Here is a 57,671-nt window from a genome sequence, read left to right on the forward strand (position 1 = left end):
AATATGCAATTTGACAAAGTCTTTCAGCAGCGGCTCCATTTTTTTAGGATCAGTACCATCAGCCAGTTGCACGTAGGTCACATTACTACTGAACATATACCACAACTTTTCCCATGCCTCATGCCGGCTCATGAGCGTGGAAAAAGACTGAATGATGTCCATCCGGAGGTCTGTATTGGCCGGCATATCCCGGGCCACTCCGGTAACAGTACAGGTATAGTCATTCCCTACTTTAAGCATTTTGCCGATAGGTGATTGCTGACCGAAATATCTTTTAGCAGCACTGGCTGTCAGTACTACAGTATAGGGGTCTTTAAGTACGGTTGCAGGATCACCTTCCAGCAGGGGAAAATCAAACATCTGAAAAAAAGAGGCATCAGCATAACCGGAATGTTCCTCCAGTATCTTCTTGTCACCCTGGGTAAACAACGTGGTGCCGGGAGTGAATATCCTGACGGCATCCTTGATACCACTGATTTCCTTTTTGAGCGCCGGGCCAACGGGGAACTGGATGGACGCATTGTAATTCATGGTGCCGTTGGCCGTATTACTTTCTGCCGTTGTAAGCCGGTAGATATTGTTCCCTTTGTGATGGAACCTGTCAAAGCTTAGTTCATCCCGCACATACAACACGATCATTATACAGCAGGCCATTCCCACTGCCAATCCACAAACGTTGATGGCAGTGAGAAATTTGTGCCGCTGTAAATGACGGAAAGCGATCTTAAAATAGTTCCGGAACATAATGCAGTAATTTAGAATGGCGGAAGGAGAAAACTACACGTGAAACTGTTCTTTTATATTTTCAGTCACAACCCGTCCGTCAAACAAGTTGATGATGCGGTGTGCAAATCCTGCGTCGTAGGGTGAGTGGGTCACCATGATCAGCGTGGTACCGGCATTATTCAGTTCCTGCAACAGCTTCATCACTTCTTCACCGTTGGAGGAATCGAGGTTACCGGTAGGTTCATCCGCAAGGATCAGGTTGGGTTTGGCCACTACGGCACGGGCGATAGCTACACGTTGTTGCTGGCCACCAGACAGCTGTTGCGGGAAGTGGTTACGGCGATGCATAATGTTCATCCGCTCCAGCACTTCTTCCACTTTTTGTTTTCTTTCAGCCGGCGCCACTTTCAGGTATAACAACGGTAACTCTACATTCTCATAAACCGTCAGTTCATCAATCAGGTTGAAGCTTTGGAATACGAAGCCTATAGAGCCTTTGCGCAGCTGTGCACGTTGGCGCTCGCTCATTCTCGCCACTTCTTTACCCCAGAAATGATACTCACCGTCACTGGGATTGTCCAGTAACCCAAGTATGTTCAGTAAGGTTGATTTACCACAACCAGACGGTCCCATAATGGCAACAAACTCTCCGTCCTGCACTTCCATATTGATTCCATTGAGCGCAGTTGTTTCCACTTCTTCTGTTGTGAACAGCTTTTGTAAGTTAACGGTACGTATCATATCGTTTGATTGACTTTAATGAATGATGGTTTTTACAATACTAGTTTATATAAAAATGGATGATCGTTAAAACGCCAGTACATCTTTGTTACCAAAGTTCTCGTAGGAAGAAGTGATTACCTGGTCACCCGGTTGCAGTCCTTCCAATACTTCAAAATACAAAGGATTTTTTCTTCCCAGGGAGATATTGCGCTTCACCGCCTTTTTCCCGTTCCGGTCCACTACATATACCCAGTTGCCACCGGTGTCGGAAAAGAATCCGCCAAGGGGCAGTAACAACGCTTCCTGCGATTTACCCAGCACCAAACGGATAGGCGTGGACTGTCCACGGCGGATACCATCAGGTGTTTGTTTTTCAAAATTCATATCTGCCTGAAAACGACCACTTTTCACTTCGGGATACACTTTAGTCACCACCATATCGTATGATTTGCCATCAAACTCAAAAGTAGCTTTCAACCCTGCAAACACCTGCGATACATAGTGTTCGTCGATATCTGCACGTAGTTTAAAACCGTTCAGGTCGTCAATCTGGCCAATATTCTGGCCGGCGGTAATGCTGGAGCCCACCTCCACATCAATGGAAGATAACTGACCAGACACCGGGGCCCGTACGATCAGGCTGTTGAGGTTCTGTTTCATCAGCTCCAGGTTGCGCTGCGTTCTGGACAATGTTCCTTCCAGCTGTGTAATCTGCTGACGGGCATTTTCACGTTGATATGCCTGCGATTGCAGCTGAATCTCACGCTGGCGCTTGTAGCCTTCCAGCTCGATCTTGTTTTTGTTGAATTCCTGGCGGGCAACGATCTTCTCGTCTACCAGCTGCTTATTACGGTCATAAAGGTCCTGCGCGGCATCAATCTTGGCATTGATGTCGGAAACGGCCTGTTGCATCACGAAGTCCTGCTGACGGATATTCAGACGGGTGTTCTGCAACTCGTTCCGTAAACGGTAGATCTCAGTTTCATGGTTTACAAATTCCATCATCATATGCTGGTTGTCCAGCTTCAGGATGGAATCCCCTTCTTTTACCATACTGCCGCCCTCCAGATATTTACGGCTTACATAACCGCCTTCAATAGCATCAAGACGGATCGTTTTCAAAGGCATCACCACAGCGGTAACAGCGATATATACATCGAAAGTCCCTTTCTTGACAGCAGAGATCGTGATCTTGTCCTTCTCCACGTTCAGCGTGGCCCGGTGGTCCGCAAAGATCAGCGTGTACAGTAACAACAGCGCTACCAGACCGCCACCGCCGATCATCAGGATGCGCTTTTTATTCCAGAACTTCTTTTCTATTTTTCTGTCCATGTTAATTACCAAAAAGTTTGTGCTCTGAGAATTCCAATCCATATGCCAAAGGACAAAACGTCCTACCAATAAGCATTATAGCGGATAACCGCACCTAAAAAATGTCCTGTGGCGGACAACCGGTGTTCATAAACGGACACTTTTCGGAAAGCCGGAAATAAAGCGCATTGTAAAAAAATCTTTCTGTAATATTGTTGCATTCACCTTTTACCCATGACCACCATGCAACCCGGAAAAATTCTGATCGTTGACGACGATGTTGATGTATTGCGCGCGGCCCGTCTGCTGCTGAAACGGCACTTTGAACAGGTGGATTTTGAAAAAAATCCGCAAAAGATACCTTACCTGGTCACCAACTTCGACTATGATGTTATCCTGCTGGATATGAACTTCACCCGTGACCTGAGCAGCGGCAAAGAAGGATTTGAATGGCTGGACCGTATCCTCGATATCAAGCCGGATACAGCAGTGGTACTGTTTACCGCCTACGGCGATGTGGAAATGGCTGTAAGAGCTATTAAATCCGGCGCGGTGGACTTTGTGCTCAAGCCGTGGGAAAATGAAAAACTGCTGGCCACTATACAATCGGCCTACAACAAACGGGCATCCAAACTGGACAAGCCACCGGTAGTACACAACACCGGCAACCTGATCGTTGGCAACAGTCCCGCTATGCAGGCGGTATTCGATACTGTTTCCCGTGTAGCCGCCACCGATGCCAACGTGCTCATTCTCGGTGAAAACGGTACAGGGAAAGACATGCTGGCCAGGCATATCCACCAGCAGTCTCACCGCAGTGACAAACCCATCGTCAGCGTTGACCTCGGCGCCATCAGCGAAACACTCTTTGAAAGCGAACTTTTCGGGCACGTAAAAGGCGCCTTCACCGATGCCCGTGAAGACAGGGCCGGCCGTTTTGAAGAAGCATCCGGCGGCACCATCTTCCTCGATGAAATCGGTAACATCTCCATCCCCTTTCAGGCAAAACTCCTGACCGTACTGCAAAACAGATCGGTGACCAAAGTAGGCTCCAATAAGAGTATACCCATCGACGTTAGACTGATCTGCGCTACCAACCGCAATATTCAGCAACAGGCCGCCCAGCACCTTTTCCGGCAGGACCTGCTGTACCGCATCAATACCATCGAAATACACCTGCCTCCCCTGCGCGAACGCAGGGAAGACATCATACCACTGGCGGAACATTTCCTGCAACTGTACCGCGAAAGATATAAACGCCAGGTCAACAGTCTGCATGAATCCCTCATCCAGCAACTGGAAAAATATGAATGGCCCGGCAACATCCGCGAACTGCAACATGCCATGGAAAGAGCCGTGATTCTCTCTCAGGGCAAAACACTGCAGCCCAAAGATGTGTTTGTGAAAAACAACAATACACAGGACCCGCAAATGGATACCGGCTATAACCTGGAAGAAATGGAACGCACCATCATCACCCAGGCTATGAAAAAGTGTAACGGCAATATCACCGAAGCCGCTAAAGAACTGGGCCTCAGCAGGGCTGCACTCTACAGAAGACTCGAGAAATATAATATTTAGGTCCCCGTTTGCCGGGGCCCGCTCCGGCAAACCTTTCCATCATGAACCGTTTCAGCGTCAATATCATCCTTCGCATACTGCTGCTCACCATCTCACTGGCCGCTGCAGTATGGCTGTATATGCGCGGCATGACACCGCTGGCAGTCCTCACGGTCCCGTTGATACTGCTGCAGATATATGGTATTTACTACTATCTCAACCGGATCAACCGTAAACTCACCCTGTTCCTCGAGTCTATCCGGTATGAAGATTTTTCCATCCGCTTCAGCGCTGATAATCAACTCGGTAAAAGCTTCCGGATGCTCAATCACCAGTTCAACGAAGTACTGGAAGCCTTCCGGCAAACACGCGCGGAAAAAGAAGCCAACCTCAAATACATCGATACCATTATCCAGCATATCAGTATCGGCGTATTTTCCTTTGATACCGAAGGACGGATAGAGCTGATCAACCCCGCTGCTTTCCGCCTGTTGGGCATCTATCGCCTGCGTAATATTTCAGAACTGAAACCAGTGCATCCCGGCCTCTCGGAGCTATTAACGGAACTGTCTTCCGGCAACAAACTCCTGTACGCCACACGTCAGGAACAACAGCTCTCCATCAATGCCGCTACCGTGCGCCTGCAGGGACGTCTTATCAAACTGATATCCATCCAGAACATCCACTCAGAACTACAGAAAAAAGAGCTGGAAGCCTGGCAGAACCTGACTAAAATATTACGGCATGAGATCATGAACTCTGTAACGCCCATCGTGTCACTTATTGGCACGATGAAAGAGATTGTAGATCTCGATATTGCTCCCACCGCCGGCAACCGGGAAGGTATTGAAGACCTCCAGGAAGCCCTGCTGACAGTGGAAAGCCGCAGCAAAGGCATCATGAACTTTGTGAACGCTTACCGCGATTACACCACCCTTCCGCAGCCACAATTCACGCATGTCAACATCAAATCACTCGTATCCACAGTGAGCAGCCTTTTCCAGGCTGACATGAAACAGGCTAACATCCAGTTTCAACTCGAAGTGGATGCAGAAAACGTAGAGATACATGCTGACATCTCCCAATTGCAGATGGTGTTGATCAATCTGGTGAAAAACGCCATGGACGCACTGGAGCATACAGACAATGCCAGTATCCACATGAAAGTGTATCTCAACAACATACAACAGGTATGCATTGAAATCACCGACAATGGCCCTGGTATTGATACCGAAGCCATGAACAAAATTTTTATCCCCTTCTTCACCACCAAAAAAACCGGTTCAGGTATCGGCCTCAGTCTGTCTCAACAGATCATTCAAATGCATGGCGGCCAGCTGAAGGTTTTAAGCCCAGGAAATAACGGAAACGGTTCTACGTTTCTCATTCTGTTGAATACCTGATGTTTATGCAAAAAGTTTGTTATCTTGTAGTAACAACCCGCACTGCTCATGAACAAATCCGGATGGTTAGTTCTGTATTTCCTTACTTTATTTGCTGATCTCGTATTGATCAGCCTGAACCTGGACAGTCTTCGGTTTGCGACCAAGCCACTGCTGATACCGTTGTTGGCCGTTTACTTTTTGACTACCGCGGAGGCCATGCCAGCCAAACAACAGGCATGGATGTATGGCGCCATGCTATTCTGTTTATTGGGAGATGTGTTACTCATGTTTGACCACCTGTTCCTGTCAGGCCTTGGCTGTTTTCTGGTTGGCCATATTTTTTACACCGTCTTTTTTCTCACTATCCGGTATTCCAACCCACCGGTACCGTACTGCAAATATCACTGGGTATTTCTGAACGCAGCGGCAGTCATCGGTTATATCCTCTTTCTTATCCCTTACCTTGGTAATATGCTCATCCCGGTGATCATCTATTCACTGGTGATCTCCATCATGCTGCAAAGCGTGATACATGCCTTCCATTTCCGCTATCAACGGATGGCCTGGTATTGTGTAGGCGGAGCGCTGCTTTTTGTACTGTCTGACTCGCTTATTGCACTGAACCGGTTTTACCATCCGCTGCCGGCAGGCGGACAGCTGGTCATGCTCACATACGGACTGGCTCAGGCCGGGCTGGTTTATGGCGCCGTACAGTATTACCGCCGCTGATAAAAATCACCGGTATTGGTAGTAAAAAAACGGTAATTTCGTAGTCTATGCAGCAAACAGATTTTCTTGTCATCGGTTCGGGGATAGCAGGCTTGACCTATGCTCTCAAAGTATCTCAGCAATGCCCTGATAAAACGATTACCATTATCACTAAAAGCCGTGAAGATGAGACCAATACCAAGTACGCGCAGGGCGGTGTGGCCGTGGTCAATGATTTGGAAAATGACAGCTTTGAAAAACATATAGAGGATACCCTGATCGCAGGCGACGGGCTTTGCAACGAGCGTATCGTGGAAATCGTTGTCACGGAAGGTCCGGAAAGAGTAAATGAAATCATCGAATGGGGGGCTAACTTCGACAAAAACCCTGATGGTGATTTTTCTCTCGGCCGCGAAGGCGGGCACTCCGTTTTCAGAGTGATCCATCATAAAGATATTACCGGTAAAGAGATTGAACGCGCGTTACTGGAAGCCATCCACCGCCGTCCCAACATCAAACTTGTCACCCACTGCTTTGTGGTAGACCTGATCACCCAGCATCACCTGGGTTACCTGGTCACCAAATCCACACCGGACATTGAATGTTTCGGGGTATATGTGCTCAATCTTAACAGCAACAAAATAGAAACGATACTGGCGAAAGTAACCCTGCTGGCCACCGGAGGCAACGGGCAGGTGTACCGCAGTACCACCAATCCCACCATCGCTACGGGCGACGGTGTAGCGATGGTGTACCGCGCCAAAGGCCGTATCGAGAATATGGAATTTATTCAATTCCACCCTACAGCCCTCTATCAGTCCGGCGTCAATCCTTCTTTCCTGATCACGGAAGCGGTACGGGGTGATGGTGGTATACTCCGCAATATCCATGGCGAAGATTTCATGCACAAGTACGATCCACGCCTGTCACTCGCTCCACGTGATATCGTGGCCCGCGCCATTGACAGTGAAATGAAGATCACCGGTACCGAGCATGTGTATCTCGACTGCCGTCATATGGACATCGAAAAATTCATTCACCATTTCCCTAATATTTACGAGACCTGTAAGGCCATTGGCATCGATGTACAAAAACAGATGATCCCGGTAGAGCCGGCAGCACACTATAGCTGCGGTGGCATCAAAACCAACGAGTGGGGCCAAACCTCCATCCGTAATCTGTATGCCTGTGGTGAATGTGCCAGCACCGGCCTGCATGGCGCCAACCGCCTCGCTTCCAACTCCCTGCTGGAAGCTATGGTGTTTGCCCATCGTTGCTTCATGGACGCTACCAGCAAAATAGATACCCTGGAATACAGGGAAAGTGTGCCGGACTGGGATGCACGCGGCACCACAGCCCCACGGGAAATGATCCTTATTACCCAGAGCCTCAAAGAACTGAAACAGATCATGAGCGACTATGTGGGTATCGTACGTACCAACGAACGTTTGGCCCGTGCGCTACGCCGGCTGGATATGCTGCACGAAGAAACAGAGGCCCTCTACGAGAAAACAGAAGTGTCTCCTCAATTGTGTGAGCTACGTAACCTGATCACGGCCGCATACCTGATCGTAAAAGGTGCATCCTTCCGCAAAGAAAGCAGAGGCCTGCATTACAACACGGATTATCCATACAAATGTGAACTGGTACAAAATATTGTCTTGTAAGCCAACCCACTGGTTTTCATTACCTTTGCGGAGTATTCAAGTTTAGATTAGAGAGGAATATGTACTATTTGCTACTTGTTTTTTGTTACGGTATTTCCTTCTTGCCTTTCCCGGTACTCTACTTCATCAGTGATGTCCTGTATGCACTGGTGTATTACGTATTTGGTTACCGGAAGCAGGTGGTGCTGGCCAATATGAAACAGGCCTTTCCGGACAAGTCACCGGAAGAAATCAAACTGCTGGCTAAAAAATACTACCGCAACCTTACTGATATGATGGTGGAAACCATCAAACTACTCACCATAAGCAAAGAGCAGCTGCAAAAGCGCTTTATCTGCGACCTCACAGTACTTCATGAGTTGTACGCTAAAGGCAAAAGCTGCCAGCTGCACCTGGGCCATAATTTCAACTGGGAATGGGCCAACCTCTTCTGCATGCAGGACGTGTCTTTCCCCTTCCTGGTGGTGTATATGCCGCTCAGCAGTAAACCGGCCGACCGCATGTTCCGCCACTTCCGGGAGAAATTCGGCTCTATCCTTATTCCCGCCAATGATATGGCCAACAGCATGAAGCCCTGGCTCGACAAGCAGTACCTGATTGCGCTGGTGGCTGATCAGAATCCCGGTAACCCGAAGAGCTGCCTTTGGTATCCATTTCTGAATAAGATGACGCCTTTCTACAAAGGCCCTGAAATGGCCGCCCGCAGAAACGATATCCCGGTAGTGTTTGTAGACATCCGCAAAACCAAGCGCGGTTATTATCACGCTACCCTGAAGCTGATGTTTGAAGAGCCGCAACAGGAGCCGGTAGGAAAAATCACCGAAACCTTTGTGCGGTTCCTGGAGAAAAATATTCATGAACAACCTGAAGTATGGGTATGGAGCCACAGAAGATGGAAACACCAATATCCTGGTACACCGGAAACGAAACAAAACGAAAAGGCCTGAGCAGTTGCTCAGGCCTTTTCGTTTATACATTCACCGGCTGTTATCATCCGGGTATTTTCAGTTTCTGTCCGGGATAGATCAGGTTGGGATCTTTGATCTGATCTTTATTAGCCTCGAAGATATCTTTCCAGGAAACACCGGGATAGTTCTTCGCAATCTTACTCAGACTGTCGCCGGATTTTACTTCATAGACCTGCTCACCGCCGCCGCCATCAGCAACAGCGATATTCATCACTACATCAGCAGAACGCATTTCGGGGTCCAGTTTTTCGTAGGTGCTCCACAGTTGGTCTTTCACCTCTGCAGTAGCCTCTCCGTCGATGTACAGTACATTGTCCTGTTCCCTTACCTGTAAATTGGTAACGCCGGCGCTGTTAGCCTGGCTGATCAGTTCCTGGTATTTATCCTGTAAGCTCATGACAGTAATTTTTTAAAGGGTTATTTCAATTTAAGATTGTTGTTGACTTTTTTGGGCTTAGATTCCTGGGCTGTCTGAATGATTTTACGCAGATCGCTTTTTTTAGCTTCGCCGTTCAGGGTTACTTCACCATTGGCCACGGTAACGGTTACTGTAGAAAATCCGCCTGCAGCATAGGCAGAATCAAGGGTTTTCTTCAGCACATCGTCGGGGTTGATGGTAACCGGAGCTGGGGCTGGTTCCGGCGCCTTCACGGTGATGTTATTGGAGACAGATTTTACACCGGAAACACCTTTTAAGGCTTCTTCCGCTGCTGCTTTGGCGGCATCGTCAGTTACTTCGCCATTCAGCGTTACTACACCGCCTTTCACTTCTGCAGTGATGCCGGGAATAGTACTCAGTTTTTCATTAACGGCCTTCTGGATTTTGCTGTCCGAAGGCTTACAGGCGAAGAAGAAAACGCCCATCACCATCAAAAGGGCGAGTGCTAAGGATTTTCTATTCATGGTTAGAAAGTTTTAGTCCCAGAAGATAACAAATAACGTGCTAATAGAAAATTTTTTCCTGTTTAACTAATTGTTAATCAATTAAAAATTGATATAAAATAAAAGGCAAACCTGAAAGAAAGCTACTGTAATAAAGGATTTCGGGGAAATAGAGCAGCAGTAGTATACATTTATTTATTTACTCATATAAAAAACAAACAGGCCGCAAAGGAATCCCTTGCGGCCTGTTGATATCCTATAATTGGAAAATGTTTAGTTGAGTACATTCTTCTCCAGCACTACTTCCAGTCCTTTTTCATCTTTCATTTTGGCGAAACCACCATCTACATTACGCAGATTGTGGATACCCTCTCTCTTCATGATAGAGCAGGCAATAATGCTACGGTAACCACCCTGGCAGTGAACATACAGGTTCAGGTGTTCTTCCAGGCTGGCGAGGTTGGCAGGGTCCATCATATCGCCCAGCGGCAGACTGAGAGCATCTTTAATATGTCCGTTGGCGTATTCTCCCGGCTTACGCACATCCACAATCACGAGGTTTTCGTCATGCGGAACATCCATCGCCAGCTCATCCGCTTCTACAGTGATGATCAGATCTCTTTCCTCACCGGCTGCTTCCCACGCAGGGAAACCACCTTCGAGGTAACCAGCTACATTTTCAAAACCTACACGCGCCATTCTTACCACTGTTTCTTCCTCTTTGCCCGGTGTAGTAACCAGAATAATCTCCTGATCGAAAGGCAACAAGCTGCCGGCCCATTCTGCGAAACGGCCTTCCAGGCCGATGCTGATGGAGTCGGGTACAAAACCATCGCCAAATTCCGTAGCCGGACGGGTATCGAGGATCAGGGCGCCTGCTTCGCTTCTTTCTTTAAAAGCAGCTACAGAAAGTGGTTGCAGCGCTTTATTCATCACAGCTTGCAGTGCATCGTATCCTTCTTTATTGATTTTTGCGTTGATCGGGAAATAAGAAGGCGGTGTAGATAAGCCACTGGTCACTTCCTGGATGAACTGAGCTTTGTCAGTTGCCAGCAGTGCATAGTTGGTGCTTTTCTCTTCTCCGATGGTGCTGTAAGTATTGGGACCAAGGTTCTTACCACAGGCTGATCCGGGACCATGCGCCGGATATACGGTCACGTTATCAGGCAGCGTTTTAATCCTGTTGTTCAGTGATTCAAACAGATGGCCCGCCAGCTCTTCCTTGGTAAGGTTACCACTGAACAGGTCCGGACGGCCCACATCACCCACAAACAAGGTATCGCCGGTGAAAACGGCGTGCGGTGCTTTATTAGCGTCCAGCAGCAGGTAACAGGTCGATTCCAGTGTATGGCCAGGGGTATGCAACACCTTAATGGTTACGTCACCGATGGCAAATTCTTCGTTATCTTTTGCCACGTAAGCATCGAAGCCGGTTTCAGCATCCGGGCCAAACACGATCTGTGCGCCGGTAGCTTTGGCCAGTTCCAGATGTCCCGACACAAAGTCAGCGTGGAAATGTGTTTCAAAAATGTATTTGATGGTAGCGTTACGTTCCCTGGCAAGGTCCAGGTATACATCGATATCCCTCAGCGGGTCTATCACCACGGCCACTCCTCCTGATTCAATGAAGTATGCCGCTTCTGACAGGCAATTGGTGTATAATTGTTTTACGTACATGGATTGGCTTTTTGATTTGTCGGTTTTTGTAATCCTACAAATTTACAAATAAATCACCCCTCTCACGTATGGATAAAATCTATACTGAAATAAAAAAGTAGCCTTCCGGCTACTTTTCTAATAATTCAATTCCGTATTTAAAAATGGCTAATATGCATTAACCAACCAGTTCTTCCACAAATTTTGCCACCTCAGCAATACGCTGCTTGTTGATGGTGTAGTGGATAAACTTACCATCTCGTTCTGTAATTACAATACCAGCCCGCCTTAATATGGCCAGATGCTGCGATGCTACCGATTGTTCCAAACGCAATTTTACATATATCTCTGTCACAGTCATTTTCTTATGGTCCTCCAACAGCTTTATCATCTGCTGGCGCAACTTATGGTTGATAGCACGCAAAACCATAGCGGCCTTTTTAACGGCAATGTAATCCAATTTGATCTGGTCTTTTTCATTGTTACCTCTAGAAATAATAAGAGTATTAGAAGAGGTAGTTAATAATGTTTTTTCCATCGCATAATAGTTTTTAAAAAATGATGAAATGAAAGGGATCAACGGACAGTAATCGCAAAATAGTTAGACAACAAATGCGGTTATCGATTTATACAAAAATATAATATCTGTCACAATAAAAAAAATTTCTATACCTTATTTTATCATATATAACCCGGCGATATGTGCAAATTAGATGTAATTTGACAATACCGTGACAAATAAAACGAACGTGTTAGGGTTTCTGGGGGAAATAGAAGCCTTTCAGATAAAAAGGGCTGAAATAAGCGAGGTCAACAAAGGATTTTTGAAGGAATAATTGTTCTGCCAGCGGCGCCATATGCGCGGCACTCATCTCATGGGAAACAAAAACGGCATTATCGATGGAAGGCAGCATGGCAGCCCATTTGGGGCTACCATTGCCGAAAAAATATATCTTTTGCTGCGACAGCCAGGCATCCAATGATCCCGGCTCCAGTATTAAAGCCTGTGGCTCCATGACTGGTTGCAATGAGGCATCATAAATAGCGGTGAACACTTCCTGCCGACGCGCGTCCAGCATAGGGCAATACCAGGCATGATCATCCTGCACGGCATCTTTGGCGCCCTGCGCCATCATCTGCAACGTGGAAACGGCCAGCAACGGCTTGTTCCAGGCATAACACAGGCCTTTGGCAGTGGCCACGCCTACACGTAAACCCGTGTACGACCCCGGCCCCGCACTCACCGCCACGGCATCCAGATCAGCTGCGGTAACACCTTGCTCACGCAATACCTGCTGCACATACAACACCATCGCAGCGGCATGGTCCTGCTGCTGCTCGTTGACAAGCGTCTGTAATGCCTTACCATCACGTGCCAGGCTCACCGAACCGGTGGTAGTGGCTGTATCTATGCTCAGTATTAATGCCATTGTTATATTGCCTCGTATTCTGTTTGTAATAATGCAGCTACCTCGTAACGGTCATCACCGGTAGCATCGTGTACGGCTTTCAGTACCTCATACACATGTTTCACGCCTATACGCTCGCACCACTCAAAAGGCCCAAACGGATAATTGGTGCCTAATTTCATGGAAGTATCAATATCTGCGCGGGAGGCTGTACCTTCCTGGGCTGTCAGATACGCTTCGTTGATGATCATACATACCACCCTCGGCGTCACCATCCCCGTAGCATCCGCTACCAGCGTGTATTGCCAGTTGAGCTGATACATGATGTCCGCCAGCACTTCCTGCTGCCCATCGTCCACCAGCGTCACTTCCAGCAACGGCAGACTGATAAAACCCGGCAGGAAATTACATCCCATAATATTGAATCCCTGCTCAAATGCATAATCATTCATCACCTGGGACAAGGATGTTTTTACGATCCCTGCGAGTACCGGCACACCCGGATTACGGGCGTATACCGCTGCGTGGTCCGGCCGGTCATCGAAAATAAGATCTATCACCAGGTCAAACGCTTTCACAGACAACACTTCTTCCAGACTGGTTCTCCATTGTACCTGATGCCGGGAAAGATCTCTCTGCTCTAATTCATCATACCGCTGCGCATCTGCTATTACGAGGATATTCATGCGTTAAATTTCGGCAAACCTAAGAAAAAAATCCCTTTATCTTCCTGTTAAACCCACCTCCTGCCGGGCAATAGCCGATGCCGGCAACACTTATTTTTTTATTTTCGTTATATGGAAAAGCAAATTATCACTACCAATCAGGCGCCCGCTCCTATCGGGCCATACAACCAGGCTGTAAAAGCTGGTAATATCCTCTATGTGTCCGGTCAGATTCCTTTTGACCCTGCCACCGGTGAACTGGTAAAGTCAGGCATCACCGATGAAGCCCACATGGTCATGAAAAACCTGCAGGCGGTACTGAAAGAAGCCGGTCTTACTTTCGATGCCGTGGTAAAAACCACCATCTTCCTGACAGACATGAACGATTTCCCTAAAGTAAATGAAGTGTACGGCAGCTACTTCAGTGGCAACTATCCTGCACGCGAAACCGTACAGGTAGCTGGTTTGCCCAGGGGAGTGAATGTGGAAATATCAGTGATCGCGCATAGCTAAACGGTGATGTCCAAATGGAAATCACAAAAAAAAGACATGTCCGCGGACATGTCTTTTTTGTTAGTATTTTTCCTGGCTACCAGATGAATCAACTTTCGCCAGCTTCGGCTCATTGCTGCCGAATAAAGAGGCAGCCAGTCTTGTATCGTGACCATACACGTCATCACGGAAGTTCAGTTTTCCTTTGCTGTCCACGAAGGCGGTGAAGTAAACGATAAACACCGGTACTTTTTCTTTCACGGTAACAAACCTTTCTTTATTGGCGTCCAACGCCTCGTCGATCTTCTTTTCTGTCCAGCTGGAATCTTTACGCAGCAGCCATTCTGCCAAATGTTTGGGCTCAGCCACCCGGATACAGCCATGGCTGAAAGAGCGTTTATTCTCCCCGAAAAGATAGCGTGCAGGCGTATCATGCAGGTAGATGTTGTACTCGTTGGGGAACAGGAATTTTACCTTGCCCAATGAGTTCCTGCCGCCAGGGCGTTGCCTTACTATATAAGGGAAATTGCCACCGGAATATTTGCTGAAATTGATGGAACCGGGCGGTATCACTTTACCGCTGGCGCCTACGATCTCCATATTCTGACGGGCCAGATAACCACTGCCACTGCGTTTGAGGCCAGGCAACACTTCTTTGGCCAGAATTCCCGGAGGCACGTTCCAGTAAGGGCTGAACACTACATAACGCAGGTCTTTGGAGAATACCACCGTATTAGCGCCAGGCTTGCCTACAACCACATTACAGCTCCAGTCCAGTTTTCCTTTATCATATACATACATGGTAAATGCCGGGATATTCACCAGGATATAGTCTGTCGTGGGTTCCAGCGGCACCCAGCGGGAACGTTCCATATTCACCAGTATCTGACGGATACGTTGTTGTAACGGCACATTCAGCGCGTCCACCGTGGTTTGTTTGATGATACCGTCCACTTTCTGGCCCATGCGGGCCTGATAGGAACGTACAGCGCTGTCCAGCTCCGGTGTAAAACGGCTGCTGCTGTCATTAACGGCCAGGTCGCCCAGTGCTGCCAGTTTATTTTTCACCCCGGTGATCACCTGGGACGAATCTCCTTTTTTGAAAGTCGCTTTCTGCACTATCCTGACAGAATCCCATTTCGTAGAGGCTTCCAGGTTAGCCAGCTTTTTCAGCTCATTGCGCAACAGTTTATATTGGCGGTTCACCGGCTCATCTTCTTCAAAAGCGTTGGATTTCTTGCGGACTACGGAGTCCAGCAGGCTTTCCATATCAATTTTTTTACGGGGGATGAACCATTCCAGGTCTTTTGCTGAATCGGCAGTCAGGCCGCCCCATACTTTATTGCCATAGGCAAAGAATTGGGCGGTCAGCAGTACTTCCAGCTGTGGGCGGGCTGTATCAGCGATACGCAGGCCCCCTTCGCTTTGCAACAGGCTATCAGTAAGCTGCTGCAGTTGAGGGTTGATCAGACTGCTGTCTTTAATACCATAGGAGGCATCATTTTTCATCATGTTGATGAAGTTGGCCGCCTGCTCCGTCAGCGAGTCTTTGTTGATCCATGCATAGTGATACCCCCGTTTCTGATAGAAGTTCCGGATGTATTCATCATACTGATCAAAGTTGGTATTCCCGGCCAGGAACTTATTGAGCAGGTTGCTGTCCAGCGTCTCTTCAATATACGCCTCTTTAGTATAATGTGTAGTATCTCTGATTTTCAGCTTCTTTCGGAAGCCTCCGTTTTGTTGGCAGGCAACAAGGATGATCAGGACCAATAAAGAGAGGGTTGTGTAAAAACGTACGGTCATAAAGTGTAATGGATGTGATTAGGAAACAAGAACAAACATGACAATAAACAGTATGGGATTAGTACTGTTTTATCGCATAAATGTATGAAATATATACAGTTTGAAGTGGGGTTTGGGATTTAACAAATGAAAATAAAAATTTGAAAATTTGGATATTGAAAGTGTTTTCAGGTCTCCAAATTTTCAAATCTTCAAATAGCTTTATAATTTGATCTCTTCATCGTTAGCGTCGAAGAAACGATATTCAGTAAGGTGGTAGTTGGTGTCTGCTTTCAGCTTGATCCACTTTTTGTATTGGAAATACCATCTCCATTGTTTGGAGGTAAGGAAACCTTTAGTCAGGTAAGCGTGCAGTATCGGGTGTACCCGGATGGTCAGTCCTTTGTGTTGGTGGTTCAGGAGATATTGCAGGTTTTTCTCGATATCTTCCAGTATCAGCATAGAAGCGCCGATTTTGCCGGTACCGCGGCAGGTGGGACAATCTTCGGCCACCGAAATAGTGATTTCCGGTTTTACACGCTGACGGGTGATTTGCATCAGCCCGAATTTGGAGATAGGCAGAATGGTATGTTTGGCCCTGTCCTGTGCCATGAATTTCTCCATAGCTTCGAAAACGGTCTTTTTGTTTTCCGGCAGTTTCATATCGATAAAATCGATGATGATAATGCCGCCGAGGTCGCGCAGCCGGAGCTGACGGGCAATTTCTGCAGCCGCTTCCAGGTTGGACGCGAGGGCGTTTTGTTCCTGGTTGTTGCTCGAGCTTTTATAGCCACTGTTGACGTCTATTACATGCAGGGCTTCGGTGGCTTCAATGATCAGGTATACACCACTGTCGAGGTTGACGGTTTTCCCGAAGGAAGCCTTTACCTGGCGGGTGATACCAAAGTTATCGAAGATCGGGGAGCCGTTATTATAATAGTTAACGATATCCTGTTTTTCCGGAGCGATCTTCTGGATATACGTTTTGGTATCCGTATAAATATTTTTATCGTTGATCACGATCCGGTTGAAGCTCTCGTTGAGCAGGTCACGGAGGATACTGGTGGTTTTGGTTTGCTCACTCAGGATTTTCTGGGGAGCCTGTGCGCTGTTCAGGTTGGACTGGATATTTTTCCAGGTTTGAACGAGCGTTGTCAGGTCCTCGTGCAGTTCAGCTGTCTTCTTTCCTTCCGCGGCGGTCCGTACAATCACGCCGAAATTAGGCGGTTTGATGGCTTCCACGATTTTCTGCAGTCTTTTTCTTTCTTCGGAAGAGTGGATTTTTTTTGAAACCGCTACAATATCATTAAAGGGAGTTAACACGATGAACCTTCCGGGAAGAGAGATTTCGCAGCTAAGGCGGGGGCCTTTGGAAGAAATGGGTTCTTTCAGGATCTGTACGAGGATATTGGGTTTACCGCCCAGTACGTCAGTGATTTTACCTGTTTTAACTATTTCCGGTTCATTTTTAAACTTAGTGAAATCAAAGCCTTCAGGGGTTTTATCGCTGATGGCAGTTGCAGTAAATTTAAGAATGGAACGGATATAGGGGCTGAGATCCGTATAATGTAAAAAGGCATCCTTCTCGAAGCCTACGTCCACAAATGCAGCATTCAAGCCGGGTATCAGCTTTTTCACTTTGCCCAGGTATAAATCGCCTACTGCAAAGTTAGGGTTGCCACTTTCGTGATGCAGTTCCACTAACTTTTTATCTTCCAGTAACGCAATTTCCACACCTGTGGGAGCCGCATTTATAATAAGTTCCTTGTTCAAGCGTCCAAAATTTTAACCTTTAAAACTTCACCTTTTATGCTATGCACACAGCTATGTAAGAACAGCTTACTGCATACCAAACAATAGCTCACTATAAAGTTAGCATATTCTTCACCGATGTGATGATGGATTGCTTAAGGGTTCAGCGATCACTGCAGGCAATATCCGGGGATCAGGTTGCGGGATCTATGGAAACACCTGCATGACTCAGGCAATTTAAGATTAAATGCCAGAATCATGCAGGGTATATGAAAATTTTTTATCCGACCACCGCGCCGGGAAATACCTGGTTAGTATAAATGGCGGGAAACTGGAGTAATTATTTCTTCTTACTTTTATGCCGGTTCTTTCTCAGTCTTTTTTTACGCTTGTGAGTGGCAATTTTATGTCTTTTTCTTTTCTTACCGCAAGGCATACGCTTATACGTTTTTAAATGATGGAAAAAATAAAATATTATTGAATGCTCTTAATATAGCTATCCACTTCTTTTTTCAACTCCGGATCGGTCATGGCCTGTTTGCTTTTTTCAAACAGCTCAATCGCTTTCTGTTTGTTGCCTTTGCTTCTGTAGGATTCTGCCAGCACAAACAGTACTTTGGCATTGTCCGGGTGCTTCTGCATCACGCCTTCCAGTCTTTCGATAGCTTTATCATACTGGCCTGATGTAATGGCCAGGTTCGCTAAAGTAACCTGCGCGTCGATATTATCAGGATTTTTGGCTACGACTTCCCGCAATTTGGAAACCCCTGTCATCGGTTCGCCGGTGTTCATATACACCATGGCCTGTGATATCTTCAAGGTGTCGTTGGCCGGATTCAGTTGAATCGCCTGATCAAACAGGCTGATAGCCTGATCGGCTTCCCATTTTGCAATCCGCGGATCCTGAGCATGTTGCAGGTGAGCCAGAAACAAATTGGCTGCAAAGGTGAGGCTTTTTTCGGAATTTTCCAACTTGGCGGCTTCGCCAAGATAATGAGCCGCCACGGGCAGCTGGTTGAGGCTGTCCCAAGTATTATACAACTGCTTGTACGCGGCTATTTGCTGGGCTTTCACGTCCCCGCGTACAACGTTGGTCTCAATCGTGTTGATCAATAATAATTTTTCAGCAGGAATTTTCCCTTTGGCCGTTTCCAGTAGTTCGGAAAAGGCAATAGGCTCTACACCCTGACCGCCCTTCATAGGAGCGGCAGTTGACATAGCTTGCTTATCTGACCGGGGTACAGTACGGCCAAAAGCATATAAAACCACCAATAGTGCTACAGCTGCACCAACCAGGAGAACTTGTGACTTTCGCATCGCCTAAAGATTAGGCTGCAAAACTAAGAACTTTTAAGCTTCTTTACTTCAGCAACAAATTCTTTAGATGGCTTAAACGCCGGAATAAAATGCTCCGGAATCTCCACCGCTACGTTCTTCTTGATGTTGCGGCCAATCTTGGCGGCCCTTTTCTTTGTGATAAAACTGCCAAACCCACGGATGTAAATGTGCTCACCATTGGCCAGGGCTTCTTTTACCTCTTTAAACATAGCCTCCAGTGTCACTAAAACATCTACTTTGGGGATGCCGGTTTTTTCAGCAATGTTGTTTATTAAATCAGCTTTTCTCATATGAAAGCGAGAGGATTACTTTACTCTCAAAGTTAATTTAAAAATTTTAATTGCTGAATTTTAAGCAAATAAATTTTATCATTTTTTCTTATAACTGTATTGATGATAATTTACATTTATTTGCAGGCCCGGAAACGGTATCTGGTGTACCTCCATAGGGTTTTAGGACAGCTTTTACCATATCAATTTACTAAATAATTTTATTAAAATAATATATAAATGGCCGATTCCCGACTTTTTTTTACAGAAAGACTACTGGAGTGGAACCAGCTCAGCAACACCCGCACCATGCCCTGGAAAGGTGAAAAAGACCCCTACCGGATATGGCTATCTGAAATTATTCTCCAGCAAACCCGCGTGGAACAAGGATTGCCCTACTATCAGAAGTTTATTGAACACTATCCCACCGCTACCAAACTGGCCCAGGCCCCGGAAGAAGAAGTCTTCCGCCTCTGGCAAGGCCTCGGCTATTACGCCCGCTGCAAAAATATGCTGGCCGCCGCCCGTGAAATTGCCACCACCTATAAAGGGAAATTTCCCGGCAACTACGACCAGATCAAGGCCCTGAAAGGAATAGGCGCCTACACCGCCGCCGCTGTCGCCTCTTTCGGCTTCCACCTCCCCTACGCTGTGCTGGACGGCAACGTATACCGCGTCCTCTCCCGCTACTTCGCCATCGATACCCCGATCGACAGTACCGCCGGTAAAAAACAATTCGGCGACCTGGCACAGGAACTGCTGCCCGCTGATCAGTCAGCCGCTTATAATCAAAGCGTTATGGATTTTGGCGCGGTGGTCTGCAAACCGCAACAACCCAACTGCACAGCCTGTCCGCTCAACCGGAAATGCCAGGCCCGCCAGCAGCAACTGATAGACGTGCTCCCGGTAAAATCCAAAAAACTTCAGATCAAAAAACGTTATTTCAACCACTTCCTCGTGGAATTCAAGGATAATATCTATATCCGGAAAAGAACCGGGAAAGATATCTGGCAAAACCTGCACGAATTTATCCTGATCGAAACACCGGAGGCGGCAGAGCTCGACGACCTGCGGAAAAATGAGGCCTTCCGGCAGCTCTTCGGCAAAACCCCTTTTACCGTCATCAATGTTTCTGCGCCACAAAAACAACAACTTACCCACCAAACCATTCACAGCCGCTTCTTTACCCTGGAAGTAAAACAGGCGCTGCCTCCAAACGACTACCAGCTCGTTTCCCGTAAAACACTTGATAAATACGCGTTTCCAAAAACCATTACCGCCTTTTTGCAAAACAAAAAACTGCAATTGTTCTGACGCAAAACACATGCATTAAATTTAAAATGTATTATTCAGTTAGATTACAGTAAGTTATAATACATGCGTTCATTCATGCTTAACACGCTGCCAGCAAGAAATTTTTCACTTCGATTGGAAAAAAATATTAACTTTAAGAAGGTTGTTTATTTATAAAAGAAGAACCTTTTAACAATAGACTAAAAAAACCTACAACTATGAGAGGTGTTAATAAAGTAATTCTGATAGGCAATTTAGGCAGAGACCCGGACGTGCAGTTTCTCGAAGGTAACATTGCAGTAGCGAAGTTTTCCCTGGCTACCACCGAAACCTTTAAAGACAGGGCGGGAAAACTCATTTCTCAAACAGAATGGCATACAGTAGTGCTATGGCGCGGACTGGCAGAGCTGGCCCAGAAATACCTGCACAAAGGCAGCCTGGTCTATATTGAAGGACGTTTGCGTACCCGCAGCTGGGAAGACAAGGAAGGCAACAAAAAATTCGCAACTGAAGTTGTAGGCGACAACCTGGTTATGCTCGACAAACGCATGGACCTCAACAGCTCAGACCACCCCATACCTCACCACAGCAGTACAGGATCATCAACCGGAGACAATTTCGCAAACAACATGGAAATTCCCCCTTCGCTGAATGAGCCCGCAGACGATCTGCCTTTTTAGTAACCTGTTAAAATATTAAGTTTCCGAAAGTACGTAATCCCATATAGGGACATTACTTATATTTGCGTGCAAGGAAATGTAGTTGTGTGAATTACCTTTCCTGTTTTTTTGATTGATTACATCAAAGCTAAATATCTTGGAGATCCTCTCGGCAAGCAACATGTCCTGTTTGTTACAAGTAAATACACCTATCGCTACGCCAAACATGGTGGTATTCCTACTTGTCATTTTTGTAATACTGCTGCTTACCTTTATCGTTTCCGGTGCAGAAGTAGCGTTCTTTTCCCTAAACTACAAGGACCTGAACGTACTCAAAACACGACAGAACACCTCCGGCAAACTGATTACCAAACTGCTGGAGAAACCAAAATCACTCCTGGCGTCCCTTCAGATTGCCGGCATCATCCTCATGATTGCCTTTATCATGATCACCAATTACCTGGTGACACAAATGGAAGACCTGCAAACCCTGCCGGTAGTGTCCTTTGTGGTAAGGATTTCCATGATCTGCCTCATTCTCCTGTTTTTTGGGCAGATACTCCCCCGCGTATGGGCCGCCCAGAACAATATCCGCTTCGCTACCTACTTTGCGTGGTTCATCAGCCTCATCCATGCCACCCTGGAACCTGTCAGCGACTTTTTCGTTGGCATCAGCGGCAGCATTGAAGCCCGCCTGTTTCACCGCGGCGCCGGCCCGGTCAACTACCACGAAATTGATGAAGCGATCGAAATGAGCGTGGACCCCACCGCCTCCCAGGAAGAGAAAAATATCCTCAAAGGCATCCTCAAATTCGGCAATATCACCGTTAAACAAATCATGCGCGGCCGCCTCGATGTAAACGGGATTGAATATGACAGCACCTTTGAAGAAGTGATCAAACACGTGGCAGACCTGCATTACTCCCGCCTCCCCGTGTACAAGGGCAACCTCGACAGCATCGTCGGCGTAATTCATACCAAGGACCTGCTCCCTCACCTCGATAAAGGCAATAAATTCGACTGGCACGAAGTAATGCGCCAGCCCTTCTTCGTTCATGGCCACAAACTGATCGAAGACCTGCTCTCTGAATTCCAGAGCAGACGCATGCACTTTGCCGTAGTGGTCGACGAATTCGGCGGCACCTCCGGTATCGTTACCCTCGAAGACATCATGGAAGAAGTGATCGGCGATATCAAAGATGAATTCGATGAAGAAGAATTCAACTACAGCAAATTGGACAACTTTACCTACGTTTTTGAAGGTAAAACCATGCTCAACGACGTTTGCCGTATCATGAACATCCCACCGGAAACCTTCGAATCGGTAAAAGGCGAAAGCGACTCCCTCGGAGGCCTCATCCTCGAACTGGCCGGGAAATTTCCGGAAGAAAACAGCGTTATCAATTATAACAACTACGATTTCACTGTACTGGAAGTCACTAAAATGCGCATCCAGAAAGTACAGGTCACCATACGGCCGGACGCCGCTGAAGAAGCGTAATCCAGCCCTGTTAAACGATTTCAGAAAAAATGCCATACTTCAAAGGAAAGGGCGTCGCCCTCCTGTCCCTGCTGATCACTATCCTGGCCGTTGCCTGCAACACGCCGCCCACTCCCAAGCCCAGGGGCTTCTTCCTGATGAAATTCCCGGAAAAAAAATACCGGACCTTCGATATGCCCGGCTACCCGTATACATTTGAATATCCGGTCTACGCCAACGTGGTAAAGGATACCTCCTTCTTTGGGGAAAAACCGGAAAACCCTTACTGGATCAATATCGATTTCCCTACCCTGAACGGTAAAATATATCTCAGCTATAAAATCATCGGCAAAGGCAACAACTTTCAGCAACTGGTGGATGATGCCTATAAAATGACATACAAACACACCTACAAGGCGGAGTATATCGATGAAAATAAAATCCATACGCCCAACCATGTGGCCGGCACCTTCTATGAAGTAGGCGGCAACGCGGCCTCCGCTAAACAGTTCTTTGCCACCGACTCAGTACAACATTTCCTGCGGGGCGCACTCTACTTCTACGCTCCCCCCCAGGCCGACTCTCTCGCCCCGGTGAACACATTCCTGGAAAAAGATATGTGGCACCTGGTGGAAACCCTCCGCTGGAGATAAACCAACAATCATGTAACTTTGTGGTCTTTAAATGCTTGTTCGTCCTCCGCAGGACAAACAAAAGACCATAACCCGATGATTATCATTGACGATAAATACATTAGTGACGAAGTAGTTGAAGAGCAGTTCGTATGCAATCTGTCGGCCTGTAAAGGCGCCTGCTGTGTGGCGGGCGACTGCGGCGCTCCCCTTGACAAAGACGAAACTAAAACCCTGAAGAAAATCTACCCGCAGATCAAATCCTACCTGCGGCAGGAAGGTATCGACGAAATTGAACGTACCGGTACCAACACGACCGATAAGGAATACGGATATGTGACGCCTATTGTAAACAATGGCATCTGCGCCTATGCCTCCATTGATGAACATGGCATCGTAGGCTGCGGTATCGAAAAGGCATACAAAGATGGCGTAGTGGATTTCAAAAAGCCCATCTCCTGCCACCTCTATCCCATCCGGATAAAAAAATACGAGTCGTTTGAAGCGGTTAATTATGACCGTTGGGATATATGCAAGCCTGCCTGTAAAAACGGCCGGTCCCTGAAAGTTCCGGTATACCGATTCCTTAAAGAGGCTATTATCAGAAAATACGGCACGGAATTTTATGAAGTGCTGGATAAAATCGCCACCAAGAAATACTAAATCATTCAGTGATTTTGGGATTTTGAGATTTTGTTATTTAGTGATTCAGAAGGAGTTATTTGAGCAGCGGCTATCACGCAATGCTTAAATACGCTATATTTATCAAGGAATTATCGTTTGCTTATGCATCAAACAGCCTCCACTTTCCTCGAAGCAAGTGAAAAAAAAGCAGCAGATCTTGGTCACCGCCAGACGATCAACTTCAATATAGGAAAATATAATGCCGCTGTAAAAGTCGGCAAACAGCAGTTTGCAGACCTGCCAGTGGCGCGTGAAAGAGCCAAGAATATCAAGTGGAGAGCCATTGAGCATCTGGATAACCATCTCGAGGAATTTGAGATGAACTTCACCAAACGCGGTGGTAAAGTTATCTGGGCCGAAACAGCCGAACAGGTACAGCAGGAAATCCTCGCCATCTGCCAGGCCAAACAATGCAAAAGCATTGTCAAAAGCAAATCCATGGCCACAGAGGAAGTTCATCTGAACGACTTCCTTGCGCAACATAACATTGAATGCGTGGAAACCGATCTGGGAGAGTATATCCAGCAACTGGACGGCGAACCACCTTATCATATTGTAACACCGGCCATGCACAAAAGCAAGGAAGACGTAGCCCGTCTTTTTGCGGAAAAACTGGGCACACCGCCGGACCTCACTCCTGAGCAACTGACACTCGTAGCCCGGGAAAAACTCAGACAAAAATACCTGGAAGCGGAAATAGGCATTACCGGCGCCAACTTCATTCTCGCAGATACCGGCTCAGTGGCCGTAACGGAAAATGAGGGCAATGCCCGCCTGAGCACCGCGTTTCCCAAAACACATATTGTACTGGTAGGCATCGAGAAAGTGCTGCCTTCTGTGGCAGACCTGGCGCTGTTCTGGCCATTGCTCGCCACCTATGGCACCGGTCAGAAAATAACCGCTTACAACAGCATCTTCAGCGGCCCACGCCAGGAAGGTGAAAAGGACGGCCCCGATGAAATGTACGTCATCCTGATGGACAATGGCCGTACCAATATCCTTCAGGACACCGCCGCCCGCGAAAGCCTTTACTGTATCCGTTGCGGCTCCTGCCTCAACGCCTGCCCTGTGTATAAAAACATCGGTGGCCACAGCTACGCCACCACTTACAGCGGCCCTATCGGCTCGGTTATTACGCCTCATCTCAAAGGGATGGACAACTACATGCACCTCAGTTTCGCATCTTCCCTCTGCGGCAATTGCACTGAAGTATGCCCTGTCCGCATCAATCTGCATGAACTGTTGCTCCACAACCGCCAAAAGGCAGTGGAGGAAAATCATACCTCAGGCGGGGAAAAATTTGCCTGGTTTGTATGGAAACAGGGATGTAACAGCCGTAAAATGATGAATATGGCCAGTGGTAAAATGAAAAATTTCTTCTTCCGTAAATTCTTCGCAAAAAGCTGGGGAGAAAACCGTGAGTTACCGGTGTTTGCTGCCAAATCCTTTAACCAGCAGTGGAAAGAAAGGAAAAGCTGATATAATTATTGGCTTGTTTTTTCTTTGAATATCACATCCAATGTTACGTTGGCTGGCTTTCCGTCTGCAGCAGGCTTCCACAAAGGCCCTTCTTTCACTACTCTTATTGCCTCCGCTTCACAGGCTGCGTTCACGTTCACGCTCCGGATCACTTTAATATCCTGCAATGTGCCGTCCGTCATAACGGTAAACGATATACGTACTACTCCATTGAACCCGCCAGGATTAGCGGTATGTTCCACGAGGTATTGCTGAAAGGCTGTTCTGCCGGTAACCGGCGCCGGTAATGTATCTACTGGTACGGTGACCTCTCTCTTTTTGCTTCGGGACGCACTGGTCACAGCAACGCCGGCAGCCTGTCCCTGCAAGGCACTGGCAACGTCATCGCTACCCACAGGAGGATGGATAGCCTGGGAATCCTTCTGTTTGGACACACTCACCTTTTTGTTCTGGGCTGCGAAGCCTACTACCTTCACCTCTTCCAGCTCTGCACGTTTCATATTACCATAGGCCATAGCAGTGGAGTCCGGATGGATTACGACTATTTCATTCAACTGTTTATCAGCTGTGGGGGGCGGAGCCAGCGCGGGCGCCTGGGCAACAGGCGATGACGATGACGACGGCACAGGTGCAGAGAAAGTAGCCGTTGGGGGCATTTGTTTTAATGCCCTGCGTTCCAATGGTTTTTCCACCAGCCTTTCATCAGCGGCACTGACATCTGCGGCAGGCGTTGTGGCTTTCGCTAAAGCCGGAGCCCTATGCCGCTCGGCCGGAGCAGACCTGCCATCACTATTATTGGTATCTGCCGGTTTCAGCATCGCTATTTCTGGCGCAGCGGCCGGAGCGGCCGGAGCAGCAGGTGCCGGGGCCGATGTGTCCAATACGGCAACATCAGCGTGCGCGATAGGCGCTGTTGCACGTTCCCGTTCTTGTTCACGGAACAGGAACCAACCACCGGTGAAGAGCAATAACAAAATAGCTGCAGCCGCCGCTATACGGGGGTACAACGGGCGTACGACAGCCTTGCGGGGCGCCACCCGTTCGGTCAACCGGGCCATCAGGTCTTCCTGGTGGGCCTGCTGATCCGGGGCATACAGCGCATAACCTTCCAGCGCGTCCGCCAGGAACGGGTCATCCAGCGCCTGGCGTTCCAGGTCGTGCATGGCCTTATCATCCAGCTCTCCGGCCAGATACTGGCGGATTAGCTCGGCGCTTACGGCAGGTTTGTTATGTGCGTGCTTGTCAGGCATGTTGTTGTTGCTCCATACAAATTTTAAGATTCCGTTTCCCGTTCTGGATATAGCTTTTCACCTTATTCATCTCATATCCGGTGAGAGCAGACACCTCCCGGTAGCTTTTTTCTTCCAGGTAAAACAGGTTCACGCTGCGTTTTTGCTCTTCCGGCAAGGTCTCCAGGCATTTTTCCATAGACTGAAGATTGTCTTCCAGCGTGACTTCGTGGTCATGATGCGCCAATTCTCCGTTTTCCATAAGCGGGGAATCATCTTCGATGGTCACCTGGAGGGATTCCTTGTTTTTCATGGACCGGAGTTTCATCAGGCAGTGATTCCTCGACAAAACATGCAGCCAGCTTTTAAAGTTCTGTACTTCATGCCGCTTCAGTTTGTCGATCAGCTCCTCAAAGATCTGCATGACCGCGTCCTTGCTGCCTTCTTCATCAAAGTATTGCAGGCATACACCATATACCAGGTTCATATAACGCTGGTAGAGGGCAGCCAGCAGCTCCAGATTGCCGGAAGTCTGGTACTCCCGGACAAGGTCCGCATCTGCTGCATCCTGCATGATATTTTGCTTGATAAAGGCCATGAATAACAATAGTAGCTATTTTCAGGCAATGGCGCCAATTTTTCTTAAAAAAAAGCGAAGGTCATTTCTATGAAATGATCTCCGCTTTTATCTTTTGTATTTAAACGGGATTAGTGGCGGAAATGACGCATGCCGGTCATTACCATTGCCATACCGTGTTGTTTGCAGAATTCAACTGAATCGTTGTCACGAACGGAACCACCCGGCTGGATAACCGCTTCGATACCCTGTTCGTGAGCAATACGTACGCAGTCATCAAATGGGAAGAAGGCGTCGGAAGCCATCACCGCACCTTTCAGCTCAAAGCTGAACTGGCCGGCTTTTTCGATAGCATGACGCAGTGCATCGATACGGGAAGTCTGGCCACAGCCTTTACCGATCAGTTGTTTGTCTTTCACCAGTGCGATTGCATTGGATTTCAGGTGTTTGCACACGATATTGGCAAACTCCAGATCTGCTTTCTGTGCAGCTGTAGTTGCCTGGGCACCCACATCATTCCACTCTTTGTAGTTACCGTTGTCGCTATCCTGCAGCAATACACCGTTCAGTACATTCTTGAACATGTATTTGCTTTTCACCGGTTGTTTTTGCTCCAGGAGAATACGGTTTTTCTTGGCTTGCAGCACAACGAGAGCATCTGCATCAAAACCAGGAGCGATCAGGATTTCAAAGAAGATCTCATTGATAGCTTCTGCAGTAGTTTTGTCGATGGGTTGGTTGCATACCAGTACGCCACCGAAAGCACTTTCCTTATCACCGGCCAGTGCTGCGTCCCATGCTTCTTTGAGGGTAGCGCGGGAAGCGATGCCACATACGTTGGTATGTTTGATAACCGCAAAGGTTGTTTCGGTAAACTCCTGGATCAGCTGGCAGGCAGCATCTACGTCTACCAGGTTGTTGAAGGAAAGTTCCTTGCCATGCAGTTTGTTGAAAATGTCATTCAGGTTACCGTAGAAAACACCACGCTGGTGCGGGTTTTCACCATAACGGTTCACCTGTCCCTGAGGAACGGACACCTGGAAGTAATCGCCCGGCTCGTTGTTCAGGAAATATTGGGAGATGGCCACATCGTAGTGAGCACATACTTCAAATGCTTTAGCAGCAAAGTTTCTGCGGTCCTGCAGGGAAGTGGAGCCGTTGCTTTCTGTCAGCACCTTTTCCAGATCAGCGTACTGATCTTTGGACGCTACGATCACCACATCTTTGAAGTTCTTACCAGCAGCACGGATCAGGGATACGCCACCGATGTCGATCTTTTCAATGATAGCCTGTTCTTCAGTCGTGTTTTTCACGGTTTCTTCAAACGGGTACAGATCAACGATCACCAGGTCAATTTCCGGAATCTCGTATTGTTTCAGCTGTTCCAGGTCCTGCGGATTCTCGCGGCGGGCCAGGATACCACCAAATACTTTAGGATGCAGTGTTTTCACACGACCGCCCAGGATAGACGGGTAAGCAGTCAGATCTTCTACTGCCACACATTTTACGCCTTGTTCCTCAATGAATTTTTGGGTACCACCGGTAGAATAGATGGTCACGCCTTGTTCACCTAATTTTTTAACAATGTTCTCCAGGTTATCTTTATAGAAAACGGAGATCAGCGCTGATTTAATTTGCTTTTGCATGAAGGAAAACATTAGAAATTTTAATAACATAGGCCCCTGGTCCGGAACCGAAAAGCTGCGCAAAGTTAACACGTAAGGATCACTTTTCCATTTCCCGTTAATGGGGAATAACGGGGAAAGGCCCTGAATGTGGAACCAGACGACGAAAAAATATTAATTTACTATCCAATTATTCACCCAACTTTAAAAAATACCTATGAAATGGCTGTTATCCCTCCTATGCACTGTACTGCTGGGATTGACCGTAAAAGCACAAACTTACGTGTATCCCAACGTGGTAACGTATCATACCAACAAATACGCGGCATATGGTAGTAAAATCAAAACCAATATCGCATTTGTTAATGGCGACCATATGCCCACGATCATCATTGAAGGATATAACTACGGCACTGGTGAGCCCATTGGGCTGGTGATCAACTTTTACATCTATGATAATGTTTTCATGAGATATAATGTGTCTTCTTTTGGTTCCTATACGCCGCCGGTCTATCTCGCTAATGAAGGTGGGAAGGTAGTCCTGTTCCTCGAAAACAAAGACTATTACCAGCGGTTTGCGGTCAGGGCTTTTGCAAAAGGCCAGAATGACTTAGATCCTGATTACACGGGCTGGACAGTGACAGATGAACCTATCAGTCCTGCTGCTCTCAACAAAACCCTGATCACCTATCAGAACAGATTTGCCGGCCAGGTTATCCTGCCGGGCAACAGCATCTGGAACGATGTAGGCGTAGGTATCGGCACAAAAAGTATAGGCACCAGCAAACTGGCTGTGGAAGGTACTATCAGTGCACGTAAAGTGAAAGTCACCCAGGCTAATCCGTGGCCGGATTATGTATTTCATCCCGGCTATTCCCCTATGTCACTGGAAGAAACAGAAGCATTTATCCGCACGCACCAACATCTTCCGGAAATTCCTTCCGCCGCCGAAGTGGCCGCCGATGGCATTGATCTGGGAGAGATGAACCGGCAGTTGTTGAAGAAACCGGAGGAAATGACGCTCCACATGATCGACATGAAAAAACAGATCAAAGCACTGGAAGCCCGTTTGCCCAAACAGTAACCTGTCAGAACGGTATAATGAAGGCTCCTTTCTCTGGGATACTGTAGAACGGTATCCCGGAAGAAGAGCACTCCGCCGCCCAACGCCGGATAAGGAAAGGCGGACAGGCAGCGCCAAAAATGACCGTACCTGCGTTGTACCATGCCAGTACCCGGTCCATCTTCATTTTCAGATTCCCGTTCAGCAGCAAGTAGTTGACCCGCAGCCGCTGTACAGGTACCGATACCGGCAGCACACTATCCAACACTGCCAGCTGTTTTCGGCCCAGGCACAGATAGCGACCACGCCGTTGTAAATCCGCCACCACCCCGGGATTTACGCCCATAGCCGCCCGGGCTGCCTGTAGTTGCTTAGCTGCCGGCATCATCCAAACGCTGTCATGACCAATGAACTGCACTTTCCCTTTGCTGATACAGTCCATCGCCGTATAGGCGGGTACGTTATAGATGACAAGTTGTCGCCTTTGCCGGTTGATAGTATGCCGCATAGCCTGATCAGCCACCATTATCCAGCAGGCTGCCAATGCCAGCCAGAAACCGCGCCGGTAGCGGCCCGACAACCATACCGCTATTCCTGCTATCAGCAGATAACAACAGCCTGTTTGCAACAAGCTCCATTGCAGGCCCTTCACCAGGGCAAAAGGTAGTTGTCCCAACCATGCCACACCGGTATTCATCACATATATCAACCAACGTACTGCCACCCCTGCCCATCCGGCCAATGCGTCAAAGGGAGCCAGTAATAACAGTAGTATTTCCCCATATATCACTACAGTAGACAGCGGTACCGCTACCAGATTGGCGGGCAGAAAATAAACCGGGAACTGGTGGAAATAGTAGACTGATACCGGCAGGGTAAGTACCTGTGCAGCAAGCGAGAGCGCCGTCAGCTGCCAGACGGCCTTGGCCCACCGCGACTGCAACGGCCATAGTTTGTATATCGCGTCATAAAATAACAGGATGCTGAGCACTGCCAGGTATGACAGCTGGAAGCCCGCGTCAATAACCAGCCATGGGTGGTAACATAACAGCACAAACGCCGAGGCGGCCAACATGTTGTAAGTACTGGCTTTTCTGCCTAGCAACAGGTTGCCGGTTGTAATACCGGAGAACATGACCGCCGCCCTTAGTACAGAGGCAGAGGCGCCCGTCAGCAGAGCAAAGCCCCATAATACCGTCAACAGTAACAGGGCACGTATTGTATTGGCAGCTCTGTGGGATGGCAGCCAGCGCAGGAGCCATAGCAGGGAGGCATACAGTAAAGCCAGGTGCATTCCGGAGATGGCAATAATGTGTACGATGCCGGTATTACTGTAGGCGTTTACCACGTCCGGGTCCAGGTCTTGCCGGTAGCCAATCAACAGGGCTTCCGCCATGCCTGCTTCCGGGCCTTTCCCGATGCGGGTTTTCAGCTGTTGCAAACAAAAATCCCTCGCCTGTAGCAAGTAAGCGGTGAGGTCTCGTGCCTGTGGGCGTGACAACTGCCGGTAGTCGCTCTCTTTCAGAAACACCTGGTGATACAGCTGCTGCACAGCACAGTATTGCCGATAATCGAATGCTCCGGGATTGCCACTGTTTGCGATTTTAACCGGTTTTTTTGCCAACAATACCACCGAACCATATACTAATCCCGCTGACGTACTATCCTTGCTGAAATAGGCCAATAAACGTCCTTCGGACGCCCTCCAGCCACCCCGCACATACACTGCAGTGACCATTAAAAGCGTTTTCCGGGAGCGGGGCTTTTCCTGCAGCGGCTCCGTTACGGTGGTCAACCAGTATTGGGTACTGTCAGGCCATGCGGAAACATCCCTGTCCACCTGCCCGATACCAGCAGAAACCAGCAATATGGCCCCGCTGCCATATAGCATAATAAAAACAGGAATGCCACTCGTCCATGAGTAATGATAACGATATGCAACCGGTAGCAAACGTATCAACAACAACGCTGCAAATGCAGACAGGATAAGGATATACAATGACACCGCCGGAAGGGGCACATATAGCTGTATGCTGATACCGGTCAGAAAAGGTACCGTTAAACGTAGAAAGGGCGCACGTTTCCAACATGCGGCGACAAACATGGATGATTCAAATTGCATAAAAAGGGGGTCAACTTTAATATCTTTAAATGTAGGAATTAAACCGTCTAAAAAACGCAAAAACAGCACATGCGAAAAAGATATGATAACTAGGTAATTTTTGGTTCAGGACGTGTTAACGGAATTTAGACGACATTTTTCACTACTATGTAGTATATTAAATATCAATATATTAAACATATTAACTTCGCAAATCTGTTATTGATTAGTTAACATCTTCTTTAAATATAATATTATTTGTAAAATGCATTACCGGTCACGCTATTTGTGTCGTATCAAGATTCAATAGTCGTGTCTTTAATGGTTATTTTGAGGGAAAAGAAGGAGCCTGATCTTTATCAGGCTCTGTTTTTTTATAACTGTCACATATTAAAAGATAAAACAAAAAAGCCCGTCAGCATTATACTGACGGGCTTTTGTTTTTATGGTGCGACCTGTTTTATTTAGACAGGTACATGCTCTTCTCTTTATACAACTGACGGAAGTAAGGGTCCCTCAGGTCTTTGATAAAGCGGATGGCTTCACCGGTGGACTTCATTTCAGGCCCCAGCTCTTTGTTTACGCCCGGGAATTTATTGAAGGAGAATACTGGTTCTTTGATGGCAAAGCCGGTCAGTTTCTTTTCAATTTTGAAGTCCTTCAGTTTCTTATCTCCGATCATCACTTTGGTAGCGATGTTCAGGTAAGGCACCTGGTAAGCTTTGGCAATGAACGGTGTAGTACGGGAAGCACGTGGGTTGGCTTCAATTACATATACCTGTCCGCCTTTAATCGCAAACTGGATATTGATCAAACCACGGATATTCAGTGCACGGGCAATCTTCTCCGCGTAGTATTCCATGGTAGTCACTTCAATCGGTGTAAGGTTGAAGGCCGGCAGCAGCGCATGGCTGTCACCACTGTGGATACCAGCAGGCTCAATATGCTCCATCACGCCCATTACGTGGAAGTCTGTACCATCAAAGATACCGTCAATTTCAGCCTCCTGACAACGGTCCAGGAAGTGGTCAATCAGGATCTTGTTGCCCGGCAGGTGACGCAGCAGGCTCAATACTGACTGTTCCAGTTCTTCTTCGTTGATCACGATACGCATACGTTGACCACCCAATACATAAGACGGACGTACCAGTACCGGGTAACCTACTTCTTTCGCTACTTCAATCGCGTCATCTGTATTGTAGGCGGTACCATATTTCGGATAAGGAATACCCAGATCTTTCAGCATATCGGAGAAACGGCCACGGTCTTCCGCGATGTCCATGTTATCGAAGGAAGTACCAATGATCTTAACACCTTTTTCTTCCAGTCGTTTCGCCAGTTTCAGCGCTGTCTGACCACCCAGCTGAACAATCACCCCTTCTGGTTTTTCCAGCTCGATGATTTCCCACAGGTGTTCCCAGAATACCGGCTCGAAGTACAGCTTGTCCGCCATATCAAAGTCGGTAGACACGGTTTCAGGGTTACAGTTTACCATGATTGCTTCGTAGCCGCAATCCTGGATAGCCTGCAGACCATGGGTACAGCAGTAGTCAAACTCAATACCCTGACCAATCCTGTTCGGACCGGAACCCAGTACGATGATTTTTTTGCGGTCGGTTACCTTGCTTTCGTTTTCAGTATCGAAAGTAGAATAGAAGTACGGCGTTTTTGCTTCAAACTCAGCACTGCAGGTATCTACCATTTTATAGGTACGTACTATGCCGTTGGATTTTCTCTTCTCGTATACTTCCTCTTCTTCACAGTTACCGAAGATAACAGCCAGCTGAGCATCGGAGAAGCCCATCTTTTTAGCATCTTTCAGCATGTCAACCGGAACGCTTTGCAGATCATGCTCACCCAGTTGTTTTTCCAGATTCACGATATCCTGTATCTGGTGCAGGAACCAGCGGTCGATGTAAGTCTGCTGGTGGATATGTTTTACAGAAGCGCCAGCCATCAGGGCATCTTTAATACGGAAGATGCGGTCCCAGGTTGGACGTTTCAGTTTTTCGATGAGTTGTTCAGATTTCATCAGCGACTTGCCATAGTAGCCGAGGCCGAGCGCATCGTTTTCGAGGCTCTGGCAGGCTTTCTGCAAGGCTTCAGGGAAAGTACGGCCGATAGACATTACTTCACCTACTGACTTCATCTGGAGCCCCAGTGTGTCGTCTGCGCCTTTGAATTTATCGAAGTTCCAGCGGGGCATTTTTACGATCACATAGTCCAGTGCCGGTTCAAAGAAAGCGGAAGTGGTTTTGGTGATCTGGTTTTCCAGCTCGTCGAGCGAATAACCGATAGCCAGCTTGGCGGCGATTTTCGCAATCGGATAACCGGTTGCTTTGGATGCCAGTGCGGAAGAGCGGCTCACGCGCGGGTTGATTTCAATCGCGATCAGTTCTTCAGTTTCGGGATTGAGGGAGAACTGTACGTTACAACCACCGGCGAAGTTGCCCAGGTCGCGCATCATCATCATGGCTTTGTTACGCATGTCCTGGAAAGCGGTATCGCTCAGGGTCATGGCAGGTGCCACGGTGATGGAGTCACCTGTATGGATACCCATCGGGTCCAGGTTTTCCACCGTACAGATGATCACTACGTTGTCATTTTTATCACGCAGCAGTTCCAGTTCGTATTCCTTCCAGCCTAACACTGCCTTTTCCACCAGTACTTCGTGGATAGGCGAAGCTTTCAGGCCACGGTCCAGTGCTTCGTCCAGCTCGTCTTTGCTGTGTACGAAACCGCCACCGGTGCCACCGAGGGTGAAAGAAGGACGGATTACCAGCGGGAAGCCGATTTCCTGTGCAAACTCTTTCCCTTCCAGGAAGGAGTTGGCCGTTCTTGCAGGTGCTACCGGGATACCGATCTGAATCATCCACTGACGGAACTGTTCGCGGTCTTCCGCTTTGTCAATCGCTTTAATGTCTACCCCGATCAGGCGAACATTATACTTCTCCCAAACTCCCAGCTCATCTACCTCTTTACAAAGGTTCAGTGCTGTTTGACCACCCATGGTAGGTAATACGGCATCAATCTGGTTTTCTTCCAGAATCTGCTCAATGCTTTCCACGGTTAATGGGAGCAAATAAACCTTATCGGCCATCATAGGGTCCGTCATGATGGTAGCCGGGTTGGAATTAATCAAAATCACTTTAATTCCTTCTTCCCGCAACGAACGTGCTGCCTGGGAACCAGAATAGTCAAATTCGCAAGCCTGACCAATAATAATGGGACCAGATCCGATAATGAGGACAGATTTGATAGATGAGTCTTTTGGCATTTTTGTAATCTATTGAAAATGAAAAACCACATTGATTTTAATGCCGTACGAGGGACCAAAAAAATCGTGCAAAGTTACGTCATTTGAAATTTAATAATGGAATTAAATTTCATTTTTTACGAAAGAATTTTCCAGAGCAGATGATAGAAAGCTTTTTTTACATACAATATTTGTTTTATAAAACACTACGGCAGAGGCGGATTTCAGGAGAAACACGGCCCCGGTTTTTCCGTACAAATACGTTGCGCTTTCATAGGAGAATATCCTACCTTTAGATCCTCTTAGTACATCAACCCCAAATGACCGGCAATCGATCGAGCAGCTTTTCTTTCAGTTTATATCTGTCATTTTATATCTATCATTTATCACCCCAAAAACCACATGTCATGCGTACAGCAGAAGTTCACTATGGATCTGATGGCCAGGTAAACCTTACCGTGCCCAAAGGCACCAAGATGGCCGATATCGCCAAATTACAGGAAATGGTGATTGCAAAAATTAACCCCCGTGGCTGTCAGGCTTGCCTGTCCGGCGTCCACTTCAACATCCGGGAAGAACTGGAACATGTTATGAAAGTAGACCTCGACAAAATGGCTGCCATCAAGGGAACCACTATTGGCCACTAACGTATCACCGCCCCGCTCTCCGGAGCGGGGCCTTTTAAACACTGCTCACCATGTGTCCTGTTACACTTACCGGCCATGCCAGCCGGCTATACGAAAAAACCATCCCCCGGCTGGGCGTAGGCTTGTTGTATAATCCTTCCCTGGAACTGTATCTCGACAGCCAACCCTCCTGCTGCGATTATGTGGAAATCATCCCCGACATGTTCTGGTCAGATCTTGGCAACAGCCACCCTGGCCGCTTTGAAGAAATCGACAGCTGGATGGCCGTGCTCCATAAACTCGCTGACAAATATCCGCTCACTGCTCACAATATCTCTTATTCACTGGGCAGCGCCGGCATCTTTGATATGGCCTATCTCCACAAAATGGAAGAATGGCACCAACGCTATTCTTTTGTATGGCATAGCGACCACCTCTCTTTTGTGAAAGTACACGATGAACACGAACAGGAACGCAATGCCGGCATGGCCGTACCCGTACCATACGACTACGAAGTGCTGAATATGATCGATGGCCGCATCAACGCCATCAGTCGTAGTATCAGAGCCCCTTTCCTCGTAGAGAACAACGTCTACTTTATTGACCTGCCCGATCAGGAACTTTCTGAAACAGCCTTCCTCAACGAATTATCAAAAGATACTTCCTGCGGCCTGTTGCTCGATATCCATAATGTATACACCAACGCCGTAAACCATGGCTTCGATGCCCGCAGCTTCATCGCCCAACTGGACCTCGATAAAGTGGTGGAGATCCACATCGCAGGTGGCAATGAAATGGCAGGCATGTATACCGATTCCCATGCAGGGCCTTGTCCGGAAGCAGTTTGGGAACTACTCGAGTATACGTTACCGTTAGTACCTAATCTTTGTGGTATCACCTTTGAATTTCATGAATCCTATTTTCACCTGCTACAGTTCGACGGCGTCTCCCGGGAACTAAACAGAGCCAAGGCAGTGTGGAATCAATATCATACATAAACCATCATGTCACTCCTCTCATTTCAGCAAGCACTGGCTGCACTGATCGCATCCCCGGAATTATGCGTGGAGGCAAGACAGTGGCCGGACAAGGTATTCTCTCCTTACGATCTCACCGATCGTGAAAGGAAGAGATTAGAGACTGTCGTATTCCAGCGCGGCATGTCCGTGAACTGTACCCTATACCGCGTTAACCGCATCACGCCTATTTACACGCTGCTGCCGTATACCTGCCTGTTACTGGGTGACCGGCTGATGCCGCTGGCCACCGCTTTCTGGGAGGCCTGCCGGCAATCTGACCTCCAATTCAAACGGGAGATTGAACTCTTTACGGATTACCTGGAAAAACAAATAAACGAAGGGCATCTGCAGTTACTTTATCTGCCGGAAATATTGCGGATGGAGACCGCCATCAATGCCTTGAAATTTTTACCGAAACAACAGGACGCTGCTTCACGTGTGAGATATATTCCTTTCGAACATGAACCGGGGCCGCTGCTGGAAGCCTTGTCAGCCCTGCAGATACCGGAAAAAACACCAGCCACCGGCGACTGGCTGCTGATCATCGATTATAGCGGAGAAGAGATGACTTTCAGCACCGCCACACTGCATTTAACGTAGCCCCGGGAGCTGGAAACCAGTCCCTAATTTCCCTAGGCTACGATAGTTTATACTTTGATACGGGTGGACATGATAGCTATTACAGCGCCCATCACGGCAATCAGGGAGAAAGATACCGCCAGGCTGGTAGCCTGCGCTACGAATCCTATCAGCGGCGGGCCAAAGAGGAAGCCCAGATAACCAACCGTGGAAACCGCTGCCAGGGCCATTCCCGGCGACAACACTTTCGATTTGCCGGCAGCACTGTATACCAACGGCACTACTGCCGAAACACCCGCGCCCACCAGCATGAATCCCAGCATGGCACTCATCAGATAAGGGAAAGCTACCGCTATCAGCAATCCGCCGGCGGTAAGCGTTCCACTGATGACCAACATTTTTCGTGTACCCAATCGCGTTATCATCCAGTCGGCCACAAAACGGCCCGACGCCATAGTGCCCATAAATGCTGCATAACCGGCACCACCCAGTCCTTCGTCTACTTTCACTACCCGGCGGAAATACACGCCGCTCCAATCAAACATAGTGCCCTCGCATATCATGGAACACATGGCGATAATGCCCAGTGTCAGCAGGAAAAGATCGGGTTTAACAAACAGCGGCTGATTGGTCTGTACATTGGTATCCTGTTGCACGATATGCCGCATGGTGAGCAGCACCAGTGTCCACGCAATTCCGGTGATCAGCAGGAAATGATATACCGGATGGATGTGCAGTCCGCTCATGGCCGCGCCAATAGCCGCACCAGTGAAACCCGCCACGCTCCATAGCCCGTGAAAGGAAGCCATAATAGAACGGCCGTACATAGCCTCTACCGCCACCGCTTGTGTGTTGACCGCAATATTGGCGAGGTTGCCGCAGAAGCCGAAAAATACGAGGAAGGAGATCAGTTCCCAGGGAGCCTTCGCCAGGCCCAGTACGGGCAAAAGGGCCGCATAGGCTACCGCGGCGATCACCAGCACCTGCTTGCTACCGAAGCGCGACACCAGTATGCCTGCCACCGGCAGGGAAATCAGCGATCCTACAGGCAATGCCAGCAAAACGCTACCCAGTCCCGCGTCATTGAGGTGCATGGACTGTTGTATATCCGGGATACGTGATGCCCAACTGGCAAAACACAAACCGGTCAGAAAAAACAATGCGCTCACCGCAATGCGGGCGCCTCTTTTATGTATCACCGGTACTGACAAATCCTGTAACATCGTTGTGTAATTCAGAGAATGATTTCCGTTTAACGTTATATCACCTGGATGCCCAGGTCCTGATAAGGCTTAAATAAAGGCAGCTCGGGCTTATCGGTCACGATCACATCGATGCCGGTGATCTCACAAACCTTGAACGGTTCTGCCGTGTCCATTTTATCGCTGGTGGCCAACGCCACAATTTTGTTGGCCGCTTCAATCATCACGCTTTTTACATCTGCCTCCTCAAGGTCCAGGCCAGTTACACCGGCTTCAGGATGCAGGCTGCAGATACCCACAAAAGCCAGGTCTGCACGTATCTTCTGTAAGGTGCGGATAGTATCCATACCGGTAGCGGTCTGTGAGTTTTTACCGATACGTCCGCCAGTGAAAATCACTTCAATAGTGGGGTGTTCTATTAGTTGCGTCACGATGGGCACGCTGTTCGTGATAATGGTCAGCCGCAAGTTGTGTGGCAGCAGTTTCACCAGTGCCAATGTAGAAGTACCGCCGTCCATGAGCACCGTTTGCCCGTCATGCAGCAATCCCAGGGCTTTAATAGCCATATGTTGTTTGTCGGCCGCATGCCGCTCAATTCTTTCTTTGAAGGAATAGGGGTTTGGAGAGTGCGGAATGGCGCCTCCCCTCACTTTGATCAGTTGCCCGCTTTGTGCCAGTGACTCCAGATCACGCCGTACCGTATCTTCCGATACCTGCAGGTCAGAACTCAGCTCTGTCTGTAATACCTTCTGATCGGTTTGCAGCTTCTTTAATATATAGTCAAGTCTTTCCTCTTTCAGCATGTTTGCTACTTTATGCAATATTATGAAACATTTTGCAATATTTTGCTACAATTTGCATATATTTGCAACAAATCGCAAAATATGGCAAGAATAGCAATAGACATGGACAATGTAATGGCAGATATCTACAGCCATTATTTATCATATTACGAAGCATCAAATGGGATTAAGCTGGACCCACAGGTATTACAGGGGGTTCCGGAAGGGGAAATATTGCCCGATGGTGCCGTACGGAGGTTTTTACTCACGCCTGGTTTTTTCAGGACCGCGCCGGTAATGCCGGGTAGTCAGGAAGTGATCAAAGCCCTGATGGAGAAGTATGAGGTTTTCATTGTATCAGCAGCGATGGAATTTCCGCAGTCACTCAGGGAAAAACTGGAATGGCTGCATGAACATTTTCCATTCATCAGCTGGCACAATATTGTACTCTGCGGCTCCAAAACCATTGTAAATGCCGATATCATGATTGATGATTACGACAAGAACCTGCGCCATTTTACAGGAAGACAGTTGTTGTTTACATCTCCGCATAATATCCATCTGACAGATTATGAGCGGGTACACAACTGGGAAGAAGTAGCAGCAGCTTTGGAAGTAGAAGTACCGGCTGCCCGGGTATAACCACAATGGGGGGATAACAATACCGGCTGGTTACAGAAGATCACCCCTTCTTCATTTTTCCTTTACGGAGGGTGGCCAGCTCCTTCTTCATTTTGAGCACATCATCTTTCATGGCTGTATAGCTCTTCAGCAGCTGGGTGTGCTCTTCCAGGATTTTATAGTATTTCTCCCGCAGCATCATCATTTCTTCGCTGTCTGTCTGTCTTGTTTCCTGTGCCGTACCGGGATTCAGAAAGGCTTCCGTTGTAATGTCCAATCCACGGGCCACACGGTCCAGTTCATCCGGCGAGAATGTTTCTTTCTCGAAGACGTTATACATGGTCCTCCTGCTCATGTTCAGGCGTTCGGCAAGTTTGCTTTTGTTGAGCCCTTTCTCCGCAATCAGGTGCTGGAGGCGGTTACCATGGTGTATGCTTTTCCCGTTGGCCAGTTGCATTGTTCCGTTCCACCGGATAAATTCATCAGGTGTAATACCGATAATCTCACAGAAACGTTCCAGGTTAACCCGCTTCATATCGCTGTTCCGCAGGTGGTAATGGGCTATTTGGTTGGTGAAGCCGGCCATTTTTGCAAAATCGATGATTTTGATTTTTTTCTGCTTCAGTATCTGCTTTAATCGCTGGCCCATATGTATCAAACTCGACTGCATCATTTATGCTTTTTTATAAATAATGGTATAATATAACAATTAATCTTTCATTTCGTAAATAAAATTATCAAATCGGGTTAAAAAATAATAAAATGATCACAGGAAGTAGCATAATGAGCAGAAGGGCTAACTTTTATGCATATACGTAGGCGAAAAAAATTATTTTTCGATCATTTTGGCTGAAATCATGATAAAATGATAGGAAAAGGTAAAGAACAAATCATCGATTATCATGATGATAATTACACGCTGAAATTGATCGGAAATTTGTCCACATGCCGACTAAGAATCAATCCCACAAAGGGTTACGATGATTTGTAACTACAAATAGTGTATTTTTATGCTGATAAATTTCACAGTTATAATAGTATTTGCTGATAGCTATAATTAATCTCATTTTGCGACCGGCAGTACTGGATAATTGGAGTTACTGTTCATCATAAAAGTCTGTTGTTATGAGTAAGGAAACACCCAACCTTTTATTTTCCATTCATGAGAAATTTTCAGGTATGTCTGCCCTCTTCCGGGAAAGAGTGTGCCAGGACTGCAACTGGAGCACCCCCACCTTTTACCGGAAAATGCGCGCCAAAGAAGGACGCGGCGCGGCCGACAAAGCCAAACAAAGCTCTTTCCTGAGCAGTGCGGAAAAAAAACGTATCGTGGAAATCATGGATGAAGTGTACAACACCTTCTGGAAGTCTGCGATCAAGTTCCGCAATCCCAGATAAACAGGTCATTCCGGGCCCCCATCGGCCATCCTGCGTATAACCTTACCAACCTTCCTTCTTTTTTCAACACCTTTAGTGGCATACAATTACCTGTCCGCAACAGACAGCAGCTATTGTTTTGCCCTAAAGGTGCTTGACCATGGCCTATTCTCTAACGCGTTTTGAAAAATAATCTGGTTTTAACATGTTTTTTTAGATTTTTTCTAGCATACCGACGGGTTTTTCTTAAATTTAATGCCCATTAGGAAAACGTTGTACTTAACCAATAAACATTCATGGTGCTATGTCGTACCCATACCAGATCAAGACTTTAGAAGATTATCAACAGGCTTATCAGCAGAGCGTAATAGACCCGGAAGGATTCTGGGCCAACGTGGCAGACCACTTCATGTGGCGTCGTAAGTGGGACAAGGTATTGGACTGGAACTTTAAGGACCCCGAAATCAAATGGTTCTCCGGTGCTAAAATGAATATCACCGAAAACTGCCTGGACCGCCACCTCGCCACCCTGGGCAATTCCCCGGCCATCATCTGGGAACCCAACGACCCCGAAGAACGTCATCGCATCATTACCTACCGTGACTTATATAACAAAGTATGCCAGTTCGCCAATGTCCTGAAAAACAACGGCGTTAAAAAAGGCGACCGCGTATGTATTTATATGGGCATGATCCCGGAACTGGCTATTGCGGTACTGGCCTGCGCCCGCATTGGCGCCATCCACTCCGTGGTATTTGGCGGTTTCAGTGCTCAATCCATCGCTGACAGGATCCAGGATGCGGAAGCCAGCCTCGTTATTACCTGCGACGGCGCTTACCGCGGCAACAAGGACATTCCCCTGAAATCCGTGATCGATGACGCCCTCATGGCCTGCCCCACCGTGAAAAAAGTAATCGTATGCACCCGCACCCGCACTCCCGTGAGCATGCTCAAAGGAAGAGACGTATGGTGGGAAGATGAAATCAAACAGGTGGAAACCATGGGCAACCCCTCCTGCCCTGCGGAAGAAATGGACGCGGAAGACATGCTCTTCATCCTCTATACTTCCGGCTCTACCGGCAAACCTAAAGGCGTTGTCCATACCTGCGGCGGCTACATGGTTTATGCCAACTACAGCTTTGTCAATACTTTCCAGTACAAGCCAGGCGAAGTATTCTTCTGTACTGCCGACATTGGCTGGATCACCGGTCATAGCTATATCGTATACGGCCCTCTCAGCGCAGGCGCCACTACCCTCATGTTTGAAGGTATGCCCACTTATCCCGATGCCGGCAGGCTCTGGGAAATCGTTGACAAATTCCGTGTCGATACCCTGTATACCGCTCCCACTGCTATCCGCAGCCTGATGGGATATGGTCTCGGCCCTGTCAACCACAAAGACCTCAGCTCCCTTAAAAAGCTGGGCAGCGTAGGCGAACCTATCAACGAAGAAGCATGGCACTGGTTTAAGGATAATATCGGTAAAGGCCGCTGCCCGATCGTAGATACCTGGTGGCAGACTGAAACCGGTGGTATCATGATCACACCTATCGCCGGCATCACCAAAGAGAAACCCGGCTTTGCCACCTTACCACTGCCTGGTGTACAACCTATCCTGGTAGATGAAAATGGTAATGAAATAAAAGGCAACGGTGTTAACGGTAACCTTTGTATCAAGTTCCCATGGCCGGGCATGCTCCGTACTACCTACGGCGATCATGACCGCTTCCGGAAAACATATTTCTCTACCTACGAGAACCTCTACTTCACCGGCGACGGCTGTACGCGCGATGAAGACGGCTACTATCGTATCACCGGCCGTGTAGACGACGTACTCAACGTAAGCGGCCACCGTATCGGTACCGCCGAAGTGGAAAACGCCATCAACATGCACGCCGGCGTTATCGAAAGCGCTGTGGTAGGCTATCCCCATGATATCAAAGGACAAGGTATCTATGCTTATGTGATCATGGAAAGACTGACACATGAACCGGAACTGTCCAAAAAAGATATCGCACAAACAGTATCCCGTATCATCGGACCTATCGCCAAACCGGATAAAATCCAGTTTGTAAGCGGCTTGCCTAAAACACGCTCCGGCAAAATCATGCGCCGTATTCTGCGGAAAATCGCTGAAAACGATCTCGATAACCTCGGTGATACCTCTACCCTCCTCGATCCGGCTGTGGTAGATGAGATCAAAAAAGGCAAACTCTAATCATTTGCGAATTTTCTGATTTTGATATTTAATAATGCAGCGGAGATCACTGATCTTCGCTGCATTATTTTTATACCCAAATATCAAATAGACAAATAGTTAAATCCCATGCGGCGTTTCTTTAAAAAAGCCCTCTATGCCCTCCTGTTTCTTGTGCTGCTGTTCAATTGCATCACGGCTTTTCATGCCTATAAGTTCACCCACTTCTCCGAAAACAACCGTCACCGCAACAAGCGGCCGGAAGAAATGAACATCGGGGAAAAGTTAAACATTATCTTCTTTGGCGTCAGGCTCTCCAAATCCATCACCAGCGCACGCCCTAATATCCCTTATGATACCGTACAGTTGCTGACGGCCAACGGATTGCACCTCGAAGGATGGTGGATGCCCGTAACACAGGCCAAAGGCACTGTTATTCTCTTTCACGGATATGGCGGCAATAAAGGTTCACACCTCCCTGAGGCCTATTGGTTCCGTCAACTGGGTTACAACACTTTTTTGATAGATTTCCGTGGCCACGGTAACAGCGATGGCACCGCCTGTTCCATCGGATATAAAGAAGCAGAAGATGTGAAACTGGCATGGGACTACGTCCGGTCCAGGTCCAACCAGCCTGTCAGCCTCTGGGGCATGAGCATGGGTGCAGCGGCCATCATGAAAGCGGTGCCGGAATATCACCTCACACCGCAGAAAATTATCCTCGAATCGCCATTTGCCACCCTCCTCGATGCCGTTAAAAGCCGCATGCGGGCTGTACACCTGCCAGCTACGCCACTATCTCACATGCTCACCTTCTGGGGTGGCCTGGAGCTGGGCTTCTGGGGCTTCGGCCATAATCCTGAAGATTATGCCCGTCACATTCAGGTGCCCGTACTTTATTGCTGGGGCCAACAAGACATCAGGGTCACACCCGATGAAACCAGACGGGTGTTCGGTCAGCTGGCGACCCAACAAAAACAACTGCATATTTTTAAAGATGCCGGACATCAGTCCTTCTGTCAGAAAGACGGCACTGTTTGGAAACAGCTGGTAAAAGATTTTATGGCACAATAAAAAAGCGCGCACCATCCGAGTGGAGCGCGCTCTTCACAGGATCTGACCCGCCGTATATATTGGAGTCATGGTACAGTACATTGAACCCGTACCACTAGATGCCATACACAATGATTGCAGTGCAAAGTTAGTTCCTCACGCTGCCATTGGAAAACACCTGCTACCCTCCGCAAAAACCTTTCCTGTTTAGGGACGTATCACCACGGGCGTACCTACTTTAACAATTTCATATAATTCATTTACATCGCCATTTTTCATGCTCACACAGCCCAGTGTCCAGTTGATGCGGCTATCCACGTAATTATCCCGGATACCGGCACCATATTCCACGCCATGTATGCCAATGCCTCCGCCCATAGTTGCTCCCTGCGATAAGCTCCCATCACTCTGGCGCTGAAAAAATTTCTGTTTTGAATCTTCATTGGGGTAATCCAGTAACATAAAGCGGCTCCATCGATTGTCTACTCTTTTGGCCTGAATATGGAAGGTTCCTTCCGGTGTTTTGCGATCGCCTTCCACCAGCTTGTCTCCCTGGTCTTTGTTGCCAAAAACCACTTTGTAAATTTTTCTCAGTGTTACATCTTCATACAGATACATCCGGTAATCACTTTTGTCTACCAGCAGGAAAATTTTGTCCGGATTAATATTGCTGGTGGTCAACCGTACATTGTACAGATCAACGCTGCTCCCAACAAACCCAGACAACGGCATCAGCAATAGTATTACTGCGTATCCGTAAAATCGGTACATTTTCATAGGGTGATTAAATAATGCTGATAACGCAGCAGGATATTTATTTATTGCAGTATAATGAAAAAAGCGCAGCATACAAATAAGCTGTATGCTGCGCTGACATTGCTTTTAAATGATATTAATAACCAAAGATATCTTCCAGGGAGAGTGTTTTCACCTCACCGATTTTTTTAAGATCGTCCATGTTGACTTTCTTACCGGAAGCCACCACACAGTATGTGTAAGGTTTGTGTGCGATGTTGGTATCATGAAATTTCTTCACATCATCGAATTTCATTTTATCAATAGACTCGTACACCTGTTTGCGGATGTCTGTGCTGAGGCCCAGTTTCTGCGCAGCCAGATAGCTGAAAACAATACCATCGTTAGTGATACGTTCTGTTTCGATGTCCTGCTTCATAGATTCCTTGGCGGTTTCCAGCAGTTTATCTGAACGTGGAATATCGTTCAGCAGATCGTTCATACCTTTAATCGCGTCATTCATTTTATCCGCCTGGCTGCCTACATAGGCAATCTGGGAATAACGTTCTCCCTTTTTATCCGGAGACACGAACATCGCGTAGGTAGAGTATGCCAGTGCCTTTGATTCGCGAATAGTCTGGAACACGATAGAGCCCATACCACCACCGAAATAGTTATTGAACAGGGAAATGATACCTGTATTGGCCGGATCATAAACTGATTCATTACCTACCCAGTTCACTTCTGTCTGCACCATATCGTAATCTGCAAACAGCACCTGATTGGCTGACTGGGAAGTTTTGTTGAATTTCACTGCAGCTGGCGCTTCCTTAAAGCTGGCAGGCAGCGTATGCAATTTTTGTACATCAGCTGCGGCAGTAGCCAGAGGCTGAGGACCGTAGTAGATCACCGTATGTTTGTAAGATGACAGCCCGTGCAGCAGTCCTGTCAGTTCTGTAGCGGTAACAGCATCCAGATCTGCCTGGCTCAACTGATTGTTGAACGGATTGTTAGCACCGTACATAGCATAGTTCACCACGCCTTTCATGATGGCAGACTTATTCAGTTTGGCATCTGAGCGGGATTTCTGTAACCGTCCTTTCAGCGCGGCCAGTGCCTGGTCATTCGGCTTGCAGTTGGTCAATATGTGTTCAAACAAAGAAACTGCTTTGTCAAAATTCTCCTGCAACCCACTGATAGTGATGGTCGTGTTTTCAGTAGAAGTGCTCACGCTGAAGTTGCACGCAATATTGTAAAACTCTTTGCTGATTTGTTCAGCAGTATACTTGTCTGTACCCAGGAATTGCAGGTATTGCGCTGCCAGGGCCAGTTTTTTGTTGTTCCAGGAGCCCAGATCAAAACGGTAGTACAAACGGAACAGGCCATTATCCTTGTTCTGCACGTACATCATGTTGGTAGCCCCAACCGGAGTAGTCTGAATATCTTTTTCATAATCCAGCCATTGTGGTTTCACCGGTGTAGCAGGGATAGCGGATACCTTCTGCAGGAAAGCGGATTGTGCTTCGCGGTTTACTTCCACCGGAGTGATCGAAGGTTTTTCTACTTTCTGGATGTTTTTATCCTCGCCCTTGCGTTTGTACACCGCCACATAGTTATTGGCGAGGTATTTATTAGCGTAGTCTTCGATCTGTTTTTTGGTGATCTTGCCCATGTCGTCTACATAAGACACATCATGTGACCAGTTGGTACCACGGCTTTTGATAAAAGCGTCCATGATGGAAGTAGCCCGGTTGTTGTTGCTTTCCAGGCCTTGCAGTTCAGCCAGTTTGGAGTTGTTCACGATCGCTTTTACCAGAGACTCGTCGAACGTTCCTTTTTTCAGGATGTCCAGCTGTCCGAGCAGGAGGCTTTTTACCTCATCCAGTGTTTGGCCCTGTTTGGCTTTACCGGACAAAATCAGGATGGAATAATCTTTCAGTCCCAGCACCTGGGCACCGGCACTCAGTGCTTTCTGTTGTTTGTTAAGGTTCAGGTCCAGCAGGCCGGCTTTACCATTCTGCAGGATGCTGGAGAGTACGCCCAGGACCAGGCTTGACTGGGTATCGAGTGCGCCGGGCAGACGGAAGGCAATATCGATGCTTTCAGCATCCGGGCCGAACACTTCCTTCACAACAGGAGCTTTGAAAGGCGCTTCCGGAGCGGGTTTATATTCTGCTACCGGTTTAGCTTTCATATAGCCGAACTGTTGGTCGATGGTTTTGATCACGTAGTCCGGATCAAAGTCACCCGCCATTACGATAGCCATATTATTAGGCACATAGTAAGTGTTGTAGAAATTCCGGATAGCCTTCAGGTTAGGGTTTTTCAGGTGTTCTACCGTACCGATGGTGGATTGCTGACCATAGTTGTGGGTAGGGAACAGGGCAGCCAGCATGGTTTCGTATACTTTACGGCCATCGTTGTCCAGTCCGCGGTTTTTTTCCTCATACACCGCTTCCAGTTCTGTGTGGAAGAGACGGAAAACGGGGTCGCGGAATCTTTCTGCCTGTACGGTCAGGTATTTATCGATCGCATTGGAGGGGATATCTTCCTCGTAAATGGTTTCTTCCACCCAGGTATGAGCGTTGGTGCCCTGGGCGCCCATGCCGGTCATCATTTTATCGTATTCGTTGGCGATCGCATATTTAGCAGCGATGCCGGATACGCTGTCGATTTGATGATACACCACTTTACGGGCCTCGGGAGCGGTGGTTTTATTGTATTTATCATACAGGCTCTCGATCTGGTCGATATAAGGCTTTTCCTTTGCCCAGTCGAGCGAGCCATACTGCTGGGTACCTTTAAAGAGCAGGTGTTCCAGGTAGTGGGCCAGGCCGGTATGATCTTTCGGGTCGTTGTTACTGCCGGCACGGGTACCAATCAGTGTCTGGATACGGGGTTCCTTTTTGTTGACACTTAAAATAACGGTGAGGCCATTTTTCAGGGTATAAAAACGGGCTTTCATGGGGTCATCCGTTACGTACCGGTAGGGATATCCACCGGAGGTAGCTTCTTTCCACTGAAATTTTCCCTGAGCCATGGCCGTTGGCAGACTTCCTGCAAACAACAACAGTGATACAGCTAGTTTACGCAGCTTCATAGAAATTTGTTAGGTTGGTTTGAAAATAGTTACCAAATATAACGGAAGGAAAAAAAATACAGCGGGCTCACAGAAGATAATTCTATGAGCGGTAACACAAGACAAGGTTCAACCGATTGAAAACCGGAAAGGGCTACAAGGTAATAAGGTTAATTATTCAATTAATTATCAAGGAGTTAGATTGCTCATCAAAAAGGTGGCCCGTTTTCCGATCACCAGGCTATTCCAGAGAGAATCCGCCTGGACGATGGCAGCACTATGTTTTCGGGCCACTGCCGGCCTTAGAGTTGGTTTATGAACGGCAGAAACCTGCCGGATGGTGGTGGAGACTACCTTTTGCGGCGCCGCAATGGGAATACGGCTGAAGGAAGGCATATCAACCGGAAGCTGGCCTTCACCAGATACAGCAGGAACCTTCACACCGAGTAGGCGATTATCACAGGAATGCACCCACGCAATACAGCCAATGCATGCGAGCAGGGCGACAAAAGAACGCATAGATAGAATTTTGGTCAGGTCAAAAAATTTAAAAACCGTTTAACCGCAACCCGATAGAAAACGGATATTGCTGTAATCCGTAATCATGCAAAGGCGTAAGGGCGAAGTTACCATACAGCTTCACTGGGCCATAACCCAGTTCGCTGGTAAGTCCGAAACGCCATTTATTAAGGTTGAAATCATCGGTTTTCCTCACTTTTCCTCTCTCCTCACTGATCTGTTTGGTTCTGGATTTGATCAGATATCCGCCAGAGACACCAACGCTCACCTGAAACGCACGATTAGGGCGAGCCGGGTTAGAATTAAAGTTTAGCATTACCGGGATCGATATATACTCTGCAAACAACTTATTTTTTGAAAATTCTACTGTATCTCTGATTATCCTGGTGATATAACCGGGTTGATAAGTAATATTCCGGGCATATCTGAAATTGTTCATTTCCAATCCCAAAGCATATAACAAGTTAAGTTTGTGTTTTGTTATATTAAGCCTTTGTTCAAACAACCAGATATTAAAATTGATCGATTTTCCGGTGATAAGTTTAAATTCTGCGGGGGTTAATGGTTCACTTCCTTCTCTTGGTGCAAAAGTGGCCAGTCCGACAGCGGAGTAGTCATAGGCTTTACCGGCAGGCATTGCGCCATTATAAAAGTTGGTAGTATTGGGGTAATAAGATATATAGCTGGCACCACCATACTCACTTCTGTCGATAAAATTGTTAAATCCGATATCGAAGACAAACCATCTGGTATGCAGGTTTTTCTTCAGCCGCGTGCGGGCGTAAGCGGTGTCACTATATATTTTGTAGGTATTGCGTCCTTTTTCGTTCTTCCCTTTGATCAGGATCAGTCCCTTGATCCAGAATGTGTCCGGAACAGGAGCTGCAGCCGGTGCTGCGGCAATATTGCCCTGATGGCTGGTGTCAACGTTTTGCCCCTGCACCCATCCTACACACAATACCAATATTAAACAGAGTAAAACTTTATGCTTCATAATTTATTTATTCCTTTTACGGGAGAAAAATTTAGCAACATTCGTCACCTTGTCCAGGATACGGCTATCACTTCCGCTGACGGACAGGATCAGTTCCCCTTTTACAGCAGCAGGAGCGGCGGCAGCCACCACAGGGGCGGATACTTTAGCAGGCGTGGCCGGCATATTGGCTGCGATAACGGTTTCCTTTACATGACCGGCCGCAGGTGCATTATCTGTTGGTGATAGAGCAGCCAGCGTCGTGTTCTGCAAGTGCTTTTCCACCACTTCATCTGAAGTATTGCGAGGTGATGGCAGGGTGGAAATTACCGGCACATCGGCTGGTACAGGGACTGCGGCTACGGTATTATTATTTTGTAACTGTTGGGGGACCGGGGCTGATTTCGCCGGGGCAGCGTCCTTCTTCCTGTTGGCGGTGCGGTTAACCGGTGTATGCGCCACTTCCGGTTGAGCAGGGGCTGCATAAGCTTCAGCCGGCGTTTCCGTTTTCGCCGGTGCAGGTACAGGCGCCGGTGTTGGTTGACTTACCAACGGTTTCATCGCCTCATGTGTGACGGCACCTGCAATAGGTTGACTATCATGGTGATTACCGGCCGGTAACAGCCAGATAAGCAGGCCTGTCAATACAGCGGCAGCGGTAGCACCCCACCAATAAGGCGCCAATCTGATGGTTTTACGGGAGCTGCGGTACAAGCTGGCTTTGTTTTCAAATACGATCGTATTATCTGGTTCCAGCTTAACCACTTGCAGCAGTGCCATTTCCTGATGGGCTTCCGGGTGTTCCTTCAGCCAGGATTTTAACCGGGCTGTTTCGTCGGCAGACAGTTCTCCATCTACATAACTCAACATCATTGATTCATAATCATCAACAATTGCTGCCGGGGCTTGACGGTACAAGGCTGCCTTCTGATCAAATATCACGTGCTCATCAGGTACCACACGGGCGCCTTTCAGCAGGTCCAGTTCCGCTCGCAGATGGGGATGTTTTTGCAGAAACTGTTCGAGCGCAGCTTGTTCAGCGTCGTTCAGTTCGTTATCCACATAACTGAGCAGGTAAGACTCGTAATTTGATATGTTGATCTCTACAGCCAAAAAGTTATTTATTATTAATCAATTAACAATTATAAAAATTTATATGACGTTTTCCATCTTTACAAGATAGTTTTTTAAATGTATCCTGGCTCGATGGAGGTAAACCTTTACCTGGGAAGGATTGAGCTGCATAATTTCGCCAATTTCCTCATAGCTGTAACCTTCATAATCTTTTAGCAGCACCAGCGACCGTTGCACCTCACTCAGATTAGCCAACGCTTTGGCAATCACTTCTTTAGCATTATTGATCTTGTGATCAGCCACTTTCATCTCATCCTTGAACTGGTCTACCAGTGTCACCCGCTTTGTCTTACGTACATGGTCGATCATATTATGGTACGCAACCGTAAACAGGTACGATTTTGCCTTTTCAAAAGGCACGTCCTGGCAGTGCTTCCACAATATTTCGAATGCGTTCTGTACTACGTCCCTGGCGTCTTCCGCGTGATCCAGATTTTTGATGATAAAGCGGAATATATTGTCCGAATACAGATCCACACATTTATTGTACTCCTTTTCCGTCATTCCGGTGGTGCGGGATTTTAGTGCTAAGTTCCGACTTTTACTTTAATACCTGTCATGGTCACTATCCAGCTTACCCACACCTAATTGGTCAGCAATACCGCTATTTTTCGATTTGCACAGCAGGAACAGCTTCTTTCAAACTGATCATCAACCCGTTACTTAATATATTATTTTTATATCTCTTTCACTCAGGTTAAATCTTCAATTTTCCACTACATGGCATCTTCAAGCATGATAGTATTATGACGGAATGCTGCTGGTAAATGTTACACCTCCGTCAAACTTTTTACCCCCGGAGCCGTTAACTGTGGATGCGACAGAGATTCGTAATACTTTTATCATCTATAACTTTGCAAAAGCGTTATTATCAAACATCGTACTTACTATGAATAAGAAGTTTACATCCCGCTTACGGGAAGAACTGGAAGAAATCAACAAAGCCGGCCTGTATAAGAGAGAGCGTATCATTACATCTGAGCAGGGAGCTGAAATACAGGTGGGCGGTAAGACTGTCATAAATTTTTGCGCCAATAACTATCTGGGACTGTCTTCTCATCCGGCTGTGGTCAAAGCGGCAAAAGACGCTATCGACACACATGGTTACGGTATGAGCAGTGTTCGTTTTATCTGCGGCACCCAGGATATTCACCGGGAACTGGAAGAAAAGATCGCCAAATTCCTGGGAACTGAAGACACCATCCTGTACGTAGCAGCTTTCGACGCCAATGGTGGCGTATTTGAGCCGCTGTTCGGCGAAGATGACGCCATCATCTCCGACGCCCTGAACCATGCTTCTATCATTGACGGTGTACGTTTGTGCAAAGCCAAACGTTTCCGTTATGAACACAACAATATGGCCGACCTGGAAGCCAAACTGAAAGAAGCCCAGGACTGCCGCAGCCGTATCATCGTTACTGACGGATCCTTCAGCATGGACGGCACTATTGCCCAGCTGGACAAAATCTGTGACCTGGCGGATAAATATGACGCCATCGTTATGTCTGACGAAAGCCACTCTTCCGGCTTCCTCGGCAAAACCGGTCGTGGTACCCACGAATACCGTAACGTCATGGGCCGGGTAGACATCATCACCGGTACGCTCGGTAAAGCATTGGGCGGCGCTTCCGGCGGTTTTACCAGCGGTCCGAAAGAAGTAATCGATATCCTGCGTCAGCGCAGCCGTCCTTACCTGTTCTCCAATTCCGTGGCTCCCAGCATCGTAGGCGCTTCCATCGCGGTTCTTGATATGCTGAGCGAAACCACCGAACTGCGTGACAAACTGGAGTACAATACTCAGTATTTCCGCACCAAAATGACCGAAGCTGGTTTCGACATCAAACCCGGCGATCACCCAATCGTGCCGGTGATGTTGTACGACGCCGTATTGAGCCAGCAAATGGCCGAAAAACTGCTGGCAGAAGGTATCTATGTGATCGGTTTCTTCTTCCCTGTAGTAGCTAAAGGCCAGGCCCGTATCCGTGTACAGCTCAGCGCCGCCCACGAACAGGCACATCTCGACAAAGCTATCGCCGCCTTCACCAAAGTGGGCAAGGAATTGGGCGTGATCAAATAATTTATGGGTTAGCAATAAGTCTATTGCAAAGCAGGGCAGCCATTTGAATAAGTAATTTTATTACAATTAATTATACATTGTAATATATCTTATTCAAATGGCTGTTTGCTTGTTGCCCCTAATCTTCTATTCCTAATCTAATCTTCCCTACTTTTGCACCTGATTATTTACTAAATCATGATACAGATGAAACGATTTGGCTGGATGTTGTTAGCACTATGCCTTTTCATGGCCGCCTGCGCACCGAATAATGTTAAGGAAGAAAAAGGCTGGGAGAAATATTTCGCCCAGTACAAGGTGGAAGGCACCTTTATGTTATTCAACAATGCACAGGGGACATTCAGAGTCTATAACCTGGACCGCGCCAAAGAACGTTTTCTGCCAGCTTCTACCTTCAAAATCTTCAACTCGCTGGTAGGCTTGCAGACCGGCGTGATCACCGATACCGGCATGGTTATTCCCTGGGATGGCGTTACCCGCAAATACCCTGCATGGAATCAGGACCTGAGCATGCAACAGGCCTTTAAAGTGTCTGCCGTTCCCTACTTCCAGGAAGTGGCACGTCGGATTGGCAAAACCAATATGCAGGCGTGGCTCGACTCCGTTAAATATGGCAACATGAAAATCAGCCGTATAGACACTTTCTGGCTGGATAACTCCCTGCAGATCTCTCCTGATGAAGAACTGGGCTTTGTTAAAAAACTGTATTTCGACCAACTTCCCTTCGCCAAAACCAATATGCAGACAGTACGTGACGTGATGCTGATGGAAAAAACACCTAAGTATGAACTGTCCTACAAAACCGGCTGGGGCACCAGCGGCGCTAAACAAATTGGCTGGATAGTAGGCTGGGTCGAGGAAAACAGGCACCCCTCCTTCTTTGTCCTGAACATAGAAACCGAAGATCCCAACTTTGACATGGTTAAAAGCCGAATGGATATTCTCCGTAATATCCTCACCGAGGCCGGCTATTTCAAAGGAGAAATGTAACCATTTGGTTATTAGGTTATTTAGATAATTTTATTTATTTGATTTACGGATTTTGGAATTTTTTGATTTTGAGATGTTGATTCTGACTGTTCTCGCAGCATATCAATTTCGAAATCAAAAAATTCCAAAATCCGTAAATCAAATAGCTAAATGATCAAATGCCCAAATGCTAAAATGCTAAAAAAAATATAAACCCCTCTTCCCGCTCTTGTAATACGTAACAAAAAAATTATTTTTGAGATCTTGCCAACCGCAAGCGATCTTAAAACTGCATATGTTACGTTTTCAGCATAGTGAATATTTGTGGGCACTGACGCTGTTATTGGTGTTGCAGCTGGCTTTCCTGGGTATATCCTGGTGGAAGCGCCGCTCCATACGCCGTATCGGTGATCCGGCCCTCGTAGAAAAACTGTTTGCCGGTTATTCCCGTAAACTGTTCGTATTCAAGTTTCTTTTGATTTTCCTCGCCTTTTTCTTTGGCGTGTTGGGACTTGCCAATCTTCAAAAAGGCAGCCGCATGGAAAAAATCACCCGGAAAGGAGTAGATGTGGTGATCGCGCTGGACGTGAGTAAGAGTATGCTGGCCAATGATATCCAGCCCGACAGGCTTACCCGCGCCAAACAGCTCATCAGCAAACTGATGGACAAACTTGACAACGACCGTGTGGGCCTCGTGGTATTTGCCGGCAATGCTTATCTGCAGATGCCGCTCACCATTGATTACTCTGCGGCCAAAATGTACCTGAGCACCGTGTCTCCGGATATGATCCCTACCCAGGGCACCGCCATCGGACAGGCTATCCAGGTGTCTGATGAAGCCTTCAATAAAAAAGAACGCAAACATAAAGCGCTGGTAGTCATTTCCGATGGGGAAGACCATGACGAAACAGCCCTACAGAAAACCCGCACCGCCTTTGATAACGGCGTGGTTACCAATACGATCGGTATCGGTTCCGTAGCCGGCTCCCCGCTTCCTGACCCGGAAACAGGCAGTTACAAAAAAGACCGTGAAGGTAATACCGTGATTTCCAAACTCAATGAAAATGAGCTGAAAGGAATCGCTGCTGCGGGGAAAGGCATCTATCAACATCTGGACAACAATACAGACGATGTAGTGAATACGCTGGTGAACAAGATCGACAGCATGGAGCAGAAAGAATTCGGCGAAAATGTATTCACAGACTATAACAGCTATTTTCAATATTTCCTGGGCATATGCCTGGCGTTACTACTGATTGAATTCTTCATTCCGGAAGTACGCCATCCGCGTGAGCCCCGGGAAAACGTAGTAGCTTAATTATCAACAGATCATGAACATTACTTTTATAAAACAGGGTTGCTTTATGGCTGCATTGCTGCTTACCGGCGTTACCGCGCTGGCGCAGAACGGCACCAACAAGTTTATCCGCAAAGGCAATGAACTGTATCAGAAGCAGCTGTTCAGCGATGCTGAAGCCAACTACAAAAAGGCGCTCGAACAAAACGGGCAGTCGGCCGTAGGCAGCTATAACCTGGGCAACTCCCTCTATCAACAGAAAAGATATGACGATGCCCGTACCCAGTATGCCAACAGCCTGAAGACGACGGACAACAGCCGCATCAAATCAGATGCAGACTATAACATCGGCAATACCTTTATGGAGTCTAAAAAGTGGGAAGAAAGTATCAAATCCTACAAGCAGGCCCTGAAAATAAATCCTGCCGATGAAGATGCCCGCTATAACCTCGCCTACGCACAGGCCATGCTGAAAAAACAACAGCAGGACAACAAAGACAATAAAGACAACAAGGATAAAAACAAAGACAAAAACAAGGATAAAAAGGACCAGAACAAAGATCAAAATAAAGATCAGAATAAAGATAAAGACAAGGACCAGCAGGATAAAGACAAGAAAGACCAGAACAAAGACCAGCAGAACAAAAACAAAGATCAGAACAAAGACAAAGACCAGCAGGAACAACAGAAACCGGAACCACAGCCCAGCAAGCTGAATAAACAGGAAGCGGAAAGACTGTTGCAGGCATTGTCCCAGGAAGAAAAGAAACTACAGGACAAAGCCAAGAAAGTGAAAGGACAACCGGTACCGGTGGAAAAAGACTGGTAATCTTCTTATATACTCAACAAAGGATAAAATCCGGCAGTACTGACGATACTGCCGGATTTTTTATATAAAAAAAACCGGAACAGGATTATTCCGGCCATTTTACCTAAACCTACAACAGTTACGCATGGTAACAGTACTCTTTAGTAATAAGGTAAGGGGAAGATGCCTGCCACCTGACTGGTTACTCTTTACCTAATTTCCAGCCTAACGGTCGTTGTATTCATCTTACGTTGCCGGCAAGCATCACCCCGAACTTTAAAACACACTTATTTTTAAGCAGCACGCCGTTGCGGCCGCCTGATATTCTTATTATCGCTGGCATTGACCAGAGGGTTCCCCACCCATCCGGTCCCCTGAATTGTTTGGGAGACGGGAAGACTTACAGCACAGTTAACACAATTTGGCATCCTAGCATGATTTCCTGTTTAACGTCAGCGGGTAAAACAATTCAATTCAATACACAAAACTAAGCGTGGGCGGGCCAATCTACTAGGACAATTCAGCTATTGACTTGTACTATTTGAACATAATGTCCCGGAAGTCCTGGGGAGAGATGCCAGCGTTGTTTTTAAAAAACCTGCTGAAATAGGCAGGATCTTCAAAACCAAGCTCATAGCAGATCTCTTTCACGCTTTTATGGCTGAAGGCCAGGTTCCGTTTTGCTTCCAGGATAATACGGTCATGCAACAGTTCCGTAACTGTGCGGCCAGTGGTTTCTTTCGTGATTTCATTGAGCCTTTTGGGGGTCAGCGCAAAGGCATTGGCATAAAAGGCCACCTGATGTTCGCGTGTATAGTGTTTTTCCAGCAGGCGGCGGAGCTGTACCACCCGGGAGTCGTGATGCAGTGGCCGCATGGTGTCGGTCGCATTGCGTTTTTTCTCCCTTTCTGCCAGCAGCAGGAAGGCATTGAGGTAGTGTTTGATGATACTGCGGCTGTTAGCTCCCGGAGCGCGGTGCTCCCGGTTCATCAGGTCCACAAGCCCCAGCAGTGACGGGGCCGTGTTTTCACCGATATAGATCGGGCCGTAGCCGTGCCAGTTATCAAAGAGATTGGAGAAGTCGTACAGGGTTTCCTTGTCGTGTTTGTTGGCAAAATAAAAGCGTTCTGTAAAAAAGATCACATGGCCTTCCCGCTCACAGTCCAGCTGATGTACCTGTCCGGGTCTCAGCAGGAACAACATATTGTCCTCCATTTCATACCACACAAAGTCGACCATATGGCGGCCTT

52 protein-coding genes (2 of these 52 running past the window's edge) are annotated in these 57,671 nt (G+C 47.5%); 24 read left to right on the forward strand and 28 right to left on the reverse strand.

Annotated elements, in window-relative coordinates; translation table 11 throughout:
• The 3 genes from HHL17_RS01990 to HHL17_RS02000 form a co-directional block, all read right to left on the reverse strand.
• On the reverse strand, nt 1–744 hold the 5' portion of the coding sequence (locus tag HHL17_RS01990) for an ABC transporter permease (protein WP_169223125.1). Its footprint begins 1,656 nt before the window's first position; only the first 744 of its 2,400 coding nucleotides appear in the window; the start codon lies at nt 742–744; the stop codon falls past the left edge of the window.
• 33 nt (nt 745–777) lie between these two features.
• On the reverse strand, nt 778–1,467 hold the full coding sequence (locus tag HHL17_RS01995) for an ABC transporter ATP-binding protein (RefSeq protein ID WP_168808079.1): 690 nt from the start codon (nt 1,465–1,467) through the stop codon (nt 778–780).
• A 66-nt stretch (nt 1,468–1,533) separates the two neighbouring features.
• Nucleotides 1,534–2,781: an efflux RND transporter periplasmic adaptor subunit gene (locus HHL17_RS02000; RefSeq protein ID WP_169223126.1), complete on the reverse strand. Its 1,248-nt coding sequence runs from the start codon at nt 2,779–2,781 to the stop codon at nt 1,534–1,536.
• Nucleotides 2,782–2,994: 213 nt separating this feature from the next.
• On the opposite strand from HHL17_RS02000, the gene HHL17_RS02005 reads away from it, so the two are divergent.
• From HHL17_RS02005 to HHL17_RS02025, 5 genes are read left to right on the forward strand one after another with little or no spacing between them, the layout of a single operon-like run.
• The gene (locus tag HHL17_RS02005; RefSeq protein ID WP_206155893.1) at nt 2,995–4,341 is read left to right on the forward strand and encodes a sigma-54-dependent transcriptional regulator; all 1,347 of its coding nucleotides are present in this window, start codon (nt 2,995–2,997) and stop codon (nt 4,339–4,341) included.
• Nucleotides 4,342–4,382: 41 nt separating this feature from the next.
• Entirely contained in the window at nt 4,383–5,723 is a 1,341-nt protein-coding gene (locus HHL17_RS02010) for a sensor histidine kinase (protein ID WP_169223127.1), read from the forward strand.
• Between the two features lie 48 nt (nt 5,724–5,771).
• On the forward strand, nt 5,772–6,434 hold the full coding sequence (locus tag HHL17_RS02015) for a lysoplasmalogenase (protein ID WP_169223128.1): 663 nt from the start codon (nt 5,772–5,774) through the stop codon (nt 6,432–6,434).
• A 47-nt stretch (nt 6,435–6,481) separates the two neighbouring features.
• The gene (gene nadB / locus HHL17_RS02020) at nt 6,482–8,080 is read left to right on the forward strand and encodes an L-aspartate oxidase (RefSeq protein WP_169223129.1); all 1,599 of its coding nucleotides are present in this window, start codon (nt 6,482–6,484) and stop codon (nt 8,078–8,080) included.
• A gap of 59 nt (nt 8,081–8,139) precedes the next feature.
• A complete protein-coding gene (locus tag HHL17_RS02025) occupies nt 8,140–9,027 on the forward strand; it encodes a lysophospholipid acyltransferase family protein (RefSeq protein ID WP_169223130.1) in 888 nt (295 codons plus the stop codon).
• A 43-nt stretch (nt 9,028–9,070) separates the two neighbouring features.
• Here the strand turns inward: HHL17_RS02025 and HHL17_RS02030 are convergent, their stop codons facing one another.
• From HHL17_RS02030 to HHL17_RS02055, 6 genes are all read right to left on the reverse strand, one after another.
• A complete protein-coding gene (locus tag HHL17_RS02030; RefSeq protein WP_169223131.1) occupies nt 9,071–9,445 on the reverse strand; it encodes a LysM peptidoglycan-binding domain-containing protein in 375 nt (124 codons plus the stop codon).
• A gap of 20 nt (nt 9,446–9,465) precedes the next feature.
• Nucleotides 9,466–9,951, reverse strand: a complete 486-nt coding sequence (locus HHL17_RS02035) for a BON domain-containing protein (RefSeq protein ID WP_169223132.1) — start codon at nt 9,949–9,951, stop codon at nt 9,466–9,468.
• Between the two features lie 252 nt (nt 9,952–10,203).
• Nucleotides 10,204–11,607, reverse strand: coding sequence for an MBL fold metallo-hydrolase (locus tag HHL17_RS02040; protein WP_169223133.1), 1,404 nt, complete (start codon nt 11,605–11,607; stop codon nt 10,204–10,206).
• Between the two features lie 157 nt (nt 11,608–11,764).
• Nucleotides 11,765–12,124, reverse strand: a complete 360-nt coding sequence (locus HHL17_RS02045; protein WP_073084462.1) for an ArsR/SmtB family transcription factor — start codon at nt 12,122–12,124, stop codon at nt 11,765–11,767.
• 214 nt (nt 12,125–12,338) lie between these two features.
• On the reverse strand, nt 12,339–13,016 hold the full coding sequence (gene tsaB / locus HHL17_RS02050; RefSeq protein ID WP_169223134.1) for a tRNA (adenosine(37)-N6)-threonylcarbamoyltransferase complex dimerization subunit type 1 TsaB: 678 nt from the start codon (nt 13,014–13,016) through the stop codon (nt 12,339–12,341).
• 2 nt (nt 13,017–13,018) lie between these two features.
• A complete protein-coding gene (locus HHL17_RS02055; protein WP_169223135.1) occupies nt 13,019–13,681 on the reverse strand; it encodes a 3-hydroxyacyl-CoA dehydrogenase family protein in 663 nt (220 codons plus the stop codon).
• Nucleotides 13,682–13,792: 111 nt separating this feature from the next.
• Between HHL17_RS02055 and HHL17_RS02060 the strand changes: the two genes are divergently transcribed.
• Nucleotides 13,793–14,173 carry a RidA family protein gene (locus tag HHL17_RS02060; protein ID WP_169223136.1) on the forward strand — a complete coding sequence of 127 codons (381 nt, stop codon included), beginning with the start codon at nt 13,793–13,795 and terminating at the stop codon, nt 14,171–14,173.
• Between the two features lie 60 nt (nt 14,174–14,233).
• Here the strand turns inward: HHL17_RS02060 and HHL17_RS02065 are convergent, their stop codons facing one another.
• From HHL17_RS02065 to HHL17_RS02080, 4 genes are all read right to left on the reverse strand, one after another.
• Nucleotides 14,234–15,958: a L,D-transpeptidase family protein gene (locus HHL17_RS02065; protein WP_169223137.1), complete on the reverse strand. Its 1,725-nt coding sequence runs from the start codon at nt 15,956–15,958 to the stop codon at nt 14,234–14,236.
• A gap of 201 nt (nt 15,959–16,159) precedes the next feature.
• Nucleotides 16,160–17,710 carry an Rne/Rng family ribonuclease gene (locus tag HHL17_RS02070; RefSeq protein ID WP_169223138.1) on the reverse strand — a complete coding sequence of 517 codons (1,551 nt, stop codon included), beginning with the start codon at nt 17,708–17,710 and terminating at the stop codon, nt 16,160–16,162.
• Nucleotides 17,711–18,163: 453 nt separating this feature from the next.
• Nucleotides 18,164–19,006 carry a tetratricopeptide repeat protein gene (locus HHL17_RS02075; protein ID WP_169223139.1) on the reverse strand — a complete coding sequence of 281 codons (843 nt, stop codon included), beginning with the start codon at nt 19,004–19,006 and terminating at the stop codon, nt 18,164–18,166.
• Between the two features lie 23 nt (nt 19,007–19,029).
• The gene (locus HHL17_RS02080) at nt 19,030–19,317 is read right to left on the reverse strand and encodes an HU family DNA-binding protein (protein WP_073084475.1); all 288 of its coding nucleotides are present in this window, start codon (nt 19,315–19,317) and stop codon (nt 19,030–19,032) included.
• Between the two features lie 219 nt (nt 19,318–19,536).
• On the opposite strand from HHL17_RS02080, the gene mutY reads away from it, so the two are divergent.
• The 6 genes from mutY to HHL17_RS02110 all read left to right on the forward strand — a co-directional run bounded on the left by mutY (nt 19,537) and on the right by HHL17_RS02110 (nt 25,523).
• Complete coding sequence (gene mutY / locus HHL17_RS02085; RefSeq protein ID WP_169223140.1) at nt 19,537–20,610, forward strand: A/G-specific adenine glycosylase; 1,074 nt, start codon at nt 19,537–19,539, stop codon at nt 20,608–20,610.
• A gap of 197 nt (nt 20,611–20,807) precedes the next feature.
• On the forward strand, nt 20,808–21,269 hold the full coding sequence (locus HHL17_RS02090; RefSeq protein ID WP_169223141.1) for a single-stranded DNA-binding protein: 462 nt from the start codon (nt 20,808–20,810) through the stop codon (nt 21,267–21,269).
• Nucleotides 21,270–21,429: 160 nt separating this feature from the next.
• The gene (gene gldE, locus HHL17_RS02095; protein ID WP_169225885.1) at nt 21,430–22,749 is read left to right on the forward strand and encodes a gliding motility-associated protein GldE; all 1,320 of its coding nucleotides are present in this window, start codon (nt 21,430–21,432) and stop codon (nt 22,747–22,749) included.
• A gap of 29 nt (nt 22,750–22,778) precedes the next feature.
• Complete coding sequence (gene gldD / locus HHL17_RS02100) at nt 22,779–23,381, forward strand: gliding motility lipoprotein GldD (protein ID WP_169223142.1); 603 nt, start codon at nt 22,779–22,781, stop codon at nt 23,379–23,381.
• Between the two features lie 75 nt (nt 23,382–23,456).
• A complete protein-coding gene (locus HHL17_RS02105) occupies nt 23,457–24,023 on the forward strand; it encodes a DUF3109 family protein (protein ID WP_169223143.1) in 567 nt (188 codons plus the stop codon).
• A gap of 123 nt (nt 24,024–24,146) precedes the next feature.
• Nucleotides 24,147–25,523 carry a LutB/LldF family L-lactate oxidation iron-sulfur protein gene (locus tag HHL17_RS02110; protein WP_169223144.1) on the forward strand — a complete coding sequence of 459 codons (1,377 nt, stop codon included), beginning with the start codon at nt 24,147–24,149 and terminating at the stop codon, nt 25,521–25,523.
• 5 nt (nt 25,524–25,528) lie between these two features.
• On the opposite strand, the gene HHL17_RS02115 is transcribed toward HHL17_RS02110, so the two are convergent.
• The 3 genes from HHL17_RS02115 to purH form a co-directional block, all read right to left on the reverse strand.
• On the reverse strand, nt 25,529–26,773 hold the full coding sequence (locus HHL17_RS02115) for an energy transducer TonB (protein WP_169223145.1): 1,245 nt from the start codon (nt 26,771–26,773) through the stop codon (nt 25,529–25,531).
• On the reverse strand, nt 26,766–27,350 hold the full coding sequence (locus HHL17_RS02120) for an RNA polymerase sigma factor (RefSeq protein ID WP_169223146.1): 585 nt from the start codon (nt 27,348–27,350) through the stop codon (nt 26,766–26,768). The genes HHL17_RS02115 and HHL17_RS02120 overlap by 8 nt, the downstream gene beginning before the upstream one ends.
• A gap of 110 nt (nt 27,351–27,460) precedes the next feature.
• Nucleotides 27,461–28,975, reverse strand: coding sequence for a bifunctional phosphoribosylaminoimidazolecarboxamide formyltransferase/IMP cyclohydrolase (gene purH / locus HHL17_RS02125; RefSeq protein ID WP_169223147.1), 1,515 nt, complete (start codon nt 28,973–28,975; stop codon nt 27,461–27,463).
• 196 nt (nt 28,976–29,171) lie between these two features.
• Between purH and HHL17_RS02130 the strand changes: the two genes are divergently transcribed.
• On the forward strand, nt 29,172–30,038 hold the full coding sequence (locus tag HHL17_RS02130) for a hypothetical protein (protein ID WP_169223148.1): 867 nt from the start codon (nt 29,172–29,174) through the stop codon (nt 30,036–30,038).
• Nucleotides 30,039–30,042: 4 nt separating this feature from the next.
• Here HHL17_RS02130 and HHL17_RS02135 read toward each other — a convergent pair whose 3' ends face one another.
• Nucleotides 30,043–32,139 carry a ComEC/Rec2 family competence protein gene (locus HHL17_RS02135; RefSeq protein WP_169223149.1) on the reverse strand — a complete coding sequence of 699 codons (2,097 nt, stop codon included), beginning with the start codon at nt 32,137–32,139 and terminating at the stop codon, nt 30,043–30,045.
• A 439-nt stretch (nt 32,140–32,578) separates the two neighbouring features.
• Nucleotides 32,579–35,395: a carbamoyl-phosphate synthase large subunit gene (gene carB / locus HHL17_RS02140; RefSeq protein ID WP_169223150.1), complete on the reverse strand. Its 2,817-nt coding sequence runs from the start codon at nt 35,393–35,395 to the stop codon at nt 32,579–32,581.
• A gap of 386 nt (nt 35,396–35,781) precedes the next feature.
• Here carB and HHL17_RS02145 point away from each other — a divergent pair, with 386 nt between their 5' ends.
• Genes HHL17_RS02145 through HHL17_RS02155 form a run of 3 tightly spaced genes read left to right on the forward strand, consistent with a single transcriptional unit; the run spans nt 35,782 to nt 37,619 of the window.
• Complete coding sequence (locus HHL17_RS02145; protein ID WP_169223151.1) at nt 35,782–36,021, forward strand: hypothetical protein; 240 nt, start codon at nt 35,782–35,784, stop codon at nt 36,019–36,021.
• A gap of 50 nt (nt 36,022–36,071) precedes the next feature.
• Nucleotides 36,072–36,998, forward strand: coding sequence for a DUF692 domain-containing protein (locus tag HHL17_RS02150; protein ID WP_169223152.1), 927 nt, complete (start codon nt 36,072–36,074; stop codon nt 36,996–36,998).
• Nucleotides 36,999–37,004: 6 nt separating this feature from the next.
• A complete protein-coding gene (locus HHL17_RS02155) occupies nt 37,005–37,619 on the forward strand; it encodes a hypothetical protein (protein ID WP_169223153.1) in 615 nt (204 codons plus the stop codon).
• 47 nt (nt 37,620–37,666) lie between these two features.
• On the opposite strand, the gene HHL17_RS02160 is transcribed toward HHL17_RS02155, so the two are convergent.
• Both HHL17_RS02160 and HHL17_RS02165 read right to left on the reverse strand, forming a co-directional pair.
• Nucleotides 37,667–38,821 carry an MFS transporter gene (locus tag HHL17_RS02160; protein WP_169223154.1) on the reverse strand — a complete coding sequence of 385 codons (1,155 nt, stop codon included), beginning with the start codon at nt 38,819–38,821 and terminating at the stop codon, nt 37,667–37,669.
• A gap of 35 nt (nt 38,822–38,856) precedes the next feature.
• Entirely contained in the window at nt 38,857–39,603 is a 747-nt protein-coding gene (locus HHL17_RS02165) for a DeoR/GlpR family DNA-binding transcription regulator (protein WP_169223155.1), read from the reverse strand.
• Nucleotides 39,604–39,684: 81 nt separating this feature from the next.
• Here HHL17_RS02165 and HHL17_RS02170 point away from each other — a divergent pair, with 81 nt between their 5' ends.
• A complete protein-coding gene (locus HHL17_RS02170) occupies nt 39,685–40,224 on the forward strand; it encodes a 5' nucleotidase, NT5C type (RefSeq protein WP_169223156.1) in 540 nt (179 codons plus the stop codon).
• A 40-nt stretch (nt 40,225–40,264) separates the two neighbouring features.
• On the opposite strand, the gene HHL17_RS02175 is transcribed toward HHL17_RS02170, so the two are convergent.
• Nucleotides 40,265–40,876 carry a helix-turn-helix domain-containing protein gene (locus tag HHL17_RS02175; RefSeq protein ID WP_169223157.1) on the reverse strand — a complete coding sequence of 204 codons (612 nt, stop codon included), beginning with the start codon at nt 40,874–40,876 and terminating at the stop codon, nt 40,265–40,267.
• Nucleotides 40,877–41,328: 452 nt separating this feature from the next.
• On the opposite strand from HHL17_RS02175, the gene HHL17_RS02180 reads away from it, so the two are divergent.
• From HHL17_RS02180 to HHL17_RS02190, 3 genes are all read left to right on the forward strand, one after another.
• Nucleotides 41,329–41,601, forward strand: a complete 273-nt coding sequence (locus HHL17_RS02180; RefSeq protein WP_169223158.1) for a hypothetical protein — start codon at nt 41,329–41,331, stop codon at nt 41,599–41,601.
• 283 nt (nt 41,602–41,884) lie between these two features.
• A complete protein-coding gene (gene acs / locus HHL17_RS02185; RefSeq protein ID WP_169223159.1) occupies nt 41,885–43,798 on the forward strand; it encodes an acetate--CoA ligase in 1,914 nt (637 codons plus the stop codon).
• A gap of 108 nt (nt 43,799–43,906) precedes the next feature.
• Nucleotides 43,907–44,851 (forward strand): alpha/beta hydrolase, encoded by a 945-nt coding sequence (locus tag HHL17_RS02190; protein ID WP_169223160.1) that lies wholly within the window; start codon nt 43,907–43,909, stop codon nt 44,849–44,851.
• Nucleotides 44,852–45,037: 186 nt separating this feature from the next.
• Here HHL17_RS02190 and HHL17_RS02195 read toward each other — a convergent pair whose 3' ends face one another.
• The 6 genes from HHL17_RS02195 to HHL17_RS02220 form a co-directional block, all read right to left on the reverse strand.
• Entirely contained in the window at nt 45,038–45,601 is a 564-nt protein-coding gene (locus HHL17_RS02195; protein WP_169223161.1) for a L,D-transpeptidase family protein, read from the reverse strand.
• A gap of 121 nt (nt 45,602–45,722) precedes the next feature.
• Nucleotides 45,723–48,665 (reverse strand): M16 family metallopeptidase, encoded by a 2,943-nt coding sequence (locus HHL17_RS02200; RefSeq protein WP_169223162.1) that lies wholly within the window; start codon nt 48,663–48,665, stop codon nt 45,723–45,725.
• A 168-nt stretch (nt 48,666–48,833) separates the two neighbouring features.
• Nucleotides 48,834–49,163, reverse strand: coding sequence for a hypothetical protein (locus HHL17_RS02205; RefSeq protein WP_169223163.1), 330 nt, complete (start codon nt 49,161–49,163; stop codon nt 48,834–48,836).
• 28 nt (nt 49,164–49,191) lie between these two features.
• Nucleotides 49,192–50,157: an outer membrane beta-barrel protein gene (locus tag HHL17_RS02210; RefSeq protein ID WP_169223164.1), complete on the reverse strand. Its 966-nt coding sequence runs from the start codon at nt 50,155–50,157 to the stop codon at nt 49,192–49,194.
• A 3-nt stretch (nt 50,158–50,160) separates the two neighbouring features.
• The gene (locus tag HHL17_RS02215; RefSeq protein WP_169223165.1) at nt 50,161–51,249 is read right to left on the reverse strand and encodes a hypothetical protein; all 1,089 of its coding nucleotides are present in this window, start codon (nt 51,247–51,249) and stop codon (nt 50,161–50,163) included.
• 39 nt (nt 51,250–51,288) lie between these two features.
• Complete coding sequence (locus HHL17_RS02220; protein WP_169223166.1) at nt 51,289–51,774, reverse strand: RNA polymerase sigma factor; 486 nt, start codon at nt 51,772–51,774, stop codon at nt 51,289–51,291.
• 385 nt (nt 51,775–52,159) lie between these two features.
• Here HHL17_RS02220 and kbl point away from each other — a divergent pair, with 385 nt between their 5' ends.
• The 4 genes from kbl to HHL17_RS02240 all read left to right on the forward strand — a co-directional run bounded on the left by kbl (nt 52,160) and on the right by HHL17_RS02240 (nt 56,442).
• On the forward strand, nt 52,160–53,347 hold the full coding sequence (gene kbl, locus HHL17_RS02225) for a glycine C-acetyltransferase (protein ID WP_169223167.1): 1,188 nt from the start codon (nt 52,160–52,162) through the stop codon (nt 53,345–53,347).
• 186 nt (nt 53,348–53,533) lie between these two features.
• Complete coding sequence (blaOXA, locus tag HHL17_RS02230; RefSeq protein ID WP_169223168.1) at nt 53,534–54,337, forward strand: class D beta-lactamase; 804 nt, start codon at nt 53,534–53,536, stop codon at nt 54,335–54,337.
• Between the two features lie 274 nt (nt 54,338–54,611).
• Nucleotides 54,612–55,634, forward strand: a complete 1,023-nt coding sequence (locus HHL17_RS02235; RefSeq protein WP_169223169.1) for a VWA domain-containing protein — start codon at nt 54,612–54,614, stop codon at nt 55,632–55,634.
• Nucleotides 55,635–55,680: 46 nt separating this feature from the next.
• Nucleotides 55,681–56,442, forward strand: coding sequence for a tetratricopeptide repeat protein (locus HHL17_RS02240; RefSeq protein ID WP_169223170.1), 762 nt, complete (start codon nt 55,681–55,683; stop codon nt 56,440–56,442).
• A 516-nt stretch (nt 56,443–56,958) separates the two neighbouring features.
• On the opposite strand, the gene HHL17_RS02245 is transcribed toward HHL17_RS02240, so the two are convergent.
• A protein-coding gene (locus tag HHL17_RS02245; protein WP_169223171.1) for a helix-turn-helix domain-containing protein crosses the window boundary here: on the reverse strand, nt 56,959–57,671 show its 3' portion. Its footprint extends 151 nt past the window's final position; 713 of the gene's 864 nt are visible here — the last part of the coding sequence; its start codon lies beyond the right edge, outside the window; it ends in the stop codon at nt 56,959–56,961.

It is taken from the genome of Chitinophaga fulva, assembly GCF_012927205.1.
In the GTDB taxonomy this organism is placed as follows: Bacteria; Bacteroidota; Bacteroidia; order Chitinophagales; family Chitinophagaceae; genus Chitinophaga; species Chitinophaga fulva.

Excerpts from the sequence above, each read along its gene's own strand:
- HHL17_RS01995 (WP_168808079.1), bottom strand. The coding sequence starts at position 1,467 with ATGATACGTACCGTTAACTTACAAAAGCTGTTCACAACAGAAGAAGTG.
- HHL17_RS02000 (WP_169223126.1), bottom strand. The coding sequence starts at position 2,781 with ATGGACAGAAAAATAGAAAAGAAGTTCTGGAATAAAAAGCGCATCCTG.
- HHL17_RS02005 (WP_206155893.1), top strand. The coding sequence starts at position 2,995 with ATGACCACCATGCAACCCGGAAAAATTCTGATCGTTGACGACGATGTT.
- HHL17_RS02010 (WP_169223127.1), top strand. The coding sequence starts at position 4,383 with ATGAACCGTTTCAGCGTCAATATCATCCTTCGCATACTGCTGCTCACC.
- HHL17_RS02015 (WP_169223128.1), top strand. The coding sequence starts at position 5,772 with ATGAACAAATCCGGATGGTTAGTTCTGTATTTCCTTACTTTATTTGCT.
- nadB (WP_169223129.1), top strand. The coding sequence starts at position 6,482 with ATGCAGCAAACAGATTTTCTTGTCATCGGTTCGGGGATAGCAGGCTTG.
- HHL17_RS02025 (WP_169223130.1), top strand. The coding sequence starts at position 8,140 with ATGTACTATTTGCTACTTGTTTTTTGTTACGGTATTTCCTTCTTGCCT.
- HHL17_RS02030 (WP_169223131.1), bottom strand. The coding sequence starts at position 9,445 with ATGAGCTTACAGGATAAATACCAGGAACTGATCAGCCAGGCTAACAGC.
- HHL17_RS02035 (WP_169223132.1), bottom strand. The coding sequence starts at position 9,951 with ATGAATAGAAAATCCTTAGCACTCGCCCTTTTGATGGTGATGGGCGTT.
- HHL17_RS02040 (WP_169223133.1), bottom strand. The coding sequence starts at position 11,607 with ATGTACGTAAAACAATTATACACCAATTGCCTGTCAGAAGCGGCATAC.
- HHL17_RS02045 (WP_073084462.1), bottom strand. The coding sequence starts at position 12,124 with ATGGAAAAAACATTATTAACTACCTCTTCTAATACTCTTATTATTTCT.
- tsaB (WP_169223134.1), bottom strand. The coding sequence starts at position 13,016 with ATGGCATTAATACTGAGCATAGATACAGCCACTACCACCGGTTCGGTG.
- HHL17_RS02055 (WP_169223135.1), bottom strand. The coding sequence starts at position 13,681 with ATGAATATCCTCGTAATAGCAGATGCGCAGCGGTATGATGAATTAGAG.
- HHL17_RS02060 (WP_169223136.1), top strand. The coding sequence starts at position 13,793 with ATGGAAAAGCAAATTATCACTACCAATCAGGCGCCCGCTCCTATCGGG.
- HHL17_RS02065 (WP_169223137.1), bottom strand. The coding sequence starts at position 15,958 with ATGACCGTACGTTTTTACACAACCCTCTCTTTATTGGTCCTGATCATC.
- HHL17_RS02075 (WP_169223139.1), bottom strand. The coding sequence starts at position 19,006 with ATGCGAAAGTCACAAGTTCTCCTGGTTGGTGCAGCTGTAGCACTATTG.
- HHL17_RS02080 (WP_073084475.1), bottom strand. The coding sequence starts at position 19,317 with ATGAGAAAAGCTGATTTAATAAACAACATTGCTGAAAAAACCGGCATC.
- mutY (WP_169223140.1), top strand. The coding sequence starts at position 19,537 with ATGGCCGATTCCCGACTTTTTTTTACAGAAAGACTACTGGAGTGGAAC.
- HHL17_RS02090 (WP_169223141.1), top strand. The coding sequence starts at position 20,808 with ATGAGAGGTGTTAATAAAGTAATTCTGATAGGCAATTTAGGCAGAGAC.
- gldE (WP_169225885.1), top strand. The coding sequence starts at position 21,430 with ATGTCCTGTTTGTTACAAGTAAATACACCTATCGCTACGCCAAACATG.
- gldD (WP_169223142.1), top strand. The coding sequence starts at position 22,779 with ATGCCATACTTCAAAGGAAAGGGCGTCGCCCTCCTGTCCCTGCTGATC.
- HHL17_RS02105 (WP_169223143.1), top strand. The coding sequence starts at position 23,457 with ATGATTATCATTGACGATAAATACATTAGTGACGAAGTAGTTGAAGAG.
- HHL17_RS02110 (WP_169223144.1), top strand. The coding sequence starts at position 24,147 with ATGCATCAAACAGCCTCCACTTTCCTCGAAGCAAGTGAAAAAAAAGCA.
- HHL17_RS02115 (WP_169223145.1), bottom strand. The coding sequence starts at position 26,773 with ATGCCTGACAAGCACGCACATAACAAACCTGCCGTAAGCGCCGAGCTA.
- HHL17_RS02120 (WP_169223146.1), bottom strand. The coding sequence starts at position 27,350 with ATGGCCTTTATCAAGCAAAATATCATGCAGGATGCAGCAGATGCGGAC.
- purH (WP_169223147.1), bottom strand. The coding sequence starts at position 28,975 with ATGCAAAAGCAAATTAAATCAGCGCTGATCTCCGTTTTCTATAAAGAT.
- HHL17_RS02130 (WP_169223148.1), top strand. The coding sequence starts at position 29,172 with ATGAAATGGCTGTTATCCCTCCTATGCACTGTACTGCTGGGATTGACC.
- HHL17_RS02135 (WP_169223149.1), bottom strand. The coding sequence starts at position 32,139 with ATGCAATTTGAATCATCCATGTTTGTCGCCGCATGTTGGAAACGTGCG.
- carB (WP_169223150.1), bottom strand. The coding sequence starts at position 35,395 with ATGCCAAAAGACTCATCTATCAAATCTGTCCTCATTATCGGATCTGGT.
- HHL17_RS02145 (WP_169223151.1), top strand. The coding sequence starts at position 35,782 with ATGCGTACAGCAGAAGTTCACTATGGATCTGATGGCCAGGTAAACCTT.
- HHL17_RS02150 (WP_169223152.1), top strand. The coding sequence starts at position 36,072 with ATGTGTCCTGTTACACTTACCGGCCATGCCAGCCGGCTATACGAAAAA.
- HHL17_RS02155 (WP_169223153.1), top strand. The coding sequence starts at position 37,005 with ATGTCACTCCTCTCATTTCAGCAAGCACTGGCTGCACTGATCGCATCC.
- HHL17_RS02160 (WP_169223154.1), bottom strand. The coding sequence starts at position 38,821 with ATGTTACAGGATTTGTCAGTACCGGTGATACATAAAAGAGGCGCCCGC.
- HHL17_RS02165 (WP_169223155.1), bottom strand. The coding sequence starts at position 39,603 with ATGCTGAAAGAGGAAAGACTTGACTATATATTAAAGAAGCTGCAAACC.
- HHL17_RS02170 (WP_169223156.1), top strand. The coding sequence starts at position 39,685 with ATGGCAAGAATAGCAATAGACATGGACAATGTAATGGCAGATATCTAC.
- HHL17_RS02175 (WP_169223157.1), bottom strand. The coding sequence starts at position 40,876 with ATGATGCAGTCGAGTTTGATACATATGGGCCAGCGATTAAAGCAGATA.
- HHL17_RS02180 (WP_169223158.1), top strand. The coding sequence starts at position 41,329 with ATGAGTAAGGAAACACCCAACCTTTTATTTTCCATTCATGAGAAATTT.
- acs (WP_169223159.1), top strand. The coding sequence starts at position 41,885 with ATGTCGTACCCATACCAGATCAAGACTTTAGAAGATTATCAACAGGCT.
- HHL17_RS02190 (WP_169223160.1), top strand. The coding sequence starts at position 43,907 with ATGCGGCGTTTCTTTAAAAAAGCCCTCTATGCCCTCCTGTTTCTTGTG.
- HHL17_RS02195 (WP_169223161.1), bottom strand. The coding sequence starts at position 45,601 with ATGTACCGATTTTACGGATACGCAGTAATACTATTGCTGATGCCGTTG.
- HHL17_RS02200 (WP_169223162.1), bottom strand. The coding sequence starts at position 48,665 with ATGAAGCTGCGTAAACTAGCTGTATCACTGTTGTTGTTTGCAGGAAGT.
- HHL17_RS02205 (WP_169223163.1), bottom strand. The coding sequence starts at position 49,163 with ATGCGTTCTTTTGTCGCCCTGCTCGCATGCATTGGCTGTATTGCGTGG.
- HHL17_RS02210 (WP_169223164.1), bottom strand. The coding sequence starts at position 50,157 with ATGAAGCATAAAGTTTTACTCTGTTTAATATTGGTATTGTGTGTAGGA.
- HHL17_RS02220 (WP_169223166.1), bottom strand. The coding sequence starts at position 51,774 with ATGACGGAAAAGGAGTACAATAAATGTGTGGATCTGTATTCGGACAAT.
- kbl (WP_169223167.1), top strand. The coding sequence starts at position 52,160 with ATGAATAAGAAGTTTACATCCCGCTTACGGGAAGAACTGGAAGAAATC.
- blaOXA (WP_169223168.1), top strand. The coding sequence starts at position 53,534 with ATGAAACGATTTGGCTGGATGTTGTTAGCACTATGCCTTTTCATGGCC.
- HHL17_RS02235 (WP_169223169.1), top strand. The coding sequence starts at position 54,612 with ATGTTACGTTTTCAGCATAGTGAATATTTGTGGGCACTGACGCTGTTA.
- HHL17_RS02240 (WP_169223170.1), top strand. The coding sequence starts at position 55,681 with ATGGCTGCATTGCTGCTTACCGGCGTTACCGCGCTGGCGCAGAACGGC.